Origin of the sequence: Thauera aromatica (genome assembly GCF_023093595.1) — a bacterium.
Lineage (GTDB): Bacteria > Pseudomonadota > Gammaproteobacteria > Burkholderiales > Rhodocyclaceae > Thauera > Thauera aromatica_A.
Window position 1 is genome coordinate 1 of record NZ_JALLIK010000088.1, and the last position, 54,452, is coordinate 54,452.

At 66.1% G+C, this 54,452-nt stretch carries 61 protein-coding genes and 1 pseudogene; 7 read left to right on the forward strand and 55 right to left on the reverse strand.

The genetic code is table 11. The annotated features are described in order from the left end of the window. The 3 genes from MXC99_RS04850 to MXC99_RS04860 form a co-directional block, all read right to left on the reverse strand. Positions 1-1,608, reverse strand: a 1,608-nt coding sequence (locus MXC99_RS04850) for an IS1634 family transposase (protein ID WP_247724414.1), incomplete at its 3' end; no start/stop codon positions are given. Positions 1,609-1,697: 89 nt separating this feature from the next. After that, positions 1,698-3,194 carry a DNA methyltransferase gene (locus tag MXC99_RS04855; protein WP_247724415.1) on the reverse strand — a complete coding sequence of 499 codons (1,497 nt, stop codon included), beginning with the start codon at positions 3,192-3,194 and terminating at the stop codon, positions 1,698-1,700. Between the two features lie 86 nt (positions 3,195-3,280). Beyond that, positions 3,281-3,553 (reverse strand): type II toxin-antitoxin system ParD family antitoxin, encoded by a 273-nt coding sequence (locus MXC99_RS04860; protein ID WP_247724416.1) that lies wholly within the window; start codon positions 3,551-3,553, stop codon positions 3,281-3,283. Between the two features lie 311 nt (positions 3,554-3,864). On the opposite strand from MXC99_RS04860, the gene MXC99_RS04865 reads away from it, so the two are divergent. From MXC99_RS04865 to MXC99_RS04875, 3 genes are read left to right on the forward strand one after another with little or no spacing between them, the layout of a single operon-like run. Further along, complete coding sequence (locus tag MXC99_RS04865) at positions 3,865-5,022, forward strand: pyridoxal phosphate-dependent aminotransferase (protein ID WP_247724417.1); 1,158 nt, start codon at positions 3,865-3,867, stop codon at positions 5,020-5,022. A 57-nt stretch (positions 5,023-5,079) separates the two neighbouring features. Further along, complete coding sequence (gene mtnA, locus MXC99_RS04870) at positions 5,080-6,150, forward strand: S-methyl-5-thioribose-1-phosphate isomerase (protein WP_247724418.1); 1,071 nt, start codon at positions 5,080-5,082, stop codon at positions 6,148-6,150. After that, positions 6,147-6,869 (forward strand): class II aldolase/adducin family protein, encoded by a 723-nt coding sequence (locus tag MXC99_RS04875; protein WP_247724419.1) that lies wholly within the window; start codon positions 6,147-6,149, stop codon positions 6,867-6,869. The genes mtnA and MXC99_RS04875 overlap by 4 nt, the downstream gene beginning before the upstream one ends. 12 nt (positions 6,870-6,881) lie before the next feature. On the opposite strand, the gene MXC99_RS04880 is transcribed toward MXC99_RS04875, so the two are convergent. From MXC99_RS04880 to MXC99_RS04905, 6 genes and pseudogenes are all read right to left on the reverse strand, one after another. Continuing rightward, complete coding sequence (locus MXC99_RS04880; protein ID WP_247724420.1) at positions 6,882-7,109, reverse strand: hypothetical protein; 228 nt, start codon at positions 7,107-7,109, stop codon at positions 6,882-6,884. Positions 7,110-7,112: 3 nt separating this feature from the next. After that, positions 7,113-7,613: a GNAT family N-acetyltransferase gene (locus tag MXC99_RS04885; protein WP_247724421.1), complete on the reverse strand. Its 501-nt coding sequence runs from the start codon at positions 7,611-7,613 to the stop codon at positions 7,113-7,115. 103 nt (positions 7,614-7,716) lie between these two features. Beyond that, positions 7,717-7,902, reverse strand: a pseudogene (locus MXC99_RS04890) (DUF1778 domain-containing protein); the annotation flags it as partial. A gap of 88 nt (positions 7,903-7,990) precedes the next feature. Continuing rightward, positions 7,991-8,191 carry a hypothetical protein gene (locus MXC99_RS04895; RefSeq protein ID WP_247724422.1) on the reverse strand — a complete coding sequence of 67 codons (201 nt, stop codon included), beginning with the start codon at positions 8,189-8,191 and terminating at the stop codon, positions 7,991-7,993. Positions 8,192-8,240: 49 nt separating this feature from the next. Then, a complete protein-coding gene (locus MXC99_RS04900) occupies positions 8,241-9,110 on the reverse strand; it encodes an NAD(P)-dependent oxidoreductase (RefSeq protein WP_247724423.1) in 870 nt (289 codons plus the stop codon). 37 nt (positions 9,111-9,147) lie between these two features. Beyond that, positions 9,148-10,029, reverse strand: a complete 882-nt coding sequence (locus MXC99_RS04905; protein WP_247724424.1) for an NAD(P)-dependent oxidoreductase — start codon at positions 10,027-10,029, stop codon at positions 9,148-9,150. A gap of 77 nt (positions 10,030-10,106) precedes the next feature. Between MXC99_RS04905 and ybiB the strand changes: the two genes are divergently transcribed. Further along, the gene (gene ybiB / locus MXC99_RS04910) at positions 10,107-11,024 is read left to right on the forward strand and encodes a DNA-binding protein YbiB (protein ID WP_247724425.1); all 918 of its coding nucleotides are present in this window, start codon (positions 10,107-10,109) and stop codon (positions 11,022-11,024) included. A 73-nt stretch (positions 11,025-11,097) separates the two neighbouring features. Here the strand turns inward: ybiB and MXC99_RS04915 are convergent, their stop codons facing one another. Further along, complete coding sequence (locus tag MXC99_RS04915) at positions 11,098-11,991, reverse strand: pirin family protein (RefSeq protein ID WP_247724426.1); 894 nt, start codon at positions 11,989-11,991, stop codon at positions 11,098-11,100. A gap of 117 nt (positions 11,992-12,108) precedes the next feature. Next, positions 12,109-12,708 carry an FMN-dependent NADH-azoreductase gene (locus tag MXC99_RS04920; RefSeq protein WP_247724427.1) on the reverse strand — a complete coding sequence of 200 codons (600 nt, stop codon included), beginning with the start codon at positions 12,706-12,708 and terminating at the stop codon, positions 12,109-12,111. A 96-nt stretch (positions 12,709-12,804) separates the two neighbouring features. Here MXC99_RS04920 and MXC99_RS04925 point away from each other — a divergent pair, with 96 nt between their 5' ends. Together MXC99_RS04925 and MXC99_RS04930 are read left to right on the forward strand one after the other, a co-directional pair. Beyond that, positions 12,805-13,701, forward strand: coding sequence for a LysR family transcriptional regulator (locus tag MXC99_RS04925; protein ID WP_247724428.1), 897 nt, complete (start codon positions 12,805-12,807; stop codon positions 13,699-13,701). 150 nt (positions 13,702-13,851) lie between these two features. Further along, positions 13,852-14,355, forward strand: coding sequence for a disulfide bond formation protein B (locus tag MXC99_RS04930; RefSeq protein WP_247724429.1), 504 nt, complete (start codon positions 13,852-13,854; stop codon positions 14,353-14,355). Between the two features lie 74 nt (positions 14,356-14,429). Here the strand turns inward: MXC99_RS04930 and MXC99_RS04935 are convergent, their stop codons facing one another. The 8 genes from MXC99_RS04935 to MXC99_RS04970 form a co-directional block, all read right to left on the reverse strand. Further along, positions 14,430-14,651: a YgaP family membrane protein gene (locus tag MXC99_RS04935; RefSeq protein WP_107221670.1), complete on the reverse strand. Its 222-nt coding sequence runs from the start codon at positions 14,649-14,651 to the stop codon at positions 14,430-14,432. Next, positions 14,648-17,923: an efflux RND transporter permease subunit gene (locus MXC99_RS04940; protein ID WP_247724430.1), complete on the reverse strand. Its 3,276-nt coding sequence runs from the start codon at positions 17,921-17,923 to the stop codon at positions 14,648-14,650. Before MXC99_RS04940 ends, MXC99_RS04935 begins: the two co-directional genes overlap by 4 nt. A gap of 14 nt (positions 17,924-17,937) precedes the next feature. Further along, the gene (locus tag MXC99_RS04945) at positions 17,938-18,999 is read right to left on the reverse strand and encodes an efflux RND transporter periplasmic adaptor subunit (RefSeq protein ID WP_247724431.1); all 1,062 of its coding nucleotides are present in this window, start codon (positions 18,997-18,999) and stop codon (positions 17,938-17,940) included. 80 nt (positions 19,000-19,079) lie between these two features. Beyond that, a complete protein-coding gene (locus tag MXC99_RS04950) occupies positions 19,080-19,466 on the reverse strand; it encodes a sirohydrochlorin chelatase (protein WP_247724432.1) in 387 nt (128 codons plus the stop codon). 79 nt (positions 19,467-19,545) lie between these two features. Then, a complete protein-coding gene (locus tag MXC99_RS04955; RefSeq protein WP_247724433.1) occupies positions 19,546-20,346 on the reverse strand; it encodes a tRNA threonylcarbamoyladenosine dehydratase in 801 nt (266 codons plus the stop codon). 7 nt (positions 20,347-20,353) lie between these two features. Continuing rightward, positions 20,354-21,316: an MBL fold metallo-hydrolase gene (locus MXC99_RS04960; protein WP_247724434.1), complete on the reverse strand. Its 963-nt coding sequence runs from the start codon at positions 21,314-21,316 to the stop codon at positions 20,354-20,356. Positions 21,317-21,422: 106 nt separating this feature from the next. Continuing rightward, positions 21,423-21,929 carry a single-stranded DNA-binding protein gene (ssb, locus tag MXC99_RS04965; protein ID WP_247724435.1) on the reverse strand — a complete coding sequence of 169 codons (507 nt, stop codon included), beginning with the start codon at positions 21,927-21,929 and terminating at the stop codon, positions 21,423-21,425. Positions 21,930-21,986: 57 nt separating this feature from the next. Further along, a complete protein-coding gene (locus tag MXC99_RS04970; protein WP_247724436.1) occupies positions 21,987-23,195 on the reverse strand; it encodes an MFS transporter in 1,209 nt (402 codons plus the stop codon). 169 nt (positions 23,196-23,364) lie between these two features. Between MXC99_RS04970 and uvrA the strand changes: the two genes are divergently transcribed. Continuing rightward, entirely contained in the window at positions 23,365-26,250 is a 2,886-nt protein-coding gene (gene uvrA, locus MXC99_RS04975) for an excinuclease ABC subunit UvrA (protein WP_247724437.1), read from the forward strand. Here uvrA and galE read toward each other — a convergent pair. The 36 genes from galE to rpoB form a co-directional block, all read right to left on the reverse strand. Further along, on the reverse strand, positions 26,211-27,257 hold the full coding sequence (galE, locus tag MXC99_RS04980) for a UDP-glucose 4-epimerase GalE (RefSeq protein WP_247724438.1): 1,047 nt from the start codon (positions 27,255-27,257) through the stop codon (positions 26,211-26,213). The genes uvrA and galE overlap by 40 nt on opposite strands. A 100-nt stretch (positions 27,258-27,357) precedes the next feature. Continuing rightward, positions 27,358-27,756: a 50S ribosomal protein L17 gene (gene rplQ / locus MXC99_RS04985; protein WP_247724439.1), complete on the reverse strand. Its 399-nt coding sequence runs from the start codon at positions 27,754-27,756 to the stop codon at positions 27,358-27,360. Between the two features lie 25 nt (positions 27,757-27,781). After that, positions 27,782-28,762: a DNA-directed RNA polymerase subunit alpha gene (locus MXC99_RS04990; protein ID WP_432654233.1), complete on the reverse strand. Its 981-nt coding sequence runs from the start codon at positions 28,760-28,762 to the stop codon at positions 27,782-27,784. Positions 28,763-28,801: 39 nt separating this feature from the next. After that, positions 28,802-29,431, reverse strand: coding sequence for a 30S ribosomal protein S4 (gene rpsD, locus MXC99_RS04995; protein ID WP_107221680.1), 630 nt, complete (start codon positions 29,429-29,431; stop codon positions 28,802-28,804). 14 nt (positions 29,432-29,445) lie between these two features. After that, positions 29,446-29,835, reverse strand: coding sequence for a 30S ribosomal protein S11 (gene rpsK, locus MXC99_RS05000; protein ID WP_002931621.1), 390 nt, complete (start codon positions 29,833-29,835; stop codon positions 29,446-29,448). Between the two features lie 12 nt (positions 29,836-29,847). Continuing rightward, the gene (gene rpsM, locus MXC99_RS05005; protein WP_075148084.1) at positions 29,848-30,210 is read right to left on the reverse strand and encodes a 30S ribosomal protein S13; all 363 of its coding nucleotides are present in this window, start codon (positions 30,208-30,210) and stop codon (positions 29,848-29,850) included. A gap of 53 nt (positions 30,211-30,263) precedes the next feature. Then, positions 30,264-30,377: a 50S ribosomal protein L36 gene (gene rpmJ / locus MXC99_RS05010; protein ID WP_075148083.1), complete on the reverse strand. Its 114-nt coding sequence runs from the start codon at positions 30,375-30,377 to the stop codon at positions 30,264-30,266. Positions 30,378-30,402: 25 nt separating this feature from the next. Further along, a complete protein-coding gene (infA, locus tag MXC99_RS05015; protein WP_075148082.1) occupies positions 30,403-30,621 on the reverse strand; it encodes a translation initiation factor IF-1 in 219 nt (72 codons plus the stop codon). A 4-nt stretch (positions 30,622-30,625) separates the two neighbouring features. Continuing rightward, the gene (gene secY, locus MXC99_RS05020) at positions 30,626-31,951 is read right to left on the reverse strand and encodes a preprotein translocase subunit SecY (RefSeq protein WP_247724441.1); all 1,326 of its coding nucleotides are present in this window, start codon (positions 31,949-31,951) and stop codon (positions 30,626-30,628) included. A gap of 15 nt (positions 31,952-31,966) precedes the next feature. Beyond that, positions 31,967-32,404: a 50S ribosomal protein L15 gene (rplO, locus tag MXC99_RS05025; RefSeq protein WP_075148080.1), complete on the reverse strand. Its 438-nt coding sequence runs from the start codon at positions 32,402-32,404 to the stop codon at positions 31,967-31,969. Position 32,405: 1 nt separating this feature from the next. After that, positions 32,406-32,588 (reverse strand): 50S ribosomal protein L30, encoded by a 183-nt coding sequence (gene rpmD / locus MXC99_RS05030; protein ID WP_075148079.1) that lies wholly within the window; start codon positions 32,586-32,588, stop codon positions 32,406-32,408. A 3-nt stretch (positions 32,589-32,591) separates the two neighbouring features. Continuing rightward, positions 32,592-33,116, reverse strand: coding sequence for a 30S ribosomal protein S5 (rpsE, locus tag MXC99_RS05035; protein WP_107221682.1), 525 nt, complete (start codon positions 33,114-33,116; stop codon positions 32,592-32,594). 12 nt (positions 33,117-33,128) lie between these two features. Beyond that, entirely contained in the window at positions 33,129-33,482 is a 354-nt protein-coding gene (gene rplR, locus MXC99_RS05040; RefSeq protein ID WP_075148077.1) for a 50S ribosomal protein L18, read from the reverse strand. A gap of 11 nt (positions 33,483-33,493) precedes the next feature. Next, positions 33,494-34,027, reverse strand: a complete 534-nt coding sequence (gene rplF / locus MXC99_RS05045; protein WP_247724442.1) for a 50S ribosomal protein L6 — start codon at positions 34,025-34,027, stop codon at positions 33,494-33,496. A gap of 10 nt (positions 34,028-34,037) precedes the next feature. Further along, positions 34,038-34,433, reverse strand: a complete 396-nt coding sequence (gene rpsH, locus MXC99_RS05050; protein ID WP_107221684.1) for a 30S ribosomal protein S8 — start codon at positions 34,431-34,433, stop codon at positions 34,038-34,040. A gap of 13 nt (positions 34,434-34,446) precedes the next feature. Next, positions 34,447-34,752: a 30S ribosomal protein S14 gene (gene rpsN, locus MXC99_RS05055; protein WP_107221685.1), complete on the reverse strand. Its 306-nt coding sequence runs from the start codon at positions 34,750-34,752 to the stop codon at positions 34,447-34,449. Between the two features lie 7 nt (positions 34,753-34,759). Then, positions 34,760-35,299, reverse strand: coding sequence for a 50S ribosomal protein L5 (gene rplE / locus MXC99_RS05060; protein ID WP_247724443.1), 540 nt, complete (start codon positions 35,297-35,299; stop codon positions 34,760-34,762). 9 nt (positions 35,300-35,308) lie between these two features. Then, the gene (rplX, locus tag MXC99_RS05065) at positions 35,309-35,626 is read right to left on the reverse strand and encodes a 50S ribosomal protein L24 (RefSeq protein WP_107221687.1); all 318 of its coding nucleotides are present in this window, start codon (positions 35,624-35,626) and stop codon (positions 35,309-35,311) included. 11 nt (positions 35,627-35,637) lie between these two features. Beyond that, entirely contained in the window at positions 35,638-36,006 is a 369-nt protein-coding gene (gene rplN / locus MXC99_RS05070; RefSeq protein WP_075148071.1) for a 50S ribosomal protein L14, read from the reverse strand. A 153-nt stretch (positions 36,007-36,159) separates the two neighbouring features. Beyond that, a complete protein-coding gene (rpsQ, locus tag MXC99_RS05075; RefSeq protein WP_075148070.1) occupies positions 36,160-36,429 on the reverse strand; it encodes a 30S ribosomal protein S17 in 270 nt (89 codons plus the stop codon). After that, positions 36,426-36,620 (reverse strand): 50S ribosomal protein L29, encoded by a 195-nt coding sequence (gene rpmC / locus MXC99_RS05080; RefSeq protein WP_075148069.1) that lies wholly within the window; start codon positions 36,618-36,620, stop codon positions 36,426-36,428. The genes rpsQ and rpmC overlap by 4 nt, the downstream gene beginning before the upstream one ends. A gap of 2 nt (positions 36,621-36,622) precedes the next feature. Then, positions 36,623-37,039 (reverse strand): 50S ribosomal protein L16, encoded by a 417-nt coding sequence (rplP, locus tag MXC99_RS05085; RefSeq protein ID WP_002931592.1) that lies wholly within the window; start codon positions 37,037-37,039, stop codon positions 36,623-36,625. Next, positions 37,039-37,809: a 30S ribosomal protein S3 gene (gene rpsC / locus MXC99_RS05090; protein WP_247724444.1), complete on the reverse strand. Its 771-nt coding sequence runs from the start codon at positions 37,807-37,809 to the stop codon at positions 37,039-37,041. Before rpsC ends, rplP begins: the two co-directional genes overlap by 1 nt. A gap of 9 nt (positions 37,810-37,818) precedes the next feature. Beyond that, the gene (gene rplV, locus MXC99_RS05095; protein ID WP_107221689.1) at positions 37,819-38,148 is read right to left on the reverse strand and encodes a 50S ribosomal protein L22; all 330 of its coding nucleotides are present in this window, start codon (positions 38,146-38,148) and stop codon (positions 37,819-37,821) included. 14 nt (positions 38,149-38,162) lie between these two features. Next, positions 38,163-38,438 (reverse strand): 30S ribosomal protein S19, encoded by a 276-nt coding sequence (gene rpsS, locus MXC99_RS05100; RefSeq protein ID WP_004332378.1) that lies wholly within the window; start codon positions 38,436-38,438, stop codon positions 38,163-38,165. A 10-nt stretch (positions 38,439-38,448) separates the two neighbouring features. Beyond that, a complete protein-coding gene (gene rplB / locus MXC99_RS05105; RefSeq protein WP_247724445.1) occupies positions 38,449-39,276 on the reverse strand; it encodes a 50S ribosomal protein L2 in 828 nt (275 codons plus the stop codon). 6 nt (positions 39,277-39,282) lie between these two features. Next, a complete protein-coding gene (gene rplW, locus MXC99_RS05110) occupies positions 39,283-39,588 on the reverse strand; it encodes a 50S ribosomal protein L23 (protein WP_075148065.1) in 306 nt (101 codons plus the stop codon). Continuing rightward, positions 39,585-40,205 (reverse strand): 50S ribosomal protein L4, encoded by a 621-nt coding sequence (gene rplD / locus MXC99_RS05115; RefSeq protein WP_107221691.1) that lies wholly within the window; start codon positions 40,203-40,205, stop codon positions 39,585-39,587. Before rplD ends, rplW begins: the two co-directional genes overlap by 4 nt. A 10-nt stretch (positions 40,206-40,215) precedes the next feature. Continuing rightward, positions 40,216-40,854, reverse strand: coding sequence for a 50S ribosomal protein L3 (gene rplC / locus MXC99_RS05120; protein WP_247724446.1), 639 nt, complete (start codon positions 40,852-40,854; stop codon positions 40,216-40,218). 112 nt (positions 40,855-40,966) lie between these two features. After that, positions 40,967-41,278 carry a 30S ribosomal protein S10 gene (gene rpsJ, locus MXC99_RS05125; protein WP_004258173.1) on the reverse strand — a complete coding sequence of 104 codons (312 nt, stop codon included), beginning with the start codon at positions 41,276-41,278 and terminating at the stop codon, positions 40,967-40,969. 86 nt (positions 41,279-41,364) lie between these two features. Beyond that, entirely contained in the window at positions 41,365-42,555 is a 1,191-nt protein-coding gene (gene tuf, locus MXC99_RS05130; protein WP_107221693.1) for an elongation factor Tu, read from the reverse strand. Between the two features lie 51 nt (positions 42,556-42,606). Beyond that, a complete protein-coding gene (gene fusA / locus MXC99_RS05135) occupies positions 42,607-44,706 on the reverse strand; it encodes an elongation factor G (RefSeq protein ID WP_247724447.1) in 2,100 nt (699 codons plus the stop codon). Between the two features lie 112 nt (positions 44,707-44,818). Further along, on the reverse strand, positions 44,819-45,286 hold the full coding sequence (gene rpsG, locus MXC99_RS05140; RefSeq protein ID WP_247724448.1) for a 30S ribosomal protein S7: 468 nt from the start codon (positions 45,284-45,286) through the stop codon (positions 44,819-44,821). 33 nt (positions 45,287-45,319) lie between these two features. After that, positions 45,320-45,697 (reverse strand): 30S ribosomal protein S12, encoded by a 378-nt coding sequence (gene rpsL / locus MXC99_RS05145; protein ID WP_075148060.1) that lies wholly within the window; start codon positions 45,695-45,697, stop codon positions 45,320-45,322. A gap of 134 nt (positions 45,698-45,831) precedes the next feature. Next, positions 45,832-50,046: a DNA-directed RNA polymerase subunit beta' gene (rpoC, locus tag MXC99_RS05150; RefSeq protein ID WP_247724449.1), complete on the reverse strand. Its 4,215-nt coding sequence runs from the start codon at positions 50,044-50,046 to the stop codon at positions 45,832-45,834. A gap of 75 nt (positions 50,047-50,121) precedes the next feature. Next, positions 50,122-54,255: a DNA-directed RNA polymerase subunit beta gene (rpoB, locus tag MXC99_RS05155; RefSeq protein WP_247724450.1), complete on the reverse strand. Its 4,134-nt coding sequence runs from the start codon at positions 54,253-54,255 to the stop codon at positions 50,122-50,124. Positions 54,256-54,452 lie beyond the last annotated feature (197 nt).

Below are 54,452 nucleotides of genomic sequence, written 5' to 3' on the forward strand. Positions count from 1 at the left end.
CGCCACCGGCTCGCCGCCGTTCAGGCGCACGCGGTGATGCTGGATGCGCTGCAGTTGCTCGAGCGCGCGCTCGGGCGTGTAGCCCGCGTCGGCGGCCTTGAGTCGGCTACGCATCACCCGATGCAGGATCAGCGCCATGAAGCAGATCGACGCGTGCGCGCGAATCCGCTCGGGCAGGCGGTGATACACCGGGCCGATCTCGATCTCGGACTTGAGCACCTTGAAACCGCGCTCGATGTCGGCGAGCGACTTGTAGCGCGCAATCACGTTCTGCGCGGCGAGGCCCTCGGCGTTGGTCACCAGCAGCAGCTTGCCGTCCATCATTTCGGCAAGACGCTTCGCCTTGTCGTCGATGTGGTAGCTGAAGAGCTCCTCGCCCAGATCCACCTTGATGATGCGCGACAGGTGCGCCTCGCTGACCGCATGGTAGAAGCGCGCCTTGGCGCCACTATCCGAGAGCTTGCGACCCCGGTGCTTCACGCCTTCGTCCTGCTCGGTGAGCTTGCCGGTCCATTGGTCTGCCTGGCGGGTCAGCGCGTCGATGCGCTCGTTGCGCTGCTGGGTCTTCGTGGCGGCCGTCACCGGGTCGTGCGCGACCACCAGCCGAAGGTCGTTCCAGGTGTGCTCCGAGATGACCTCCTGCGTGGCGCCAGCGCACTGCGCTTCGTGGAAGGGTTCGAGCAGCTCGATGAACTCGTTGTAGCGCCGACCGGGCACGGCGACGATGAATTCGAGCGGCTTGCCGCTGGCCAAGCGCACGGCCTTCAGCGCTTCGAGATTGTCCAGGCTGAGCAGTCCCCGGTCGGCCACCAGCACCAGGCGCTGCACCGACGGGAAGCGCTCGAGCACCTTGGTGAGCGTGGGCAGCAAGGTTCGGGTCTCGGCCGTATTGCCGTCGAACACCTCGTGGTAGATCGGCAGCCCCTCGGCGGTCTGCACCACGCCGAGCATGAACTGGCGGGCGATCAGCCCTTCCTTGGCCATGCCGTACTGGCGCACGTCGCCGGCCTGCTGGCTGAGCCCTTCGCTGCGGATCGTGGTGAGGTCGTAGAACACCACCGACAGATCCTGATCGATCAGTGGGCGCAGCAGCCCGGCGACCACCGCATCGACCTCGTCCTGATGATCCATCAGCGCATCGAGGCTGCGCAGCAACTGCTGGTGCGTGACCGCCTTCGGCCCGAAGTCGGGCAGCGCCACCGTCTGCACCCAGCGCAGCACGCCGAGTTTGGATTCAGGGTCGCACAGGCGGTTGAGCACCATCAGCCGGACCAGCGCTTCCACGTCCGTGGTGCGGCGCGTGCGGCGAAACACCCGGCGCAGCCCCGAGAAGCCGAGCGACTTCCACAGCTCGGTCAGCGCCCACACGTTACCGAGCGCCCGCGCGGACTCGAACGACACCGTCGGCGCCGGCGGCTTGGCACCCATCGGTTCGCGACCGGTGATCTTCAGCAGGCCGTTGATGACCGCGTCGAGCGACCCATCGACCTGTTCGGCGCGGCCGAGCGTGGCGACGGTGCGCTTCTTCACTCGTCCCGCCTCGTCGCGATAGGACTCGACGAGTTGGACGTAGCGGCGGCCTCCGGAGGTGGTGAGCTTGACGTGCATGCCGCCACTTTAGCGACCTACAAAGTGCCGTCAAGTTTGGCGGTGGCTGTTACAAACGTGCCACCACAGCACTTTTGCGATCATGGCCTTCAAACCCGCGCCGGAACTGGAGTCACTTTCCGAAAAGGCGCGAAAATCGGGGTTAAGTGTCGAACCCCGGCGATCTCGGCTTGATCGAGCGGTGAACCGAACAAGTCATCGGCCCGCATCTTCACAGTCGTCCCGCTGGGAGGGAACGCGGACAACCAATCGAGCCGCAGCGCGTTGCCGCAGGTGATCCAGTTCTCGTTGCGCAAGGGCAGGAACTCGGCCAGGGCCAGCTTCTGGCCTCGATACAGCACGTCGCACTGGTACTCGGCGATGACCAACGCAAGACGGGCGATCTCCGCCGGGAAGTCGCGCAGTTCGATCCCGCGAAAGTTGGTGAGCGGGATTTCCGATGCGCGATCCGGCTCGCCGCGACGCCGATTGATCTCGGCCTCGATGGCGCGCATTTCCTTGTAGGCGATGACCAGGAAATTGCCCGAACCGCAGGCCGGGTCGAAGACCCTGATCCTGGCGATGCGCTTGCGCAGGTTGAGCAAGGTGCGCAGGTTATCGCCCGCCTCCCCCAGTTTTTCCCGCAGGTCGTCGAGGAACAGCGGATTCAGCACCTTCAGGATGTTGGGGACACTGGTGTAGTGCATCCCCAACTCGCCACGCTCCTCGTCCTCGGCGACGGCCTGGATCATCGAGCCGAAGATGTCCGGGTTGATCTTGGTCCAGTCCAAGCCGCCGACGTGTAACAGGTAGGAGCGGGCGATCTTGCTGAATCGCGGGACTTCGGTGTTGCCGGAGAACAGCGCCCCGTTGACGTAGTGGAAGTCTTCGGCCCAGCGGGGAACCTTGGCGGCGCCCCGGTCCTCGCGCTTGGTGTTCATGGCGCGGAACAGCGTGGCGATGACCTCGTGCGTGTTGGACGAGTCCTTGGCGCTCATCTGCGCGACGGTGTCGGTGAAGCGACCCTTGCCGACGAAGATGTCGGTGTCCTCGGCGAAGAAGCAGAAGATCAACCGCGCCATGAACTGGTTCATGTCGTGGCGACGCTCCGCCGTGCCCCATTCGGGGTTGTCTTTCAACAGTTCGACGTACAGGCGGTTCAGGCGGCTGGTGGCCCGGATGTCGAAGGCGTTTTCGCTGATCTGGCGAACGGTGCTGATGCCCGCCAGCGGCAGGAAGAAGCCGAAGTGGTCCGGGAAGTCCTTGAAGGCACAGGCGACGGTCTCGCCGCTGGTGAGGTCCTCGGCCTCGAAGTCTGTGCCGTCGGTGGCGAGGATGAACTTCGCCTTGGCCCTGGCCGTCGCCGGACTGGCCTTAAGGGCGGCCAACGTCTGCGTCACCCGCCCGGCGTCGCAGGTCAGGATGTGGATGTTGCTGGTCTGGAGAACACCGCCGAGGTCGGACTTGTTCGACGCTCCCGCGCGCAGACGCTTGAGGGTCGTCGCCTTGTTGCCGAAGGCTTCAAGGAAGGCGAAGGGGAACGCTGCGGGGTCGAAGGGCTGCTCCGCAAGGTCGGTGATGGCTTGTTCGATTTCTACTGCATTCATGGGTTTACAGCCCCCGTCGGGGCGAGGCCGCCTGGTTGCTATGGTTTTCCGCCCTGGCGGAATGCCGAACCTTGCTCACGCTGTCGCTACGCCGGTCGCCGTGCGGACCGCGTTGCCCGGCCGCGTTGCTTGATTTCGTTCATGTCGAGCTCGCGCACCCGGCCCGCCTCGATGTCTGCGACGCCTTGGGCGATGTCGGCTTTCAGGCTGGCCAGGTTCACCGCCTGCACGCCCTGGTAGGCCTCGAACAGTCGCAATGCTTCGCGGATGACTTCACTCGCAGAGCTGTAAAGACCAGACTCCACGTGCTGACGCACCCGATTTTCCAACTCTGGGGGTAAGGAGACGTTGAGGGACATGGCGCGCTCCAGAGGATGTCAAATAATGTCATAGTCTGCCACTAAACCGACGGCCTGCGCGCTTGAAGGTACGTTCCCGCCGCCTCGACGAGCCCGCTTCGTTCGACTCGCCGGTTCAGCGACCACCCCACTCGCTTGGCATCATAAGTGGGATTCGGGGGAGGGCCGCAGGAATGAGAGGCCGCGCGCCGCATCCACGCTTCCGGCTTTCTTGCTCAAGTCTGTCGATTGCGAAAGAATGGACGGCTTCGGTGAGTGCCCGGAAGTTCGGCTTCGGGGCGCTTCCAACCTTCCCGTTTCTGGATGAAAGCATGGAAAAACAGTGGCTTGTACCCCGCCCCGAGCTTGCTAAAACCGGTACGACCATCTTCACCGTGATGTCGCGCCTCGCCCAGGAATGCGGCGCGATCAACCTGTCCCAGGGCTTTCCCGACTTCAACGCCGAGGACGTCCTGTTCGAGCGCGTCGCCCACTGGATGCGCAGCGGCCACAACCAGTACGCGCCGATGGCCGGCTGCCTGGCGCTGCGCGCGGCGATCGCGGCCAAGGTCGAGGCCTTGTACGGCACCCGCTACGACGTCGAGGACGAGATCACGGTCACCGCCGGCGCCACCCAGGCGCTGTTCACCGCAGTCACCGCCTGCGTCCGTCCGGGCGACGAAGTGATCGTGTTCGAACCGGTGTACGACTCTTACGCGCCGGCGATCGAGCTGGCCGGCGGCACCGTCGTGCGCCTGCAGCTCGCCGCCCCCGACTACCGCCCGGACTGGGCCGCGGTGGCCGCGGCGATCACCCCGCGCACGCGGATGATCATGATCAACACCCCGCACAACCCCACCGCCACGGTGTGGACGGCGGACGATCTCGACCGCCTCGCCGCGCTCGTGCGCGACACCGCGATCGTCGTCGTCGCCGACGAGGTCTACGAGCACATCGTCTTCGACGGCGCCACCCACGCCAGCTGCGCCCGCCACCCGGAACTGGCCGCGCGCAGCTTCGTGGTGTCGAGCTTCGGCAAGACCTACCACATCACCGGCTGGAAGGTCGGCTACATCCTGGCGCCGCGCGCGCTGATGGCCGAATTCCGCAAGGTGCACCAGTTCAACGTGTTCACCGTGAACACCCCGGTTCAGCTCGCCCTGGCCGACTACATGAGCGCGCCTGCGCGCCACCTCGGGCTGGCCGCCTTCTACCAGGCCAAGCGCGATTTCTTCCGCGACGCGCTGGCCGGCGCGCGCTTCGAGCTGCTGCCTTCGCGCGGCACCTATTTCCAGCTCGCCCGCTTCGGTGCGATCTCGACGCTGCCCGACACCGTCTTCTGCGAATACCTGACCCGCGACATCGGCGTTGCCGCGATCCTGCTGTCGGCGTTCTTCGCCGACGGCCGCGACGAGCGCGTGGTGCGCTTCTGCTTCGCCAAGACCGAAGCCACGCTCGCCGCCGCCGGCGAACGCCTGCGCCGGGTCTGAACGCCGCCGCAGCCCGCGCCGCCCACCGGACCACCCACCCCGACAACCGCCCGCCCCATGTTCGTACAACCGATTCCCACCCTGCGCCGCGAGGCCGATACGCTCGTCATCCTCGACCAGACCCTGCTGCCGTTCCGCAGCGCAACCGTCGCCCTCGCCTCCCTCGAAGCCGCCGCCGACGCGATCCGCCACATGCAGGTGCGCGGCGCGCCGCTGATCGGCGCCACCGCGGCCTTCGGCGTCGCCCTCGCTCTCGCCCGCGGCGGCGCCGACGACGCCGTGCTCGAACACGCCCTCGCCGTGCTCGGCGCCACCCGCCCGACCGCGGTCAATCTGCACTGGGCACTGGCGCGCCTGGCCGACGTGCTGCGCCCGCTGCCGGCGCCCGCCCGCTGCGCCGCGGCCTGGGCCGAAGCCGAGGCGATCCGCGCCGACGACGCCGCGACCTGCGACGCCATCGGCCGCCACGGCCTGGCGCTGATCGCGGCGATCGCCGCCCGCCGTCCCGGCCCGGTGCGCCTGATGACCCACTGCAACGCCGGCTGGCTCGCCACCTGCGGCGCCGGCACTGCGCTCGCCCCGGTCTACGCCGCCCAGGCTGCCGGCATCGCGGTCGAGGTGGTGGTCAGCGAAACCCGCCCGCGCAACCAGGGCCTGCTCACCGCCTGGGAGCTGCGCGCGGCCGGCGTGCCGCACACGCTGATCGCCGACAACGCCGCCGGCCTGCTGCTGATGCGCGGCGAAGTCGACCTCGTGATCACCGGCGCCGACCGCGTCGCCGCCAACGGCGACACCGCGAACAAGGTCGGCACCTATCTCAAGGCGCTCGCCGCGCACGCCGCCGGTGTGCCTTTCTACATCGCCGCGCCGCATTCGACGCTCGATTTCGGCTGCCCGGACGGCCGTGCGATCCCGATCGAGGACCGCGGCGCCGACGAAGTCTGCCGCATCCGCGGCCTCGCCGCCGACGCCACGATCGCCGAGCTCAGCCTCGCCCCCCCCGCTACCCGCGCCGCCAACCCGGCCTTCGACGTGACTCCGGCGGCGCTGATCGCCGGCATCGTCACCGAGCGCGGAATCGCCGCCCCCGGGCACCTCGCCGCGCTCTACCCGGAGCAGGCACGATGAAGGCGACAGCAATGAAAGCGGCCGATCTCCCGGCGCTGCGCGACGCCCTCCTCGGCGCGATGCGGGCGATGGGCGAAGCCCGCCTCAACGTCGGCACCGCCGGCAACGCCAGCGTGCGCCTGGACGAGCCCCGCCCCGATGCGGACGGCCACGGCCGCGCGCCGCACATGCTGATCACTCCCAGCGGACTGCCGGTGCCGCGCTGCACCGCCGACGACATGGTGATCGTCGACGCCGACGGCCGCCCCCTCGGAGCGCTCGCCCCGTCCTCCGAGTGGCTGCTGCACCGCGACCTCTACGCCGCCTTTCCCGCCGCCGGCGCGATCCTCCACGCCCACGCCCCGTTCGCCACCGCGCTCGCCTGCCAGCGCCTCGACATCCCGCCCTTCCACTACATGATCGCGCGCTTCGGCGGGCCGACCATCCGCTGCGCGCCCTACGCCACTTTCGGCACCCAGGCCTTGTCGGACGCCGCGGTAGCCGCGCTGCACGAGCGCAACGCCTGCCTGCTGGCCAACCACGGCATGGTCGTGTTCGGCCGCGACCTCAGCCATGCGCTCGCGCTCGCGATTGAATTCGAAACCCTGTGCGAGCAGTACTGGCGCACCCTCCAGCTCGGCACCCCGGTGCTGCTGTCGGAAACGGAAATGGCCGAGGTGATCGAGCGCTTCCGCTGGTACGGCAAGCCGCGCGGGGCAGGTACGGATTCGGATCATTGATGCTTGGCCGGGCTACGTGCCCTCAACCACCCGCGCCACATCACCGTGGCATTGAGCACACTTGCCCACCAGCAGCAGGTTGCCATTCCTGATGGTGCCGCTGAAATCGGTGATCGTTGTTTCGTGGCTGCAGCACCCGCACCAGACGTTGGACAGTAAGCGCTGGCGGATGTCGGTCGGAATGGATTCCCACCGTTGGCGGGCGGGCCTGGTAAAAATGGGCAGTGATTCGATGGTCATGGTTCAGCGTACCCAGCGACGGGCATCTTTGAGGAGCAGCAGCAGTTGCTGCTCACGCAGCGGCGATGCAATGAATCCGAACCGGGTATAGAACCGCGCCCCATCTTCATCGATGGGGTGCGTCGGCAGGGCCCGGATGCCGGCCTGCTCGGCAATCAGCATCGTGCGACGGATTGCATCCTGCAGCAGGCCGAAGCCGATGCCTCGCCCCTGATCCTGCGTCGCCACCGCCAGCCGCGCCAGGATCACCACCGGTAACGGGTACTGCCCCATCCCCTTGCGGATGCGCTCCGGTGCGTCCAGCGTATCGACCTGGCCCACGGTCAGGCTGAAGTAGCCCGCCACACGGCCATCGTCCCCGGCAACGACGAAAATCTTGGCCGAGCCACTGCCCTGTGCTTGGCGAGCGTGGCGCAAGAGCCAGTCGTCGAGCGCGGGCTTGCCGCAGTGAAAGCCTTCCAGCCGGTGCTGTGCAGCCAGCGGCTCCGGTGCGCGCAGCGTCACTTCGCGTCCCAGGGGGCCTTGCGGGCAAACAGGTCGGCCACACCGTCGTTGGACTGTTCGGGCGCTCGAGCAGGTCCATCAGGGCCTGATACTGGTTGCCCGAGACCATGAACAATCGCTGATCGAGCAGGGTATGTTCGGCGGCCAGGCACGCGCTGTCGAGGATGAAGTCGGTCAGCGACTTGTGCGCCACCTCTGCGGCACGACGCAGCACCGCCTCCTGTTCGGGGGTGGCGCGCAGCCCGAGGCGGGCAGACCGGGCGGAAGGCGACGATGCAACGGCAGTCATGGCAGCACCTCTTTTGTTAGATCAATTGCCGCAATGTTAGTACAATAGACGCACATCATCTAGCCCCCGAGTAATGTCACTCTGACGCTTACTCCTCATCCTCATCCTCGCCGACCGCCGCATCGACCCCGGCTGCGGCCACATCCACGGTGGTCTCGACCACCGTCGCCCCGACCTTGACCGCGGTCACCCCGACGGTGACCACGGCGTCGGCCACCGCCACCACCGCGCAGCCCTGCAGCAGCACGGCCAATGCCACGCCGACCAGCACCAGGCGAGACCGCGGCACGGCCCCGCGCCCGGGACGGGCGCTCGCCGCGACGGCGCTGCCGCGCCCCTCAGCCACGCCCGCCTTCGAGCACGCGCAGCAGGCTGGAAGTGTCCTCCCGCCCCCAGCCCGCGCCCATCAGCGCGTTGAGCTGCTGCCAGACCTGCGCCGCCACCGGCAGCGGCGCCCCGAGCCGGGCGGCCTCGTCCATCAGGAGGGCGAAATCCTTGTGGTGCAGGCGGGCCTCGATGCCGGCGCCGAAGTCGCGCTCGACCATGCGCTGCCCCATCACTTCGAGCACCCGCGATCCTGCCGAACCGCCCATCAGCGCACTGCGCACCGCGGCGACATCGACGCCGTGGGCGGCGGCAAGGCGGACGGCCTCGGCGCAGGCCTGGATCGTGCTGACCATGATCATCTGGTTGCACGCCTTGGCCACCTGCCCGGCGCCGGGCGGACCGATATGGACGATGCGCCGCCCCAGCACCGCGAGCAGCGGACGCACCCGTTCCAGCGTCGCCGCCTCGGCGCCGGCCATGATCGCCAGGCTCGCCTCGTGCGCGCCCTGCGCCCCGCCCGATACCGGCGCATCGACCCAGCCCACGCCGCGCTCGGCATAGCGGGCGGCGAGCATGCGCGCGCTCGCCGGCGCGATCGTGCTCATGTCGACATGGACCGCGCCGAGGCCGAAGCCCGCGGCCAGCCCGTGCGCCCCGAGCGCCAGCGTCTCGACATCGGCGCTGGCGGTGACCATGGTGATGACGGCTTCGCTGCGCGCCGCCAGTTCGGCCGGGGTCGCGCACAGCGGCACCCCTTCGCCGGCCAGCGCCGCGGCCGCTTCCGGCCGCCGCGCCCAGAGCGCGAGCTCATGCCCGGCAGCGCGCAGATGGCGCGCCATCGGCGCGCCCATCACGCCCAGCCCGATAAAACCCACTTTCATGTGATTGCCCCCATTTTCGATCGCCACTGTTCGACCGTCACTCGCCCACACCGCCGCTCATGCGCTCGAGCAGCTTGAGCATGGCCACCGAATCCTCCTCGCCCAGGCCGCTGCCGAGCATCGCCGCATACATCTGCGCCGCCGCCGCGGTCGACGGCAGCGCCAGGCCGAGGCGCTGGGCCTCGTCGAGGACGATGCGCATGTCCTTGTGGTGCATCCAGGCCTTGAACCCGGGGTGGAAGTTGCGCTCGAGCATGCGCTGGCCGTGGTTCTCCAGGATGCGCGAGGCGGCGAAACCGCCGAGCAGGGCCTCGCGCACCTTGCTGCCGTCGACGCCGCTCTTGCGCGCGAAGTTGAGCGCCTCGGCGACCGCGGCGACACCGACCCCGGTGAGGATCTGGTTGCACGCTTTGGCGACCTGGCCGGCGCCGGCCTCGCCGACGCGGGTGATCGACTGCCCCATGGCTTCGAACAGCGGACGGGCGCGGGCGCAGGCCGCCGCCTCGCCGCCGACCATGATCGTCAGCGTGCCGCCGATCGCCCCGCCCTCCCCCCCGGAGACCGGCGCATCGAGCGCGGTGATGCCGCGCTGTGCCAGGCGAGCGGCGATCGACTGCGCCGCTGCGGGAGCGATGGTGCTCATGTCGATGTGCAGGTGGCCTGCGCCCGCCCCGTCCGCCACCCCGGACGGGCCGAGCACGACCTCTTCAACGTCGGGTGCGTCGGCGACCATGCTGATCGTCACCGGCGCCCGGCGGGCGAGTTCCGCGGCGCTGGCGCAATCGCCCGCCCCGGCGTCGAGGAGGGGCTGCATCGATTCGCGCCGCCGGCTCCACACCTGCACCGTGTGTCCGGCCTTGAGGAGGTTGAGCGCCATGGGTCGCCCCATGAGGCCCAGCCCGATGAATCCGACATCCATTTTCCGCTTTCTCCCTTGGTTCGCTCCGGCCCGCGTCAGGCTGGCCCCGCGGCAGGATCACGGCCATAATCGCCGCCATGAAATACGGCGCAATCATCAAGGAAATCGGGCGGGGAGCCAAGGGCGCGCGCGCCCTCGATGCGGCCACCGCGGCCGCGCTGTTCGGTGACATCCTCGACGGCACGGTTCCGGAACTGGAGCTGGGCGCAATCCTGATCAGCTTCCGGCTGAAGGGCGAGTCGCTCGACGAACTGGTCGGCTTCAAGCAGGCAATGGACGCGCGCACCGCGCAGCTCGCCGTCCCCCCCGGGCCACGCTGCGTGGTGCTGCCAACCTACAATGGCGCGCGCCGCCAGCCCAACCTGATGCCGCTGGTGGCCTTGCTCCTGGCGCGCAGCGGGGTGCCGGTGCTGATCCAGGGCCGGCACGACTTCGACTCCCGGGTGAGTCCGTTCGAGCTGCTCGCCGCGCTCGCCCTCCACCCGGAGGCCGACCCGGCCGCTGCTTCGGCGCAGCTGGCGGCCCGGCGCATCGCCTGCCTCGGTGTCGACCAGCTGCTGCCGGGGCTGGACGCACTGCTCGCACTGCGTCCCCGCCTGGGCGTGCGCGCCAGCGGCCACACCGTCGCCAAGCTGCTCGACCCCTGCCGCGGACGCAGCGTGCGGGTGATCGCGGTAACCCATCCCGAATACCTCGAGCGGATGGACGCCTTCCTGCGCGCCGACCGCGCACGCGCGATGCTGCTGCGCGGCACCGAGGGCGAGATCTACGCCAACCCGCGGCGCTGCCCGGAGATGAAGGCCTATGTGGACGGCGAAGCCGCCGCCGGCGTCGCTGCCGAAACCGGCGGTGCGCCTCCGCTCGAAACCCTCCCCGGCACGCCTTCGGTGGCCGACAACGCGGCGCTGATCCGTGCCATGCTCGCCGGCGACATCCCGATACCGGCGCCGATCACCGCCCAGGTCGCAGCGCTGAAGGCGCTGGCGGACAGCTGAAGCCGGCGCGCGCCGGGCGAACACCCCCGACGCAGCGCGGCTGGACGGGGCGGGAACGCGGATGCCGCGGCGCTCAGCCCCCCAGGCGCCCGGCGCGGTAGTCGGCGACAGCCTGGTAGATTTCCTGCTCGGTATTCATCACGAAGGGGCCGTACTGGGCGATCGGCTCGTTCAGCGGCTGCCCGGCAATCAGCAGGGCGCGGGTTTCTGCGGTCCCTTGCGCGGCCTCGATGACCACGCCGTCGCTGTCGGCTTCGTTGCCGAGGATCGCCATGGTGCGCACCGGCACGGCCGTGCCGCCCACCGTCAGTTCCCCCCGGTAGACATACAGGAAGGCGTTGTACCCGGGCGGGAGCGCCTGGCTGAACGCAGCCCCGGCCGGCAGCCGGAGGTCGAGATAGAGCGGCGCAGTGACCTCGCGGCTGACTGCGCCCTGCACGCCCTGGCTTTCGCCGGCGATCACAACCACGTCCACGCCGGCCGCAGTGGTGAAGCGCGGCAACTCGGCGGCGGCAAAATCGCGGTACCAGGGTGCGCTCATCTTGTCCTTCGCCGGCAGATTCAGCCACAGCTGGAAGCCTTCCATCCGCCCTTCTTGCTGCTGCGGGATCTCGGAGTGGATCACGCCTCGCCCGGCGCTCATCCACTGCACACCGCCGCTCTCGAGCAAGCCTTCGTGGCCGGCGCTGTCGCGGTGCAGCATGCGCCCGGCGATCATGTAGGTGACGGTCTCGAAGCCGCGGTGCGGATGATCGGGAAAACCGGCGATGTAGTCCTCGGCGCGATCGCTGCCGAAGGCATCGAGCATGAGGAAGGGATCGAGACGCTTCTGCAGCCCCTGGGTCAGCACCCGGGTGAGCTTGACCCCGGCACCGTCGGACGTGGGCCGGCCGGTGACGAGGCGCTCGACCGTGCGCGGACGGCGAAGCGCCGCTGGCGGGGTCGGAAACGGATTCACGGCATTCATCAGCGTTCTCTCCTTGAGGTGGAGGCGGGCGATCCCGCCCCATCCTTCATCGACCGGGACGGGGGCGGCATCCAGCCGCTCCCCGCACCCGGCCGCACAAGCCGCCGGGCGCCTCACTCAGCTCAGCGCGGCGACGATATCGGCCTCGGCTTCGGCGAAGCCCTGCTTCACCGCCTCTTCGCCCATGTTCAGGCCTTCGGCGTAGATGAAGCGCACGTCGGTGATGCCGAGGAAACCGAACAGGGTCTGCAGGTAGGGCGTCTGGGTATCGGCCGGGGTGCCGCGGTAACGGCCGCCGCGGGCGAAAGCGACGAACACTTTCTTGCCCCCGAGCAGACCTTCCGGGCCGTTCTCGGTATAGCGGAAAGTGACGCCGACGCGGGCGATGGCGTCGATCCAGTTCTTGAGCTGGGTCGAGATGCCGAAGTTGTACATCGGCACGCCGAGCACGATCACATCGGCGGCCTGGACTTCGGCGATCAGCGCGTCGCTCGCAGCCACGCGGGCAGCCTGCTCGGGGGTACGCTGTTCGGCGGGCGTAAACAGCGCCCCGAGCGCCGTCTCGTCGATCACCGGCGCCGGGGCGCGGGCGAGGTCGCGCTCGACGACGTCGGCCTGCGGGTTCTCCGCCTGCAGGCGGGCAACGATGTCACGGGCGATACGGGTGGAGTTGCCGGCTTCGGAACGGGCGCTGCCGTTGATCTGCAGAATCTTCATGTCAAGTCCTCACAAGGGTTGGGATCAGGTGAGGCTCAGTCTATTAGCGGAAGCTGATTGCATTAAGCGCGTCGAACGAACATCATTGTTCCTTCCATGGAACAGATAGACCCCAACGATCTGCTGATCTTTGCCCGCGTCGTCGACGACGGCAGCTTCACTGCCGCCGCCGAGCGCCTCGGCCTGCCCAAATCGACCGTTTCACGCCGGCTCTCCCAGTTCGAGGAACGTCTGGGAGAACGCCTGCTGCTGCGCACCACGCGCCGGCTCAACCTCACCGAATTCGGCCGCGCGCTGCTCGAGCACGCACGCCAGGTCGGGGCCGAGGTGGAGGCGGTGGCCGCATTGGCCGAAAGCCGCCAGGTGCAGCCGAGCGGGCGGCTGCGGGTATCGATGCCGAGCGACTTCGCCAACCTGCTCCTGACCGACATGCTGGCCGCCTTCTCCGCGCTGCACCCGGCAGTGACGCTGGAGCTGGATCTGTCGCCGCGACGGGTCGATCTGCTCGGGGAGAATTTCGACATCGCCATCCGCCTCGGCGACTTGCCCGACGACACCCTGCTCGCCGCACGGCGGCTGGCGGAATTCTCCTGGGGACTGTATGCGGCGCGGAGCTATCTGGCCGAAAACGGCACCCCCGAACGCCCGGAAGACCTCCACCGGCACCGTGCGTTACACCTCCAGGCACGCACCGGCGAACCCGCCGGGTGGACCCTGCTGCATGCCGACGAACGCTGGGAGGGCGTGCCGCCGGGCTCGATCACAGCCAACTCGCCCGAGCTGCTGATCCGCTTCGCCCGCGCCGGCGCGGGGATCGCCGCCGTGCCCGATTACTTCGCCGAGCCTTACGTGCGGCGGGGCGAACTGCAGCGGGTGATGCCGGCGTGGTGCCTGCCGTCGATCACCGCCTGGGCGGTCTTTCCCGGGCGCAAGCTGATGCCGACCAAGACGCGCGCCTTCCTCGACATGCTGCTGGCCGCATTGGCGCGCTGAACCGCGCTCCGGCCGGGGCGCGCGCTGCGGAAGCGGCCCCGGCCACGGCGCCGCCGGCGAGCATCGCAAGGGTCGCCGCACCTCGCGCGGCGCACCGGGAACCGGAGCGAACGCCTACAATGTCGCTCTCCCGAGCGAAGACGAGTGCCCATGGCCCTGCTGCAACGAATCCAGTCCCTGCCCGCGCGCGTGCTCTATCTCGCGCTATTCCTGATCGCCGCCGGCCTGCTCGGTTTCGGCCTCTACCTTCAGCACGTCGTCGGCCTCGAGCCCTGCCCGATGTGCATCATGCAGCGCTACGCCTTCGCCCTCGCCGCCGTGCTCGCCCTGCTCGCCGCCGCGCATGGTCCCGGCCGCAGCGGCGTACGGGCCTACGCCGCCCTGATCGGCCTCGCCGCCCTCGGCGGCGGCGCCATCGCCGCCTGGCAGAGTTGGCTGCAGATCGACCCGCCGGCGATTCCAGAATGCGGCCCCGGGCTGGAATTCATGCTCGAAAGCTTCCCGCTCGCCGAAGCCCTGCCGATGATCTTCCGCGGTGCGGGCGACTGCGCGGTGATCGACTGGACCTTCCTCGGGCTGTCGATCGCCAACTGGTCGCTGCTGAGCTTCGGCGCGACGCTGGCGTTCGCCGTGTGGATGCTGCGCCGCGGCTAGGCAGGCCACCCGGCCGGCGCCCCCCGGAATGCCGGCGGGATGCTTCCCGCCGTGCCCGGAGCGGCGGGCCGGCTTCAGCTGCAGCGCGCCGGGCCGTCCTTGACGCCGAGCTTGTGCAGGATGTTCACCAGCGGACACACGCCGGTGAACGCGCTCTGGAACAGGTTCGCGCCGACGAAGGCGGTCACCCACAGGAAGTGCTTGCTGACGAAGAGCGGCGAAGCCTCGACACCGAGCGCGAGCGAGATCAGGACGAAGGCGCCGGCGAAGGCGCGCACGTAGTCGTTGGTGGTCATGCGGGATTCTCCTCGGGGTTTTTGAGGCTTGCGATGCGGCCGCGCATGGCGGCGTAGTAGAGCACCGGGATCACCACCAGGGTGAGCACGGTGGACACGAAGATGCCGAAGATCAGGCTGATGGCGAGGCCGTTGAAGATCGGGTCGTCGAGGATGAACACCGCGCCGATCATCGCCGCCAGCGCGGTGAGCCCGATCGGCTTGGCGCGCACCGCGGCGGCGCGGATCAAGGCCTCGCCGAACTCCATGCCTTCCCCGACCTGCTGATTGACGAAATCCACCAGCAGGATGGAGTTGCGCACGATGATGCCGGCGAGCGCGATCATGCCGATCATCGAGGTGGCGGTGAATTGCGCGCCGAGCAGGGCGTGGCCCGGCATCACGCCGACAAGGGTGAGCGGGATCGGCGCCATGATGATCAGCGGCACAAGGTAGCTCCTGAACTGCGCCACCACCAGCAGGTAGATCAGCACCAGGCCCACCGCGTAGGCCGCGCCCATGTCGCGGAAGGTCTCGTAGGTGATCTGCCACTCGCCGTCCCACTTGAGCTGGTAGCCGGCATAGGGGTCGTCGGGCTGGCGGATGAACCATTCGCCGAGCGTGCCGGCGAGCCCCGGCGCGCCCTCGAGCGCCATGCCATTCACCCGCGAGCGGATATCGAACATGCCGTACAAGGGCGAGTCCAGCTTGCCACCCATGTCGCCGGTCACGTACACCACCGGCAGCAGGTCCTTGCGATAGAGGATCTGCTCGCGCCGCGTCTCGGCGACCTGCACCAGCTCGGAGATCGTCACCCGCTGGCCGGCGTTGTCGCCGATGCGTGCGCGCACCTGCATCGCCAGCAGGTCGGCAAGGTCGGACTGGCGCGCCGCCGGCAGCTGGATGCGCACCGGAATCTCGTACTTGTTGTCGCCACCATGCACCGGAGTAACGTTCTCGCCCGAGAGGCCCAAGCGCACAACCTCGACGATGTCGGCCTGGGCCACGCCCATGCGCGCGGCCTTGGCCTGGTCGACGCGCAGCACCAGCTTGGGCGCATCCTCGTCCACCGTGTCGTCGACGCCGACGATGTCGGGGGTGTCCTCGAAGGCGGCCCGCACGCGCTTCGCCACTTCGAGCTGGCCGTCGTAGTCCGGGCCGTAGAGTTCGGCGACAATCGGCGACAGCACCGGCGGGCCGGGCGGCACTTCCACCACCTTGGCGTTGCCGCCGCTACGGCGTGCGATCGCGGTGACCGCGTCGCGCACCGACACCGCGATCTCGTGGCTCTGGCGCGCGCGTGCAGTCTTGTCGACCAGGTTGACCTGGATGTCGCCCTGCTCGGGCGCGCTCCTCAGGTAGTACTGGCGCACCAGGCCGTTGAAGTTGATCGGCGCCGCGGTGCCGGCGTAGGACTGCCAGTCGGTGACCTCGGGCACGGTCGCCAGATGGGCGCCGATCTCGTTGAGCACGCGTGCGGTGTCCTCGACCGGGGTGCCGACCGGCATGTCGAGCACGACCTGGAACTCGCTCTTGTTGTCGAAGGGCAGCATCTTCATGACCACGAGCTGCACCACCGGCAGCGCCACCGAGACGCCGATGAGGGCGAACACGGCCAGCCACAGCATCCGCCGGTTGCGCGCGCCGCGGCGGGCATCGAACATCGGCGTCATCACGCGGCGGAAGAGGCCGTCGAGCCGCTTCGTCATCCTGTCCTCGCCGCCGTGCGGGTGGGCATCGACGTTCTTCAGCATCTTCTGCGCCAACCAGGGCGTGACCACAAAAGCCACCACCAGCGAGATGAACATGCCCATCGAGGCGTTGATCGGGATCGGGCTCATGTAGGGCCCCATCAGCCCGGTGACGAAGGCCATCGGCAGGAGCGCCGCGATCACCGTGAAGGTGGCGAGGATGGTGGGGCCGCCAACCTCGTCGACCGCCTTCGGGATCCGCTTCCACAGCAGCGTGTCGGGCTCGAGTGTATGCCAGCGGTGGATGTTCTCGACGACCACGATGGCATCGTCGACCAGGATGCCGATCGAGAAGATCAGCGCGAACAGCGACACCCGGTTGAGGGTGAAACCCCAGGCCCAGGAGGCGAACAGCGTCGCCGCGAGCGTCAGCGACACCGCGATGCCGACGATGATCGCCTCGCGCCGGCCGAGGGCGAAGAACACCAGCGCCACCACCGCGGCGGTGGCGAAGGCGAGCTTGCCGATGAGCTGGCTGGCCTTGTCGTTGGCGGTCTTGCCGTAGTCGCGGGTCACGGTGAGCTCCACGCCTTCCGGAATGAGGCTGCCGCGCAGGTTCTCCAGGCGCTGCATCGCCGCCCGGGTGACGTCGGCGGCGTTGGCGCCGGGCTTCTTCGACAGCGCCAGGGTGACCGCGGGGAAGAGGCCCTGCTGGCCGATACCGCGCTGTTGGGCGGCGGCGCCGGTACCGAACCAGACGTATTGCGAAGGCTGGTCGGGGCCGTCGACGACCTCGGCGACGTCACGCAGGAACACCGGCCGGCGCTCGGACACGCCCACCACCAGGCTGCGGACGTCTTCGGCGGATTCGAGATAGGTGCCGGTCTGCACCAGCACCTCGCGGTTGCCCGCGACCAGGCTGCCCGCCGGCTGCGAAGCGTTGGCGAGCTGCAGCGCGCCGCGCAGCTCCTGCGCGGTGACGCCGTGCGCGTTCATGCGCTCGATGTCCATGTTCACCCGGATCACGTGGCCGGGGCCGCCGACGGTGACGACATCGCGCGTGCCGGGGATGCGCTTCAACTCGGTCTCGGTCGCGCGCGCGATCTGCTGCAACGAGAACGCGGCCCGTTCGGAGTCGGCAGTCCAGAATGTGAAGCTGGCGATCGGCACGTCGTCGATGCCCTTGGGCTTGATCAGCGGCGTTCCCACGCCGAGCTGCGGCGACAGCCAGTCGGCGTGCGACTGCACCGTGTCGTACAGGCGCACCAGCGCGGTCTGGTTGGGCACGCCGACCTCGAACTGGACGGTGATCACCGCCATCCCCGGGCGCGACACGGTATAGACGTGCTCGACGCCGGCGATGCGCGACAGCACCTGCTCGGCCGGGCGCGCCACCAGGGCCTCGACGTCGTGCGCCGAGGCCCCCGGGAAAGGCACCAGCGCGTTAGCCATGGTGACGTCGATCTGCGGCTCTTCTTCCTTCGGCGTGACCAGGGTGGCGAAAATGCCGGCGAGCAGCAGCACCAGCGCCAGCAGCGGCGTGATCGCGTTGCGCTGGAAACCGGCGGCGATACGGCCGGAGATGCCGAGATCGGATGCCATCGTCGCCTCCCGGCTCAGCGTGTGGCGGCCGCGCCGCGGGTCTCGATGCCGGCCTGCACCGGGTCGAGGGCGAGGGTTTCATCGCCCCTCAGCCCGGAGAGCACTTCGACTGCCCTGCCATCCTCCTCGAGCCGCCCCAGGCGGACCTGGCGCAGGCTGAAGCGGCCCTCCCCATCGGCGACATACACCGCGCTCAGCTCGCCCCGGCGCAGCACCGCGGCGGCGGGAATGAGCACCGTGGCGGGGGCTCCCGCCGTACGGAAATGGACGCGTGCGAAGCTGCCGGGGAGCACGCCTTCGGTGCCGGCAGGCAGATCGATGCGCACACGCACGGTGTGGGTACGCGCATCGGCGGCGGGCAGCACGGTGACGGCCGCGGCATCGACGATCCGCCCGCCACCGCCGAGTTCGACGCGCGCCTCCAGGGGGGGCGCACCGAGCAGCGACAGGCGCTCCGGCGCCAGGTCGGCGACCGCGCGCATCCGCGCTGGATCATAGAGGGTGAGCAGCGCGCGCCCGGGTTGGGCCATCTCGCCGTGCTCGATGTGGCGCTCGGCCACCACGCCGTCGAGTGGCGACGTGACGGTGGTGTGCGCGCTCGCCGCCTGCGCCTGCGCCCGCGCCGCCCGCGCTGCATCGAGCTGCGCTTCGGCGGCCTCGTGGCGGGCGCGGGCGCTGTCGAGCGCGGACTCGCTGAGGAAACGACGCGCGAGCAAGCTGCGGGCGCGCTCATAGTCGGCCTTGGCATTGATCCGCGCGGTTTCGGCCTGCACCACGCCGGCCTCGGCCGCGGCGAGCGCGGCAGCGGCTTCGGCGGGATCAATCCGCACCAGCACCTGGCCCTTGCGCACGCGCTCGCCGGCATCCACCGCCAGCGCCACGATTCGCCCCGGGACCTGGGCGGCAAGGGTGGATTGGTGCACCGCTTCGACCGTCGCTTCAGCCTGCACCGCAGCACCGAGGGCGCGCACTTCGGCACGCACGGTCGCCACTTCGGCGTGCCCGGCAGCCGGGGCCAGCAGTGCGACGAGGGCGGGGATCGCGCGCGCAGCGGCGAGGAAGCGAGGAATCTTCATATCTATAAGTATATTCTTATATACACGAAGGGCAAGTGTGATCCATTCCCTGCGCCTCATGCGCAGGCCCCCGCGCCGGCTCAATCCAGGCAGTTGCGGGCGTAGCCGGCAATCGCGTCGACGACCTCGTCGGCTTCACCGGCCGCCATCGACAGCGTGATCCGGCACGCTGGATGGGCCCGCCGGCTCGATTCGATCAGGGCCGGCAGGTCGCGCTTGAGGTGGCCGCCCTGGGCGAGAAAGACCGGCACCACCGCGACCCGCCGCACGCCTGCGGCCGCCAGCTCGGCGATCGCTTCGGGCAGGGTCGGGCGGATGAACTCGAGAAAGGCGAGTTCGACCCGCGGCGCTTCGGGTGCGGCGAGCATCCGCGCCCGGATGCGCTGCATCGGCCCGGCCCATTCGGGATCGCGCGCGCCGTGGCCGAAGAGCACGACAGCGGACGCATGCGGCGGCACTGCATTCATCGGGAGGCCTCCTCGGGTAGGGTTCGGATCGGTGTCGTCTCGCCGGACATCGGCGCGGCGGCTTCGCAGCGCCGCCCGACTAGGTGGCAGCGTGCGTTGGCGGCCGCAGCAACAGCTCGAGCGCACGGGCAGAGCATAGCAGGCCGACGGTGGCGGTGACTGCCATGCTCGAGCCATAGCCGGCACAGGCCAGCCCCTGCAGGCCGGCGCGCGCACCGGAGGCGGCGTCGGCATCGCAGGCCCGCGCTTCGGGGTAGCGCAGCGGCTCGGTGGAAAACGCCGCGGCGATGCCGAACTTCTTTTTCGGGTCGCGGGGAAAACCGTGCTCCTTGCGCAACCGGGCCCGTACCTTGGAGAGCAAGGGGTCTTGCAGGGTGCGCGCCAGGTCGTCGATACCGACCCGCGCCGGGTCGGTCTTCCCGCCGGCCCCGCCGGCCATGACCAGCGGGATGCGCCGGCGTCGGCAGACGGCGGCGATCGCGACCTTGGCGCGGACGTTGTCGATCGCATCGATCACCACATCGAAGCCCCGAAGCAGGGCCTCGGCATTTTCCGCGGTGAGGAAATCCTCGATCCGGGTCACCGAGCACGCGGGGTTGAAGGCGGCGATGCGCTCGGCCATCGCCACCACCTTGGCCTGGCCGAGCGTGGCGTCGAGGGCATGGACCTGACGGTTGATGTTGGATTCGGCGACGTGGTCGAGGTCGATCAGGGTCAGGCGGCCGACACCGCTGCGCGCGAGCGCTTCGGCCGCCCACGAGCCGACGCCGCCGATGCCGACGACGCAGGCATGGCGGCGCTGCAGCAGGTCCACGGTGCCGCTGCCGTAGAGGCGGTCGAGACCGCCGAAGCGGCGCGCGGGATCGAGTTCGACGTCCATCGACCGCTCAGGCGCGTTCCGCCGCCGCACCCGGGCGGTCGAGCCAGACCCCGAGCCCCTGGGCGTTGAGTTCGAGGTCCATCCGCAGCAGCTCCAGCGCCTGCTCTTCGTCGAGCGCCCAGTTCTGCCGTGCCGTCTCTTCGCGCATCACCTGCTCGAGACCGGCAAGGATTTCGACGTGGCGGGCAACGCCCTCGCCGCGCGCCGCCCGTGCCACCGCGACCATGGTGTCGATCAGCCGGTGCAGGTCGGCGCCGAGGCGCTCGACGTCGACGACCCGGCCGTAGTGAGTGAGGTACATCGCCTGCGGCCGCATCGACAGCAGGCGATCGATCGAGGCGTGCATCGCCTCGGGGTCGAACTGGGTCGGGGTCGTCGTCGGCACCACGAAAGCGCGGCCGTCGACGTCGAGTTCGCGGTAGGACAGGCCGAAGGCGTCACCGGTGAAGAACGCCTGCGCGCCGGCATCCCAGATGCAGATGTGATGAAGCGCGTGCCCCGGGGTATCGAATACCCGGAAACGGCGCGCACCGAGGTCGAACTCGAGCCCGTCGCTGGCCGGTACGATGCGCTCCGCCGGCACCGGAACGAGATGACCGTAGAATTCGAAAGCGCGCTCGGCACCATACACCGCGGCCGTGCCTTCCCACAGCCTGGCCGGGTCGATCATGTGGCGCACGCCGCGCGGATGGACCAGCAGCTTCGCCTCGGGCAGGGCACACATCAGGCTGCCGGCGCCGCCGGCATGATCGAGGTGGATGTGGGTAAGCATGACCCACTCCACCGCTTCGGGGGCCACGCCGAGCGCCGCAAGCGCACCGAGCACGCGCGGAACGGCGGCATTGCTGCCGGTATCGACCACTGCGGCACGACCGTCGTGCACGACCAGGTGGACGGCGGCGAGCTGCGGCCGGCCATAGCCCGACTCCACCGTGTGCACGCCATCGGTATGGCTGATCAGATATTGCATGAACGTCCCTCCTCATCCTGCAAGCTTGGGGCCGTTCGCCCAGGTTCAATGGCCCGACGCCCGCGGCGCTGCCGAGCCGGGCGCCGCGCAGGCGTCGAAGAACGTCTCAGAACGGAATATCGTCGTCGAAATCGCCGAAGCCGCCCGGCGGCGGCGCGGAGGGCGCCGCCGGGCGCTGCGGCGCCGAAGCGGGCGCGCGCGCCGCCGCCGACGGAGGCGGAGGCGGCGCATCCCAGCCGCCCTCGCCCGCCCCGCCGCGCGTCGGCGCATCGCCGCCTTCGCGGCGGCCGAGCATCTTCATCTCGTCGCCGCGGATTTCGGTCGTGTAGCGCTCCTGGCCGCTCTGATCCTGCCACTTGCGTGTGCGCAGGCTGCCTTCGATATAGACCTGGCTGCCCTTTTTCAAGTATTGCCCGGCGATCTCGGCGAGCTTGCCGAAGAAGACGACGCGGTGCCACTCGGTGGCCTCGCGGCGCTCGCCGGTGTTCTTGTCGCGCCAGGTTTCGGTGGTGGCGATGCGCAGGTTGCAGATCGCGTCGCCTGAGGGGGCGAAGCGGTTTTCCGGATCGGCGCCGAGGTTGCCGATCAGGATGACTTTGTTCACGGATGCCATCCGGTTCTCCTTTGAATGCGTGTGCGGACGGACGGCAGCGGCCGCCCGTAACAGGGTTCAGCCATGTGCCGGAAGCGGGGCCGCCGGACGCACCGGAGGCGGAGCCATCGAGGCCGCCAGCGCGAGCCACACCAGCGCCAGGGCGGCACAGAACAGGCTCACCGCGGCGGAGCCGAAGCTCTGCCCCAGCCAGCCGCCGAGCAGCCCTCCGAGAAACAGCCCGACCGACTGCAAGGTGTTATAGACGCCGAGCGCGGTTCCTTTCGAGCCAGGCGGCGCGATGCGTGAAATCCACGACGGCTGGGTGGCCTCAAGCACGTTGAAGGCGACGAAGAACAGCGTCAGCATCAATGCCAGCGGTATCAAAGCGTCGCCCGCCAGCCAGAGCCCGAACTGCACCAGCACGAGCAGCGCGATCGCGGCGTTGAACACGGCCTTCATCCGGTCGTGGCGCTCGGCGAGGATCACCGCCGGCACCATGACGAGGAAGGACAGCAGCACCGCCGGCAGATAGACTTTCCAGTGCTCGGTCATCGGCAGGCCGCCGCCGGTGACCAGCGCCGAAGGCACCATGACCCACATCGTGGTCTGGATCAGATGCAGCGCGAACACGCCGAAGTTGAGCCGCATCAGCTGGCCGTCGCGCAGCACGTCGATGAAACGGCCGGTGGCGCGCGGCACCGGCGGTGCTTCCGGCACCGCCCACAACAGCACGCCGATCGCGGCGAACGCGAGCACCGCGGTCAGCCAGAAGATCCCGTCCATGCCGATCGCGGCGTACAGCAGCGGCGCCGCCACCATCGACAGCGCGAACACCAGGCCAATCGAGGAGCCGATCATGGCCATGACCTTGGTGCGGTGCTGGTCACGGGTGAGATCGGCGGCGAGCGCGGTGACCGCCGCCGAGATCGCCCCCGCGCCCTGCAGCACGCGGCCGACGATGATCATGTGGATGCCGTCGGCGAGCGCCGCGATCACGCTGCCGAGGACGAACAGCACGAGGCCGAAGACGATCACCGGCTTGCGCCCAAAGCGGTCCGACGCCGCCCCGTAAGCGATCTGCAGGCAGGCCTGGGTCAGACCGTAGGCGCCGATCGCCAACCCAACCAGGGTCAGGTCGTCACCGCCCGGAATGCCCGCAGCGTGCACCGCGAACACCGGCAGGATCAGGAACAGCCCAAGCATGCGCAGGGCGAAGATCGCGGCCAGGCCCAGGCCGGCGCGGCGCTCTTCGCGGCTCATCGGATCGCGTGCGGAAACGGGCATCGGAAACGGCTTCGTCAAAACGCGGATTCTATCATCGCCGACCTGGCTGGAGTCCTTGACCCGAATTAACCGGCGCACCTCGCCGTGCCCTCCTCCGCATTCGCTCACGGTTGGCTGCACGCTGCCTTCTCTCGTATAGTCGGGCGTCCACTTCCAGCCAGGCGCCTTCATGGACGAAATCCGCATCCGCGGTGCCCGCACCCACAATCTCAAGAACATCAGCATCGATCTGCCGCGCAACCGGCTGACCGTGATCACCGGCCTGTCGGGTTCGGGCAAGTCCTCGCTGGCCTTCGATACCCTGTACGCCGAAGGCCAGCGCCGCTACGTCGAGTCGCTGTCGGCCTACGCGCGCCAGTTCCTGCAGCTGATGGAAAAACCGGACGTGGACCTGATCGAAGGGCTGTCGCCGGCAATCTCGATCGAACAGAAGGCGACCAGCCACAATCCACGCTCGACGGTGGGCACCGTCACCGAAATCCACGACTACCTGCGCCTGCTCTACGCCCGCACCGGGACCCCGCACTGCCCCGAACACCCCGAGCACGCGCTGGAGGCGCAGAGCGTGGCGCAGATGGTCGACCACGTGCTGGCCCTGCCGGAGGAGACCCGGCTGATGATCCTCGCCCCGGTCGTCAGCGAGCGCAAGGGCGAGCAGCACGAACTGTTCGCCGAGCTGCGCGCGCAAGGCTTCGTGCGCGTGCGGGTCGATGGCCAGGTGCACGAGCTCGATGCACTGCCGGCGCTGGAGAAAAGCCGCCGCCACACTATCGAGGTGGTGATCGATCGCCTCAAAGTGCGCCCCGAACTGCGCAGCCGCCTCGCCGAATCCTTCGAGACCGCGCTCACTCATGCCGATGGCCGGGCGCTCGCGGTCGAGATGGACAGCGCCCGCGAACACCTGTTTTCCGCCCGCTTCGCCTGCCCGGTGTGCGGCTTCGCGTTGGCCGAGCTCGAACCCCGCCTGTTCTCGTTCAACAATCCGGCCGGCGCCTGCCCGCAGTGCGACGGCCTCGGCCAGGTCGAATACTTCGACCCGATACGCGTGGTGGCGCATCCCGAGCTGTCGCTGGCCGCGGGCGCGATCCGCGGCTGGGACCGGCGCAACCAGTTCTACTTCCAGATGCTCGCGAGCCTCGCCGCGCACTACCGCTTCGACATCGAGACGGCATTCGAGGCGCTGCCGGAGAAGATCCGCGAAGTGGTGCTGTTCGGCTCCGGGCGCGACAAGATCGCGTTCCGCTACATGGCGGACAATGGCCGCATGGTGCTCAAGGAACATGCTTTCGAGGGCATCATCCCCAACCTCGAACGCCGCCTGCGCGAAACCGACTCGACGGCGGTGCGCGAGGAACTGGGCAAGTACCGTGCGACCCGCGCCTGCCCGGGCTGCAGCGGCAGCCGCCTGCGCGCCGAAGCCCGCCACGTGCAGATCGGCGGGCGCGCCCTGCATGAGATCGGCCGTTTGCCGTTGGGCCAGTGCCAGCGCTTCTTCGCCGGGCTGCAGCTCGCCGGCGCGCGCGCCCGGGTCGCGGACAAGATCGTCAAGGAAGTCTCCGACCGCCTCGGCTTCCTGATCAATGTCGGTCTCGACTACCTGTCGCTCGAGCGCTCCGCCGACACCCTGTCCGGCGGCGAGGCGCAGCGCATCCGCCTGGCGAGCCAGATCGGCTCCGGCCTCACCGGCGTCATGTACGTCCTCGACGAGCCGTCGATCGGCCTGCATCAGCGCGACAACGACCGCCTGCTGGCCACCCTCGGGCAGTTGCGCGACCTCGGCAACACCGTGATCGTGGTCGAGCATGACGAGGACGCGATCCGCAGCGCCGACTACCTCGTCGACATGGGGCCGGGTGCGGGCGCCCACGGGGGTCACATCGTCGCCCACGGCACTCCCGCCGAAGTGATCGCCAACCCGGCCTCGGTGACCGGCGACTACCTTGCCGGGCGGCGCGCGATCGCCCTTCCGGCGCGGCGCACGGCGCCCGATCCGGGACGTCGGCTGCGCATCGTCGGCGCGCGCGGCAACAACTTGAAGGACGTCACGGTGGATCTTCCCGGCGGCCTGTTCACCTGCGTCACCGGGGTGTCCGGCTCGGGCAAATCGACGCTCGTCAACGACACCCTCGCCGCGGCCGCAGCACGTCGCCTGTACGGTTCCGCCGTCGAGGCGGCAGTGCACGACGACATCGCCGGCCTCGACGCCTTCGACAAGGTGATCAGCGTCGATCAGTCACCGATCGGGCGCACGCCGCGCTCCAACCCGGCGACCTACACCGGCCTGCTGACGCCGATCCGCGAGCTGTTCGCCGGCGTTTCCGAAGCGCGCGCACGCGGCTACGGGCCGGGGCGTTTTTCCTTCAACGTGCGCGGCGGACGCTGCGAGGCCTGCCAGGGCGACGGCCTGATCAAGGTCGAGATGCACTTCCTGCCCGACATGTACGTACCCTGCGACATCTGCCACGGCAAGCGCTACAACCGCGAGACCCTGGAAATCCGCTACAAGGGCCGCAGCATCCACGACGTGCTGGAAATGACCGTCGAGCAGGCGCAGGATTTCTTCCGCCCGGTGCCGGCGGTGGCGCGTAAACTCGACACCCTGGTGGACGTGGGCCTGGGCTACATCCGCCTCGGCCAGAGCGCGACCACGCTGTCGGGAGGCGAGGCCCAGCGGGTGAAGCTCGCGCTCGAACTCTCCAAGCGCGACACCGGGCGCACCCTCTACATCCTGGACGAACCGACCACCGGCCTCCACTTCCAGGACATCGAACTGCTGCTGAAGGTGCTCCACCGCCTGCGCGACCATGGAAACACCATCGTCGTCATCGAGCACAACCTCGACGTCATCAAGACCGCGGACTGGATCATCGACATGGGGCCGGAGGGCGGCGACGGCGGTGGGCGGGTGGTGTGCCAGGGCACTCCGGACGAGGTCGCCGCCGCTCACGACAGCCACACCGGGCGCTATCTGCGCCGTCTGCTCGAGGCGCGTGGGCGCGCCGCAGGCGATCCCGCCTACACTCCGTCTTCCGGGGAAAGCGCGGCGCCCCGGTAGCCCTGCGGGTTCCGCCGCTGCCAGCGCCAGGCATCCTCGCACATTGCCGCGAGGTCGCGTACCGCGCGCCAGCCCAGCACCGCCTCGGCACGTGCAGGATCGGCCCAGCAGGCGGCGACGTCGCCCGCACGCCGGGCGACGACGTCATACGGCACTGCCTGCCCCGACGCCCGCTCGAAGGCACGGACCATTTCCAGCACGCTGTAGCCGCGCCCTGTTCCCAGATTCAGCGTTGTGGCTCCGGGTAGGTGGTCGATTTTCTCCAGCGCACGCAGATGGCCCTGCGCCAGATCCACCACGTGGATGTAGTCACGCACACCGGTACCGTCGGGAGTGGGATAGTCGTCGCCGAACACCTGCAGGCGGGGACGGCGGCCCACCGCGACCTGGCTGACGAAGGGCATCAGGTTGTTCGGCAACCCTTCGGGGTCCTCGCCGATGTGCCCGCTCGGATGGGCGCCGACCGGATTGAAATAGCGCAGCAGGACAATGTTCCAGCGCGGGTCCGAAGCGGCCAGATCGCGCAGGATCTGCTCGCCCATCAGCTTGGTCCAGCCGTAGGGGTTGGTCGCGGAAGTGGGCGCATCCTCGGTAACGGGCATCGGCGCCGAAGCGCCATACACCGTCGCCGACGAACTGAACACCATCCGCCGGCAACCAGCTTCGTCCATCGCCTGAAGGACACCGAGCAGGCCCTGGAGGTTGTTGTCGTAATACGCCAACGGCTGCGCGACCGATTCGCCCACCGCCTTCCTGGCGGCGAAATGGATCACCGCCTCGATGTCGAAGGCCGCAAACACTCCGGTCAAGGCCGCCCGATCGCGCACGTCCGCCTGGACGAAACCCGCCAACGGGGCGCCGCCGATCTCCTCGACCCGGCGCACCGCCTCCCGCGAGGCGTTCGAGAGGTCATCGACGACGACGACTTCACGCCCTGCCTCGAGCAGTTCGACGCAGGTATGGGAGCCGATGTAGCCCGCTCCCCCCGTAACCAGGATCGCCCCCATGGCGGACCTCCTCCGACTCGCCCCCTGCGGGGGCCGGATTTACAGGCAAGCGAAAAAAAACCGGGCCGGGCCCGGTTCTTCGTTTGCGAGCGCCCCGAAATCAGGCCGCTTCCGCTTCTTCCACTTCGACCGCCTCGACGTCCGGACGGTCGAGCAACTCGATGTAGGCCATCGGCGCGTTGTCGCCATCGCGGAAACCGCACTTCAGGATGCGCAGGTAGCCGCCATTGCGCGTGGCGTAGCGCGGCCCCAGCTCGTCGAACAGTTTGACCACCATGTCGCGATCGCGCAGGCGGTTGAACGCGAGGCGACGATTGGACAGGCTGGGCTTCTTGCCCAGGGTGATCATCGGTTCGACCACCCGGCGCAGTTCCTTCGCCTTCGGCAGGGTCGTTTTGATGACTTCGTGGCGCAGCAGCGAGTTGGCCATGTTGCGGAACATCGCCTGGCGGTGGCTGCTGGTACGATTCAGCTTGCGAAGACCGTTACGGTGACGCATTTCAATTCCTCACTTGCCCGGCGACTCAACCGAGCTTCTCAAGCCCGGCCGGCGGCCAGTTTTCCAGTTTCATGCCAAGCGTCAGCCCGCGGGAGGCCAACACTTCCTTGATCTCGTTGAGCGACTTGCGCCCCAGGTTCGGGGTCTTCAGCAGCTCGGTCTCGGTGCGCTGGATCAGATCACCGATGTAGTAGATGTTTTCGGCTTTCAAGCAGTTCGCCGAACGCACCGTCAGCTCCAAGTCATCTACCGGACGCAGCAGCACCGGATCGATCTTCGGCTCGACCGCCGCCTGAGGCGTGGTCGGCGTGCCTTCGAGGTCGGCGAACACCGACAACTGATCCATCAGCACACGGGCGGCGAAGCGGATGGCTTCTTCCGGGTCGACCGCGCCGTTGGTCTCGATGTCGATGATCAGACGATCGAGGTCGGTGCGCTGCTCGACGCGCGCGCTTTCGACGAGGTAGCTGACGCGTCGCACCGGACCGAACGAGGCGTCGAGCACGATGTGCCCGATCGACTTGCTCTCGGCATTGGTCGGGCGAGCGTTGCCGGGAACATAGCCGCGCCCGGCCTCGACCTTGATCTGCATGTCGAGCTTGCCGCCAGGTGCCAGATGGGCGATGACGTGATCGGGATTGATGATCTCGACATCGTGACCGATCTCGATATCCCCCGCCGTCACCACCCCTTCGCCGGACTTGGCCAGACGCAGGGTGGTCTCGCTGCGGTTGTGCAGCTTGAACACCACGCCCTTCAGGTTGAGCAGCAGGTCGACGATGTCCTCGCGCACCCCGTCGAGCGTCGAATACTCGTGAAGCACGCCTTCGATCGTCACTTCCGTGGCCGCATGCCCGGGCAGGGACGACAGCAGGATGCGCCGCAGCGCATTCCCCAGCGTATGGCCGAAGCCGCGCTCGAACGGCTCCATCGTCACCCGCGCCTGGACCGGCGAGGTGCTCTGGACGTCGATGATGCGCGGTTTCAGCAGTGCATTGCTTTGCATCGGCATTCCCTCGGAACTAGAAGAGGATCCGTCTCCCGATCAGCGGGAGTACAGTTCCACGACCAGGCCTTCATTGATCGTAGCAGGCAGTTCGCTGCGTACCGGATAGGCCTTGAACACGCCCTTGCCGGCCTTGGTGTCGACTTCGAGCCACTCCGGGAAGCCACGCGAACCGGCGGCTTCGAGCGCAGCCTTGACCCGCAGGTGGTTGCGGGCACGCTCGGTCAGCTCGAGCACGTCACCCGGGCGCACCACGTACGACGGAATATTGACACGCTTGCCATTGACCAGCACGCCGTTGTGGCGCACGACCTGGCGCGCTTCGGCACGCGAAGCGCCGAAGCCCATGCGGTAGGCGACGGAGTCCAGGCGGCCTTCGAGCAGCTGGAGCAGGTTCTCGCCAGTCTGGCCGCGGCGACGGTCGGCTTCGGCATAGACCTTGCGGAACTGACGCTCGAGCACGCCGTAGAGACGGCGGATCTTCTGCTTTTCACGCAGCTGGACGCCATACCCCGACAAACGCTGACCGGAGCGCTGGCCATGCTGGCCCGGCGCATAGGCGCGACGCTCGATGGCGCACTTGTCGGTGAAACACTTTTCGCCCTTCAGAAACAGCTTTTCGCCTTCGCGACGGCACTGACGGCACTTGGGATCGAGATTACGAGCCACTTATCAACTCCTTGTCAGATACGACGCTTTTTCGGCGGACGGCAGCCGTTATGCGGGATGGGGGTGATGTCCGTGATGCTGGAAATCTTGATCCCCAGCGCATTGAGAGCGCGAACCGAAGACTCGCGCCCCGGGCCGGGGCCCTTGATACGGACTTCGAGGTTCTTGATGCCGCACTCCTGAGCGACCTTGCCCGCCGCTTCGGCCGCCACCTGGGCCGCAAACGGCGTGCTCTTGCGCGAACCCTTGAAGCCCGCGCCACCCGAAGTCGCCCACGACAGCGCGTTGCCCTGACGGTCGGTGATGGTGATGATCGTATTGTTGAAGCTCGCGTGAACGTGTGCGATGCCTTCCGCGACGTTCTTCTTGACCTTCTTACGAACCTTCGTTCCAGTCTTAGCCATTATCGGTTCCTATTACTTCTTGCCGGCGATCGCCTTGCGCGGGCCCTTGCGGGTGCGGGCGTTGGTGCGGGTACGCTGACCACGCATCGGCAGGCCACGACGATGACGAACGCCGCGATAGCAGCCCAAGTCCATCAGTCGCTTGATGTTCATGGTGACTTCACGACGCAGGTCGCCTTCGACAACGAAGCGACCGACTTCGTCACGCAGCTTCTCCATGTCCGACTCGGTCAGATCCTTGACCTTCACCGAACGCTGAATACCGGCAGCGTCGCAAATCTTTTGAGCACGCGAACGGCCGATCCCATAGATGGCGGTCAGCGCGATCTCGGCATGCTTGTGATTGGGAATGTTTACCCCAGCAATACGGGCCATCCGTCTACCCCAAAATGCGAAACATTAAATTCTAATGCCTGGCGTTGACTTGATCAACCCTGGCGCTGCTTGTGCCGCGGATCGCTGCAAATTACGCGAACCACTCCCTTGCGGCGAACGATCTTGCAATTGCGGCAGAGCCGCTTTACCGATGCCTGGACTCTCATGGTCTTGCTCCTGTTTCTCTGTTCTTCACTTGGTCCGGAAAACGATCCGGCCCTTGGTCAGGTCGTAGGGGGTGAGCTGTACGGTCACCTTGTCGCCGGGCAGGATGCGGATGTAGTGCATCCGCATTTTCCCGGAAATGTGGCCAAGGACGTAATGTCCGTTCTCGAGCCTGACGCGGAATGTCGCATTCGGGAGGTTTTCGGTCACCTCGCCCTGCATTTCAATCACATCTTCCTTCGACATGGACTTACCTGCCCGGGAAACCCGCCCCCTTGAAATTCGCCTTCTTCAGCAGACTCTCATACTGATGCGACATCACGAACGCCTGGACCTGGGCCATGAAGTCCATCGTGACCACGACGATGATCAGCAGCGAGGTGCCGCCGAAATAGAACGGGACGTTCCACTTCAGGATCAGGAACTCGGGCAGCAGGCAGACCAGGGTGATATACACCGCCCCGGCCAGCGTCAGCCGCATGAGAATCTTGTCGATGTAACGAGCGGTCTGGTCGCCGGGACGGATCCCGGGAACAAACGCACCGCTTTTCTTCAGGTTGTCCGCCGTCTCCCGGGCATTGAACACCAGTGCCGTATAGAAGAAGCAGAAGAACACGATCGCCAGCGCGTACAGCATCACGTAGATCGGCTGGCCCGGCGACAGCGTGGATGCGATGTCGCGCAACCAGTACATGCCTTCGGAAGAACCGAACCACTGCCCCAGCGTCGCCGGGAACAGGATGATGCTGGAGGCGAAGATCGGCGGAATCACGCCCGACATGTTCAGCTTCAGCGGAAGGTGCGAGCTTTGTCCGCCGTACACCTTGTTGCCGACCTGACGCTTGGCGTAATTGACCAAGATCTTGCGCTGCCCGCGCTCGACGAACACCACGAAAGCGGTCACCAGCGCCACCAGCACGCAGATGAACAGCGCAGTGAAAGGATGCATCGCACCGGTACGGACCAGTTCGAACAACCCCCCGATCGCACTCGGCAGCCCGGCGACGATCCCCGCGAAGATGATGATCGAGATGCCGTTGCCGATACCGCGCTCGGTGATCTGCTCGCCCAGCCACATCAGGAACATCGTCCCGGTCACCAGCGTCGCCAGGGTGACGAAGCGGAACATCAGCCCCGGATCGAGCACCAGGCCCGGCTGCCCTTCGAGGGCAATCGCGATCCCCAGCGATTGAGCAAAGGCAAGCAGCAGCGTCCCATAACGGGTGTACTGCGTGATCTTGCGCCTTCCGGCCTCGCCTTCCTTCTTCAGCGCCTCCAGCTGCGGCACCGCAACCGTCATCAACTGCATGATGATCGAGGCCGAGATGTAGGGCATGATGCCCAGCGCGAAGATGGTGAAGCGGGACAGCGCGCCACCCGAGAACAGGTTGAACACCCCGAGGATGCCACCCGCCTGGGACTGGAACAGTTCGGCCAGTCGCTCGGGGTCGATCCCGGGAACCGGGATATGGGCGCCGATACGGTAGACGATCAGCGCGCCCACGAGGAACAGCAGGCGACGCTTGAGGTCGCCGAACCGCCCCGTGCTTCCCAGCGTGGCAGGAGGTTTCGCCACAACCGTTTCCCTTGTTTACTCGGCCGCCACGGAACCGCCGGCGGCTTCGATCGCCGCCTTGGCACCCTGGGTAGCACCGACACCGCGCAACACAACCTTGCGGTTGATCGCCCCCGACAGCACGACCTTGGCGGACAGCGCATCCGCCGCGATCACGCCGGCCTGCTTGAGCGTCAGCAGATCGACTTCATCGACCGGGAGCTTGTCCAGTTCGGACAGGCGCACCTCGACGTTGCGCGCACGCGTCAGCGACACGAAACCGCGCTTCGGCAGGCGGCGCTGCAACGGCATCTGGCCGCCTTCGAAACCGACCTTGTGGAAACCGCCGGCGCGAGACTTCTGCCCCTTGTGGCCGCGGCCGCAGGTCTTGCCCAAGCCGCTGCCCATGCCACGACCGACGCGACGGGCGGTCTTCTTCGAACCGTCACCGGGTTTGATGGTATTCAGGCGCATTTCAACCCTCGCACTTGAGCAGGTAAGACACCTTGTTGACCATGCCCCGGACCTCGGGCGTGTCCGCCAGCTCGACCGTGTGGTTGAGCCGGCGCAGGCCGAGGCCGCGCACCGTGGCGCGGTGGGACTGCTTGGTGCCGATCACGCTCTTGACGAGCGTCACCTTGATTTTCTTGTCCGACATCGCTTACCCCAGGATTTCTTCGACGGACTTGCCGCGCTTGGCCGCAATTTCCGCCGGGGTGTTGATCGCCATCAGGCCGTTGATCGTGGCACGGACGACGTTGTACGGATTGGCAGAGCCGATGCACTTGCAGATGACGTCGGTCACGCCCATCACCTCGAAGACGGCACGCATCGGACCGCCGGCGATGATGCCGGTACCGGCCGGAGCGGGCTGCATCAACACCGAGGCGGCGCCGTGCTTGCCGACCACGGTGTGCTGCAGCGTGCCGCTTTTGAGGGACACCTTGCGCATCTTGCGACGAGCTTCATCCATCGCCTTCTGCACCGCCACCGGAACTTCGCGGGACTTGCCCTTCCCCATGCCGATGCCACCGTCGCCGTCGCCGACCACGGTCAGCGCGGCAAAGCCGAGGATACGGCCGCCCTTGACGACCTTGGTCACGCGATTGATCGCGACCATTTTCTCCTTCAGGCCGTCATCGCGCTCGTCGGAGGCTTGCGCACGTTTGGTTTGCTGCTTGGCCATACGATTCCTCGCTTAGAACTTGAGGCCGCCTTCACGGGCAGCCTCGGCCAGCGCCTTCACGCGGCCGTGATACAGGAAGCCCGAGCGGTCGAACGAGACCTGCTCGACACCGGCAGCCTTGGCGCGCTCGGCAATCAACTTGCCGACGAGCTCGGCCGCAGCCTTGTTGCCGCCGTTCGGGGCCTGGGCGCGGACATCGGCCTCGACCGTCGAAGCGGCCGCGAGCACGCGGGAACCGCACCCCGAAATGACCTGGGCGTAGATGTGGCAGTTGGACCGGAACACCGTCAGGCGAACCGCCTTGAGCTCCGCAATCTTGGCGCGAGTTTTGCGCGCACGGCGAAGACGAGTTTCTTTCTTGTTCATGACGAACCGCCTTACTTCTTCTTGGTTTCCTTGAGGACCACCACTTCGTCCGAATAACGGACGCCCTTGCCCTTGTAGGGCTCGGGAGCGCGGTAGGCACGCACCTCGGCCGCGACCTGGCCGACCTGCTGCTTGTCGATGCCTTTGATCACGACTTCGGTCTGGGTCGGAGTTTCAACCTTCACGCCGGCCGGCATCTGGTGCACGACCGGATGCGAAAAGCCCAGCGACAGGTTCAACTTGTCACCCTGAGCCTGGGCACGATAGCCCACACCGACGAGGGTCAGCTTGCGCTCGAAACCCTTCGAGACCCCGATAACCATGTTGTTCAGCAGAGCGCGCACGGTGCCCGACATCGCGCGCGCGTTGGGCACGCCGTCACGGGCCTTGCACACCAGGGCATCGCCTTCACGCTCGACGCTGACTGCGGGGCTGAGCGGCTGGATGAGTGAGCCCAACGGGCCCTTGACCGCGACCTGGGAAGCGGAAATGCTGATTTCCACCCCTTGCGGGATCACGACCGGATTCTTCGCTACACGAGACATCGTTCCCCCCTTATGCGACGAGGCAGATGACTTCGCCGCCAACGCGATTGGCGCGCGCCGAACGGTCGGTCATCACACCGCGTGGCGTGGACACGATGGCGACACCGAGGCCGTTCATCACCCGCGGCAGATCGTCGCTGCCCTTGTAGATACGCAACCCCGGACGGCTCACGCGCTCGATGCGCTCGATAACCGGACGGCCGGCGTAGTATTTCAGCGTCACGTCGAGCGAGGCCTTGCCAGCCTCATCGCGCACGGCGTAAGCGTCGATGTAACCTTCATCCTGCAACACTTTGGCGATCGCAACCTTCAGCTTCGACGAAGGCATCGAAACCGTTGCCTTCTGGGCCTGCTGGCCGTTGCGGATGCGCGTCAGCATGTCGGCGATCGGATCGGACATACTCATCTTCGAATTCTCCTTACCAGCTCGCCTTGGTCATTCCGGGCACTTCGCCACGGAACGCGATTTCGCGCAGCTTGTTGCGGCACAGACCGAACTTGCGAAAAACACCGCGCGGACGCCCGGTGAGCGCGCAACGGTTGCGCTGGCGCGTCGGATTGGCGTTGCGGGGCAGTTGCTGCAGAGCCAGGCGAGCGGCCATGCGTTCTTCCTCGGACAGGTTGCTGTCCTTGACCTGCGCGACGAGCGCTGCACGCTTGGCGGCGAACTTTTCCACCAATTTGGCACGCTTCACTTCGCGATTGATCAGAGCGAGTTTCGCCATATCACCCTCAATTCTTGAACGGGAACTTGAACGCACCGAGGAGGGCACGCGCTTCCTCGTCCGTTTTCGCCGTGGTCGTGATGCTGATGTTCATGCCGCGCAGCGCATCGATCTTGTCGTACTCGATCTCGGGGAAAATGATCTGCTCCTTGACCCCGAGGTTGTAGTTGCCACGACCATCGAAACCCTTCGCGGCGATTCCGCGGAAGTCACGCACGCGCGGCAGCGCGATCGTGATCAGGCGATCGAGGAACTCGAACATGCGCGGACCGCGCAGCGTGACCATGCACCCGATCGGATAGCCGTCACGGATCTTGAAGCCGGCGATCGACTTGCGCGCCTTGGTGGTGACCGGCTTCTGGCCAGCGATCTTGGTCATGTCGCCAACGGCATTTTCCAGGATCTTCTTGTCACCGACCGCCTCGCCAACACCCATGTTCAGAGTGATCTTGGTGATGCGCGGAACTTCCATCACGGACTTGTAGCCGAACTGCTGCTGCAGCGCCGGCGCGACTTCGTCCTTGTAAACTTGTTGCAAGCGAGCCATCGTCACTCCTTAGGCGTTCACCAGCTCGCCGTTCGACTTGAAGAAACGGACCTTGCGGCCATCTTCAAGCGTCTTGATCCCGACACGCTCACCCTTTTGGGTCGCGGGATTGAACAGCGCGACATTCGACACGTGGATCGGCATTTCCTTCTCGACGATGCCACCCACCTCACCCTTGAGCGGATTCGGACGAACATGCTTCTTCACCCGATTCACACCCTCGACCACGACGCGCTCGTCATCGACGCGGCGCAGCACGGTGCCGCGACGGCCACGATCCTTGCCCGTCAGCACCACCACTTCGTCACCCTTGCGGATCTTGTTCATCTACGGACTCCTCAGAGCACTTCGGGCGCCAGCGAGACGATCTTCATGAACCGCTCGGTGCGCAGCTCGCGCGTGACCGGCCCGAAGATACGGGTGCCGATCGGCTCGAGCTTGTTGTTCAGAAGCACGGCCGCATTGTTGTCGAACTTGATCAGCGAACCGTCAGGACGGCGAACACCCTTGGCAGTGCGCACCACGACCGCGTTATAGACGTCGCCCTTCTTGGCACGTCCGCGCGGCGCCGCATCCTTCACCGTAACCTTGATGATGTCGCCGACGCCGGCATAGCGGCGCTTCGACCCACCCAGGACCTTGATGCACATCACCGAGCGCGCACCGGAGTTGTCGGCCACGTCCAGCTTGGACTGCATTTGAATCATGAAAGTATCTCCAACTTATCCCGCATGCGCGGACAGTCTTGGAACCCGTCAGGGTAGAATGCCCCGAGCGAGCCCCGGAGCAAAGAGGCAAAAGTATAACAGCTTGGCACTACTGCGCCAAGCTGTTTTTCTGCGACTTGCTTGTAACTCTGGTCAGATGATGCGCGCCTTTTCAAGCACCTTGGCAACCCGCCAGGTCTTGGTGCGCGAAATCGGACGGCATTCCTCGATTTCCACCAGATCGCCGGCGGCGGCCACGCCATCTTCAACGTGAGCGTGGTACTTCGCCGAACGGGTAATGACCTTGCCGTACAGCGGGTGCTTGACCCGGCGTTCGACGAGGACGGTCACCGTCTTCTGCATCTTGTCGCTCACCACACGCCCAACCAGCGCGCGACGAACCTTTTCAACTTGTTCGCTCATTGCTGACCCGCCTTTTCGCGCAGGATGGTACGAACGCGTGCGATATCGCGGCGGACCTTCCCGATCTGACTCGTATTGCCCAGTTGCTGAGTGGCGTGCTGCATGCGCAGCGAAAACTGCGCCTTCAGCAGTTCGAGCAATTCATTGTTCAATTCATCGGCGCTCTTGGCGCGAAGTTCAGTGGCTTTCATGTTCAACCCCCAATCTGACGGGTAACGAACACGGTCTCGATCGGCAGCTTGGCGGCGGCGAGCCGGAAAGCTTCGCGAGCGAGTTCTTCGGCCACGCCGTCCATTTCGTAGAGCACCTTGCCCGGCTGGATCTCAGCGACCCAGTATTCGGGGTTACCCTTACCGTTACCCATTCGGACTTCCGCCGGCTTTTTCGAAATCGGCTTGTCCGGGAAAATGCGGATCCAGATCCGCCCGCCGCGCTTGATGTGGCGGGTCATCGCCCGGCGCGCGGACTCGATCTGGCGCGCGGTCAGCCGGCCGCGGCCGACCGCCTTCAGGCCGTACTCGCCGAAGGACACCTTGGCGCCGCGGGTGGCAACGCCGGTATTGCGGCCCTTCTGCTCCTTCCGATACTTCCTTCTAGTCGGTTGCAGCATCATTCACTCCTGCTTTCTTCTTGCCGACCTTCGCCACGGCGGGCGGGACGGCGACCCGGACGGCCCTCGCCGTCACGCGGCGCGCCACGGCGACCACGGCGGTTGTCGGCTTCGGGCTCGGCCGCCACCGGCTGCTCGTTGCGACCCAGCATCTCGCCCTTGAACACCCATACCTTGATCCCGATGATGCCGTAGGTGGTCTTCGCCTCCGACACGCCGTAATCGATGTTGGCGCGCAGGGTGTGCAGCGGCACACGGCCTTCGCGATACCACTCGGTGCGGGCGATCTCGGCACCGTTGAGGCGGCCCGAGCTCATGATCTTGATGCCCTGGGCGCCGAGGCGCATGGCGTTCTGCATCGCGCGCTTCATCGCGCGACGGAACATGATCCGCTTCTCGAGCTGCTGGGCGATCGAATCGGCGATCAGCTTGGCATCGACTTCGGGCTTGCGCACTTCTTCGATGTTCACGTGGACCGGCACGCCCATGATCTTTTGCAGATCACGCTTGAGCGCCTCGATGTCTTCGCCTTTCTTGCCGATCACCACGCCCGGACGGGCGCTGTACAGCGTGATGCGCGCGTTCTTGGCCGGGCGCTCGATGATCACGCGACCGACCGAGGCGTGCGCCAGGCGCTTCTTCAGATAGTCACGGACCTTCAGGTCCTCGTGCAGCATGCCGGAATAATCACGGCTGGAAGCGAACCAGCGCGAACCCCAGTCACGCGTGACGGCGAGGCGGAAGCCGGTAGGATGGATTTTCTGACCCATATTTACTCCTTACTCGCCGACAGTCACGTAGACGTGGCAGGTGGGCTTGAGGATGCGGTTGCCGCGACCCTTCGCACGCGCGGTGAAGCGCTTCAGCGTCATGCCCTCTTCCACGTGAATGGTCTTGACCTTCAGCGTGTCGATATCGGCGCCATCGTTGTGCTCGGCATTGGCAATCGCCGATTCGAGCACTTTGCGGATGATCTTCGCGCCCTTCTTGGGCGAGAACGCCAGGGTGTTCAGTGCCTGATCAACGCGCTTGCCACGAATCAGGTCAGCGACCAGGCGGCCCTTCTGGGCCGACAGGCGCACGCCACGGAGCATTGCTTTGGTTTCCATGTCGTCATGTCCCCTTAACGCTTGGCTTTCTTGCTGGCGGCATGACCCTTGAAGGTCCGCGTCAGCGCGAATTCGCCCAGCTTGTGCCCGACCATGTTCTCGGTCACGAACACCGGAATGTGCTGTTTGCCGTTATGGACAGCGATCGTCAGGCCGATGAAATCGGGCAGGATCGTGGAACGGCGCGACCAGGTCTTGATCGGGCGCTTGTCGTTGCTCGTCCGCACCGCGTCGACCTTCTTCAGGAGGTGCGCGTCGATGAACGGGCCTTTTTTGATAGAACGTGCCATCTTTTACCCCTTAACGCTTGTGACGACGCTGCACGATCATGTTGTCGGTGCGCTTGTTCGAACGCGTCCGATAACCCTTGCTCGGCGTACCCCACGGGCTCACCGGCTCGCGCGCTTCACCCGTGCGACCTTCACCGCCGCCATGCGGGTGATCGACCGGGTTCATCGCCACGCCGCGCACGGTCGGGCGGATCCCGCGCCAGCGGTTGGCGCCGGCCTTGCCGATCTTGCGCAGGCCGTGCTCTTCGTTGCCGACTTCGCCGATAGTGGCGCGGCACTCGACATGGACGCGACGGATTTCGCCGGAGCGCAGCCGAAGCTGGGCATAGGAGCCTTCGCGGGCCAGCAGTTGCACCGAGGTGCCGGCCGCACGCGCGATCTGCGCGCCCTTGCCCGGCGTCATTTCGATGCAGTGGATCGTCGAACCGACCGGAATGTTGCGGATCGGCAGAGCGTTACCCGGCTTGATCGGTGCTTCGGAGCCGCTGAGCAGCTGCTGACCGACCTCGACTCCGCGCGGCGCGATGATGTAGCGGCGCTCGCCGTCGGCGTAACACAGCAGGGCGATGTGGGCGGAGCGGTTGGGGTCGTACTCGATGCGCTCGACCTTCGCCGGAATGCCGTCCTTGTTGCGACGGAAGTCGACCAGGCGGTAGTGCTGCTTGTGACCACCACCTTGGTGGCGGACAGTGATGCGGCCGTTGTTATTGCGGCCGGCGTTCTTGCTCTGCTTTTCGACCAGGCTCGCGACGGGGCGCCCCTTGTACAGATCGGGGTTGACCACCTTCACCTGGGCGCGACGGCCCGCAGAAGTGGGCTTCAGTTTTACCAGTGCCATGACTTATCACTCCCCAGCCGCAAAGTTGATTTCCTGGCCGGGCTTGAGGCAGACGAAGGCCTTCTTCCAGTCCTTGCGCCGGCCCATCGTCTTGCCGAAGCGCTTGACCTTGCCCTTGACGTTCGCGATCTGCACCGACTCGACCTCGACCTTGAACAGCGACTCGACCGCCGCCTTCACTTCGGGCTTGGTCGCGTCGGAAGCGACCTTGAACACCACCTGCTCGTTCTTGTCGGCGATGTAAGTCGCCTTCTCGGAGATCTGCGGGGCGAGCAGCACCTGCAGCAGACGTTCCTGACTGATCGCGCTCATTGCCACGCTTCCTCCATCTTCGCCAGCGCACCCTTGGTGACCAGCACCTTCGGGAAGCGCACGAGCGACACCGGATCCGCCTCATGCACCTCGAGCACCAGAACCTGATGCAGATTGCGCGAAGACAGGAACAGGTTCTCGTCGATTTCGTCGGTAATCACCAGGACCGAGTCCAGGCCCATACCCTTGAGCTTCTGCGACAGCAGGCGGGTCTTCGGCGCTTCCACGCTGAAGCTATCGACCACCGCGAGACGATCTTCGCGAGCGAGCTGCGACAGGATCGCAGCAACGCCGGCGCGGTACATCTTGCGGTTGACCTTCTGGCTGAAGTTTTCATCCGGGCTGCTCGGGAAGATCTTGCCGCCCCCGCGCCACAGCGGACTCGACGCCATACCGGCGCGGGCATTGCCCGTACCTTTCTGGCGGAACGGCTTGCGGGTCGACTTCGCGATCTCCGCACGGCCTTTCTGCTTGCGGTTGCCCGAGCGCGCATTCGCCATGTAGGCGGTCACGACCTGGTGCACCAGAGCTTCGTTGTAATCACGGCCGAACAGCACATCGGACGCTTGGAGCGTCGATGCCGCCTGACCCTGGTCATTCAAGAGTTTCAATTCCATTGCGCGCTCCTCAGGCCTTGACCGCCGGACGGACGACGACGTCGCCACCCTTGGCACCGGGCACCGCACCCTTCACGAGAAGGAGCTGGCGCTCCACATCGACGCGAACGATCTCGAGCCCCTGGGTGGTACGCTGCACGTTGCCGTACTGACCAGCCATGCGCTTACCCGGGAACACGCGACCCGGATCCTGGGCCATACCGATCGAGCCCGGCGAGTTGTGCGAAATCGAGTTGCCGTGGGAGGCGCGGTTCGACGAGAAGTTGTGGCGCTTGATCGGGCCCGAAAAACCCTTACCGATGGTCACACCGGACACATCGACTTTCTGGCCGACCTGAAAGAGATCCGCACCGACGAGATCACCGGCATTGAAGCCGGCGAGTTGCTCGGATTCGACACGGAATTCCTTGATGCCGCGGCAGGGCTCGACACCCGCCTTCGCGAGATGCCCCGCGACCGGCTTGGTGATGCGGCTAGCACGACGCTTGCCGTAAGCGATCTGCACCGCGGAATAACCGTCGGTGTCGCTCGTCTTGATCTGGGACACACGATTGTCCGACACGTCAAGCACCGTCACCGGGATGGTCCTACCATCCTCGGCGAAGATGCGAGTCATGCCGACCTTGCGTCCAACAAGGCCTAGACTCATTTTTTTCTCCTGAATCCCGGTTGCGATTGACCGGGGGTCACAATTAATGCGCCAAAAGGCACAAAGGCCGGATTATACCGGCCCATTGCAAACTTCCGCAAGCAGCGAATGCTTACTGGAGCTTGATCTCGACATCCACGCCCGCAGGGAGGTCCAGCTTCATCAGCGCATCGACGGTCTTGTCGGTCGGGTCGATGATGTCCATCAGGCGCTGATGGGTGCGGATTTCCATCTGGTCGCGCGAGGATTTGTTGACGTGCGGGGAACGCAGCAGATCGAAGCGCTCGATACGCGTCGGCAGCGGCACGGGACCGCGCACCACGGCGCCGGTACGCTTCGCGGTCTCGACGATTTCGAGTGCCGACTGATCGATCAGGCGGTAATCGAACGCCTTCAGACGGATGCGGATTTTCTGGTTTTGCATGAGCTTGTTCCTAAAGAGCGGATCGGGCAAAAAGAGCGAAAAGAACAGGCAGACGGTGCCACCGGCACCGTCCGCGCACGAGCGAATTACTCGATGATCTTGGCGACGACGCCGGCGCCGACGGTGCGACCGCCTTCGCGGATCGCGAAGCGCAGACCCTCTTCCATCGCGATCGGGCAGATCAGCTTGACGGTAATCGACACGTTGTCGCCCGGCATGACCATCTCGGTGCCTTCGGGCAGCGAGATCGAGCCGGTCACGTCCGTGGTACGGAAGTAGAACTGCGGACGATAGTTGTTGAAGAACGGCGTGTGACGACCACCCTCTTCCTTGCTCAGAACATAGATCTCGCCGGTGAAGTGGGTGTGCGGGGTGATCGAACCCGGCTTGCACAGCACCTGGCCGCGCTCGACGTCTTCACGCTTGGTGCCGCGCAGCAGCACGCCGACGTTGTCGCCCGCCTGGCCCTGGTCGAGCAGCTTGCGGAACATTTCGACGCCGGTGCAGGTGGTCTTGACCGTGGGCTTGATGCCGACGATCTCGATTTCCTCGCCGACCTTGACCACGCCGCGCTCGACGCGACCGGTCACCACCGTGCCGCGACCCGAGATCGAGAACACGTCTTCGATCGGCAGCAGGAAGGGCTTGTCGATCGCACGCTCCGGGGTCGGGATGTAGGAATCCAGCGCCGCCGCCAGCTCCAGGATCGCCGGCTCGCCGATCGGCGACTGGTCGCCTTCGAGCGCCTTCAGCGCCGAGCCCTTGACGATCGGGATGTCGTCGCCCGGGAAATCGTACTTCGACAGCAGCTCGCGCACTTCCATCTCCACCAGCTCGAGCAGCTCTTCGTCGTCGACCATGTCGCACTTGTTCAGGAAGACGATGATGTAGGGCACGCCCACCTGGCGCGCCAGCAGGATGTGCTCGCGCGTCTGCGGCATCGGACCATCCGCGGCCGAGCACACCAGGATCGCGCCGTCCATCTGCGCCGCACCGGTGATCATGTTCTTCACGTAGTCGGCGTGGCCCGGGCAGTCGACGTGGGCGTAGTGACGAGTCTCGGTCTCGTACTCGACGTGCGCGGTGTTGATCGTGATGCCACGCGCCTTTTCTTCCGGCGCCGCGTCGATCTGGTCGTAGGCCTTCGCTTCGCCGCCGAACTTCTTCGACAGGATCGTCGTGATCGCCGCGGTCAGCGTGGTCTTGCCGTGGTCAACGTGGCCGATCGTGCCGACGTTCACGTGCGGCTTCGTCCGTTCGAACTTACCCTTAGCCATGTTCGTGGGTCCTTATTTGTGTAGGTTGCTGAATGATGTGAGTGACTGGAATTACTTGCGGCTGCTGATCACCGCCTCGGCGACGCTCTTCGGCGCTTCGGCATAATGCTTGAATTCCATCGAGTAGGTCGCCCGACCCTGGGTCAGCGAGCGCAGCTGAGTGGCGTAGCCGAACATTTCGGCCAGCGGCACCTCGGCCTTGATTTCCTTCATGCCGCCAGGGATGTCGTCCATCCCCTGGACGATGCCACGGCGCCCGGAAAGGTCACCCATGACGTTACCCATGTAGTCCTCCGGCGTCTCGACCACGACCGCCATCATCGGCTCGAGCAGTACCGGACTGGCCTTGCGCATCGCATCCTTGAACGCCATCGAACCGGCCATCTTGAACGCGTTTTCGTTCGAGTCCACGTCATGGTAGGAACCGAAGTGCAGCGTGACCTTGACGTCGACCACCGGGAAGCCGGCGAGCACGCCGTTGTTGAGCGTATCCTGGATACCCTTGTCGACCGCCGGGATGTATTCGCGCGGAACCACACCGCCCTTGACCGCATCGACGAACTCGTAGCCCTTGCCCTGCTCGGCCGGCTCGAGGTTGATGACGACGTGACCGTACTGACCGCGGCCGCCCGACTGCTTGACGAACTTGCCTTCGACGTCGTTGGCGGCCTTGCGGATCGTTTCGCGATAGGCAACCTGCGGCGCACCGACGTTCGCTTCGACGTTGAACTCGCGCTTCATGCGGTCGACGATGATTTCGAGATGCAGCTCACCCATCCCCGAAATGATGGTCTGACCCGACTCTTCATCGGTGCGCACGCGGAACGACGGATCTTCCGCCGCCAAGCGACCGAGCGCCAGACCCATCTTCTCCTGGTCGCTCTTGGTCTTCGGCTCGACGGCGACGTGGATCACCGGATCCGGGAACACCATGCGCTCGAGGATCACCGGCGCCGACACGTCGCACAGGGTTTCGCCCGTGGTGACATCCTTCAGGCCGACAACGGCAGCGATGTCGCCGGCGAGCACTTCCTTGACCTCTTCGCGATCATTGGCGTGCATCTGCAGGATGCGGCCGATGCGCTCCTTCTTGCCCTTGACCGAGTTCAGCACGGTCGAACCGGATTCAAGCACGCCCGAATACACGCGAATGAAGGTCAGCTGGCCGACGAAGGGGTCGGTCATGAGCTTGAACGCCAGCGCCGAGAACTTCTCGTCATCCTTGGCGTAGCGCACCACTTCCTTCTCGTCGTCATCGACGCCGGCGACCGGGGGAATGTCGACCGGCGAAGGCAGATACTGAATCACCGCATCGAGCATGCGCTGCACGCCCTTGTTCTTGAACGCGGTGCCGCACAGCATCGGCTGGATCTCGCACGCCAGAGTGCGGGCACGCAGGCCGGCGATGACCTCCTCCTCGGACAGCTCGCCTTCCTCAAGGTACTTGTTCATCAGGTCTTCGTTGGCTTCAGCGGCCGCCTCGACCATGTTCGCACGCCACTCTTCGGCCACGCCGACGAGCTCGGCCGGAATCTCGTGGTATTCGAACTTCATGCCCTGGGAAGCTTCGTCCCAGATCACCGCTTTCATCTTGAGAAGATCGATGACACCGGTAAACGAGTCTTCCGCGCCGATCGGCACGACGACCGGAACCGGATTTGCCTTCAGGCGCGTCTTCATCTGATCGACGACCTTGAAGAAATTCGCGCCGGAGCGGTCCATCTTGTTCACAAAGGCAAGGCGCGGCACCTTGTACTTGGTCGCCTGGCGCCACACCGTCTCGGACTGCGGCTGAACGCCACCGACCGCGCAGTACACCATGCACGCACCGTCGAGCACGCGCATCGAGCGCTCGACTTCGATGGTGAAGTCGACGTGCCCTGGAGTGTCGATGATGTTGAAGCGATGCTCAGGGAAGGAGTTGTCCATCCCCTTCCAGAAGCAGGTCACGGCCGCCGACGTGATGGTGATGCCGCGCTCCTGCTCCTGCACCATCCAGTCGGTGGTCGCAGCACCGTCATGCACCTCACCGAGCTTATGACTCACGCCGGTATAGAAGAGGATGCGCTCGGTCGTAGTCGTCTTGCCGGCGTCGATGTGAGCGGAGATACCGATATTGCGGTAACGCTCGATAGGAGTCTTGCGAGCCACGTTTTACCTGCCTTCTGTTCTGTTATGCGCGCTTGTGACGCAATGAACCATTTCATGCGTTAGAAAACATTCGAGCCCTCTACAGGGCCCGAATCACCGCCACCGAAGAAAATCAGAAGCGGTAGTGAGAGAACGCCTTGTTCGCTTCGGCCATGCGGTGGACTTCTTCACGCTTCTTCATCGCCGCCCCGCGCCCTTCCGCGGCCTCCATCAGCTCACCGGCGAGGCGCTGAGCCATCGACTTCTCGGCACGCTTGCGCGCCGCTTCGCGCAGCCAGCGCATCGACAGCGCCATGCGGCGGGACGGACGCACTTCGACCGGAACCTGGTAGTTCGCACCGCCGACACGACGGCTCTTCACTTCCACCACGGGCTTCACGTTACCAACCGCAGCGGCGAATACTTCGAGCGGATCCTTCGCCTTGGTGCTGATGTGCTGGAACGCACCATAGACGATGCGCTCCGCAACGGACTTCTTGCCCGACTGCATGATCACGTTGATGAACTTCGAGACATCCTGGTTTCCGAACTTCGGATCCGGCAGGACCTCGCGCTTGGGTACTTCACGACGACGCGGCATGGCAACCTCTCGCTAAATTTCTTCGACCAACAATCAGGCTTTCTTCGGGCGCTTGGCGCCGTACTTCGAACGCGACTGCTTACGATCCTTGACGCCCTGAAGGTCGAGCGAACCACGGACGATGTGGTAGCGCACACCCGGCAAGTCCTTCACACGACCACCACGGATCAGCACCACCGAGTGCTCCTGCAGGTTGTGACCTTCGCCGCCGATGTACGAGATGACTTCGAAGCCGTTCGTCAGGCGAACCTTGGCGACCTTACGCAGCGCCGAGTTCGGCTTCTTCGGCGTCGTGGTATAGACACGGGTGCACACACCACGCTTCTGCGGGCAAGCATCCAGCGCTGGGACCTTGCTCTTCGCAACTTCCATCTGGCGCGGCTTGCGGACAAGCTGATTGATTGTTGGCATAGCTTAAGAATTTCCCATAAGACCGAGGCAGCCCACCACAGGCCGCCTCGGACGGATTATTCCGGCTGCGACCGACTACGATTGGTCAGTCCACAAAAAAGAGGCCGGAGTTTAGTCCGAGGCTGTTCAAAAAGTCAACTGGCCTCGATGTCCTGCTGCGTTTCGACAACGTTTTCGGCCGGCGCCCAGGCATGCTCGGGACCGAGGTCCACTCCTTCCTCCTGCGCCTTGCGGCTGCGGTGGTAGGCCAGACCGGTACCGGCCGGAATCAGGCGGCCGACGATGACGTTTTCCTTGAGGCCGCGCAGTTCGTCGCGCTTGCCCATGATCGCCGCCTCGGTCAGCACCCGGGTGGTTTCCTGGAACGATGCCGCCGAGATGAAAGAATCGGTCGACAACGAAGCCTTGGTGATGCCCAGCAGCACGTTTTCGTACTGGGCGGACAGCTTGCCCTCGGCCTCGATGCGATCGTTCTCGTCGAGCACTTCGGAGCGCTCGACCTGCTCCTCGCGGATGAAGCGGGTGTCGCCGGCATCGGTGATCACCACCCGGCGCAGCATCTGACGGACGATCACCTCGATGTGCTTGTCGTTGATCTTGACGCCCTGCAAACGGTAGACGTCCTGCACCTCGTCGATGATGTAGCGCGCCAGCTCGCTGATCCCCTGCAGGCGCAGGATGTCGTGCGGGTCGGCGGGGCCGTCCACGATGAGTTCGCCCTTGTTCACCACCTGGCCGTCGTGGACCATCAGGTGCTTGTCCTTCGGGATCAGGAACTCGTGCGAAGTGCCGTCCGGTTCGGTGATCACCAGGCGCTGCTTGCCCTTCGTTTCCTTGCCGAACGAAACCGTGCCGGTGTATTCGGCAAGCATCCCGGCGTCCTTCGGCGCGCGCGCTTCGAACAGTTCCGCCACGCGCGGCAGACCCCCGGTGATGTCGCGCGTCTTGGCCGACTCTTGGGGGATGCGGGCGAGGATGTCGCCGACCTCGATACGCTGGCCGTCCTTCACCGTGATCAGCGAACCGACCTGGAAGGTCAGCGCCACCGAGTGCTCGGTACCGGCGATCTTCACTTCCTCGCCGTTCTCGTCGAGCAGCTTCACCTGCGGGCGCACGCCCTTGGTGCTGCCGCTCGTCGAGCGCCGCTTGGCGTCGATCACGACCAGGGTGGACAGGCCGGTCACCTCGTCGATCTGCTTGGCGACGGTGACCCCCTCCTCGACGTTCTCGAACTTCACCGTGCCGCCGTATTCGGTCACGATCGGACGGGTGTGCGGATCCCACGAAGCCAGCTGGGTGCCCGCCTTCACCGCGGCACCGTCATCGACGAGCAGGGTCGCGCCGTACGGCAGCTTGTGACGCTCGCGTTCGCGCCCGAGGTCGTCGGCCACGACGAGCTCGGCCGAGCGCGCGATGACGACCTTTTCGCCCTTGGCGTTGGCCACGTAGCGCATGTTGCCGGCAAAGCGGATGGTGCCGCCCGACTTCGCCTCGACACCGCTCGCCGCCGCCGCCCGCGACGCCGCGCCACCGACGTGGAAGGTCCGCATCGTCAGCTGGGTGCCCGGCTCGCCGATCGACTGCGCGGCGATGACGCCCACCGCTTCGCCGACGTTGACCATCGAACCGCGGCCCAGGTCACGCCCGTAGCACTTGGCGCACAGGCCGTAGCGGGTCTCGCAGGTCAGCGGCGTGCGCACCTTGACCTCGTCCACGCCGAGGTTCTCGATCAGTTCGACCGCATCCTCGTCGAGCAGGCTACCGGCCTCGATCACCGTTTCCTGGGACTCGGGATCGACCACGTCATCGGCGCAGACACGGCCGAGGATACGCTCGCGCAGCGGTTCGACCACTTCGCCGCCTTCGATCAGCGCCTTCATCGCGAAGCCGTCGCGCGTGCCGCAATCGTCCTCGATCACCACCAGATCCTGGGTGACGTCGACCAGGCGGCGGGTCAGGTAGCCCGAGTTCGCGGTCTTCAGCGCGGTGTCGGCGAGGCCCTTACGCGCGCCGTGGGTCGAGATGAAGTACTGCAGAACGTTGAGGCCTTCGCGGAAGTTGGTCGTGATCGGGGTCTCGATGATCGAACCGTCCGGCTTCGCCATCAGGCCGCGCATGCCGGCAAGCTGGCGGATCTGGGCCGCCGAACCGCGTGCGCCCGAGTCGGCCATCATGTAGATGGCGTTGAACGACTCCTGGCGCACGGTCTTGCCTTCGCGGTCGACGACCTCTTCCGAGCCGAGCTGATCCATCATCGCCTTGGCGACCTGGTCGCCGCAGCGGCCCCAGATATCGACCACCTTGTTGTAGCGCTCGCCGTCGGTCACCAGGCCGGAGGTGTACTGCTGGGCGATTTCCTTGACCTCGCTCTCGGCGGCGCGGATCAGCTCTTCCTTGGCCTTCGGCACGAGCATGTCCTTGACCGCGATCGACAGACCGGCGCGCGTCGCCAGGGCGTAGCCGTACTGCATCAGCTTGTCGGCGAAGATCACCGACGCACGCAGCCCGCAACGCCGGAACGAGACGTTGATCAGCTTGGAGATTTCCTTCTTCTTCAGCGGCTTGTCGATGACGCTGAACGGCAACCCGGCGGGCAGGATCTCGGACAGGATGGCGCGTCCGGCGGTCGTGTTGTGGCGCACGATGCGCTCGATGCGCTCGCCGTCCGGGCCGAGGTCGGCTTCCTTCAGGCGCACCGTGATGCGCGCATGCAGGGCGATCTGGCCCGACTCGTAGGCGCGCTTCACTTCCGACACGTCGGTGAAGATCATTCCTTCACCCGGCACGTTCACGCCCTCGCGGGTGGCGTAGTACAGGCCGAGCACGATGTCCTGGGAAGGGACGATGATCGGTTCGCCGTTGGCGGGCGAGAGCACGTTGTTGGAGGCCAGCATCAGGGTTCGGGCTTCCATCTGCGCCTCGAGCGAGAGCGGCACGTGGACCGCCATCTGGTCGCCGTCGAAGTCGGCGTTGAACGCCACGCAGACGAGCGGATGGAGCTGGATCGCCTTGCCCTCGATCAGCACCGGCTCGAACGCCTGGATGCCGAGGCGGTGCAACGTCGGTGCGCGGTTGAGCATCACCGGATGTTCGCGGATGACTTCCTCGAGGATGTCCCACACCACCGGTTCCTGCGTCTCGACCATCTTCTTCGCCTGCTTGATGGTCGTCGCCAGCCCCATCAGCTCGAGCTTGTTGAAGATGAAAGGCTTGAACAGCTCGAGCGCCATCAGCTTGGGCAGGCCGCACTGGTGCAGCTTCAGCGTCGGGCCGACGACGATCACCGAACGGCCCGAGTAATCGACGCGCTTGCCGAGCAGGTTCTGGCGGAAGCGGCCGCCCTTGCCCTTGATCATGTCGGCGAGCGACTTCAGCGGGCGCTTGTTGGCGCCGGTCATGGCCTTGCCGCGGCGGCCGTTGTCGAGCAGCGAGTCGACCGCTTCCTGGAGCATGCGCTTCTCGTTGCGCACGATGATGTCGGGCGCCTTGAGTTCGAGCAGGCGCTTCAGGCGGTTGTTGCGGTTGATGACGCGACGGTAGAGGTCGTTGAGGTCGGACGTGGCGAAGCGGCCGCCGTCGAGCGGCACCAGCGGGCGCAGATCGGGCGGCAGCACCGGCAGCACCTCAAGCACCATCCACTCGGGCTTGATCCCGGACTGCTGGAAGGCCTCGAGCACCTTCAGGCGCTTGGAGAACTTCTTGATCTTGGCTTCGGAGTTGGTCGTCTCGAGGTCGCCGCGCAGCTTCTCGACTTCGAGATTGACGTCGAGCGTGCGCAGCAGCGAGCCGATGCCTTCGGCCCCCATCACCGCGTCGAATTCGTCGCCGTACTCCTCGACCTTGGAGAGGTAGTCGTCTTCGGTCAGCAGCTGGCCGCGGTTGAGCGGAGTCATGCCGGGCTCGACGACGACGAAGGCTTCGAAGTAGAGCACGCGTTCGATGTCGCGCAGGGTCATGTCGAGCACCATGCCGAGGCGGCTCGGCAGGCTCTTCAGGAACCAGATGTGGGCGACCGGGCTGGCCAGCTCGATGTGGCCCATGCGCTCGCGGCGCACCTTCGACAGGGTCACTTCGACGCCGCACTTCTCGCAGATCACGCCGCGGTGCTTGAGGCGCTTGTACTTGCCGCACAGGCACTCGTAGTCCTTCACCGGGCCGAAGATCTTGGCGCAGAACAGACCGTCGCGCTCGGGCTTGAAGGTACGGTAGTTGATGGTTTCCGGCTTCTTGACTTCGCCGTAGGACCACGAGCGGATCTTGTCCGGCGACGCGAGGCCGATGGTGATCGCGTCGAATTCTTCCTCGCTGGGGAGGGTTTGCTTGAACAGGTCAGCAAGCAGGCTCTTCATGGTTCACTCCATCCGGGGCAGGGCGCGCAGGCCCTGCCCCCGGGGTTCAATCTCAGGCGGGTTGGCGGGTCCGGCTCAGTTGCGGTCGAGATCGATGTCGATCGCAAGCGAGCGGATTTCCTTCACCAGCACGTTGAAGGACTCCGGCATGCCGGAATCGATCTTGTGCTCGCCCTTGACGATGTTTTCGTACACCTTGGTCCGGCCGGTCACGTCGTCCGACTTGACCGTGAGCATCTCCTGCAGCGTGTACGCCGCACCATACGCTTCCAGCGCCCACACTTCCATTTCACCGAAACGCTGGCCGCCGAACTGCGCCTTGCCGCCCAGCGGCTGCTGGGTCACGAGCGAGTACGGGCCGGTGGAGCGCGCGTGCATCTTGTCGTCGACCAGGTGGTGCAGCTTGAGCACGTGCTTGTAGCCGACCGTGACCTGGCGCTCGAACGCTTCGCCGGTGCGGCCGTCGTACAGCGTGACCTGGCCGCCCACCGGCAGGCCGGCGAGTTCGAGCATCTGACGGATTTCCTCTTCCTTCGCGCCGTCGAACACCGGGGTCGCGAACGGCACGCCTTTCTTGAGGTTGAAGGCCAGATCGGCCACGTCCCCGTCGGAGAAGCCGGCGAGATCCTCGGCCTTGCCGCTGCTGTTGTAGATCTGATCGAGGAAGCCACGCAGCTCGTCGGCCGAAGCCTTGGCCTGCAGCATCTTGTCGATCTTCTGCCCCAGGCCCTTCGCCGCCCAGCCGAGGTGGGTCTCGAGGATCTGGCCGATGTTCATCCGCGACGGCACGCCGAGCGGGTTCAGCACGATGTCGAGCGGAGTGCCGTCTTCCATGTACGGCATATCCTCGACCGGAACGATCTTCGACACCACGCCCTTGTTGCCGTGACGGCCGGCCATCTTGTCGCCCGGCTGCAGGCGGCGCTTCACCGCCAGATAGACCTTGACCATCTTCTGCACACCCGGGGGCAGCTCGTCGCCCTGGGTGAGCTTCTTCTTCTTGATCTCGAAGGCCTGTTCGAAGTCCTTGCGGGTGTTTTCCAGGCCTTCGCGCACGGCTTCGAGCTGCACCGCCAGAGTCTCGTCGGCGAGGCGGATGTCGAACCAGTGATAGAGCTCGAGGCCGTCCAGATAGGCGTCCGAGATCTCGCTGCCCTTGGCCAGCTTCTTCGGTCCGCCGTTGGCCTTCTGGCCGACGATCATGCGCCGGATCCGGGCGAAGGCGTCGCGCTCGACGATCCGCATCTGGTCGGCGAGGTCGGTCTTGAAGCTGCGCAGCTGGTCGTCGATGATCGACTGCGCGCGCTTGTCGCGCTCGATGCCTTCGCGGGTGAACACCTGCACGTCGATGACGGTGCCGACCATGCCCGAGGGCACGCGCAGCGAGGTGTCCTTCACGTCGGAGGCCTTCTCGCCGAAGATCGCGCGCAGCAGCTTCTCTTCCGGCGTGAGCTGGGTTTCGCCCTTCGGCGTGACCTTGCCCACCAGCACGTCGCCGGCCTCGACTTCGGCACCGATATAGACGATGCCCGACTCGTCCAGGCGCGACAGCTGCGCTTCGCCCAGGGAGGCGATGTCGCGGGTGATCTCCTCGGGTCCGAGCTTGGTGTCGCGGGCGACGACGGTGAGTTCTTCGACGTGGATCGAGGTGAAGCGGTCGTCGGCGACCACGCGCTCGGAGATCAGGATCGAGTCTTCGAAGTTGTAGCCGTTCCACGGCATGAAGCCGACCAGCATGTTCTGGCCCAGCGCCAGTTCGCCGAGGTCGGTGGATGCACCGTCAGCCACCACGTCGCCGCGGGCGATGCGATCGCCCACCTTCACCACCGGACGCTGGTTGATGTTGGTGTTCTGGTTGGAGCGGGTGTACTTGATCATGTTGTAGATGTCGACGCCGACTTCGCCCGCCAGGGTCTCGTCGTCGTTCACCCGGATCACGATCCGGTTCGCATCCACGTAGTCCACGATCCCGCCGCGGGTGGCCTGCACCGCAGTGCCCGAGTCGACCGCCACGCGGCGCTCGATGCCGGTGCCGACGAGCGGCTTCTCCGGGCGCAGGCAGGGCACGGCCTGACGCTGCATGTTGGCGCCCATCAGTGCGCGGTTGGCATCGTCGTGCTCGAGGAACGGAATCAGCGACGCCGCCACCGACACGATCTGGCCCGGCGCCACGTCCATGTACTGGACCTGATCCGCGGTGGCGAGGAGGAATTCGCCCTTGTGGCGGCAGGACACGAGGTCGCCGGCGAGCATGCCCGCGTCGTCGATTTCGGCGTTCGCCTGGGCGATCACGTACTGGCCTTCCTCGATCGCGGAGAGGAAGTCGATCTGGTCGGTGACCTTGCCGTCATTGACCTTGCGGTACGGGGTCTCGAGAAAGCCGTGGCGGTTGGTGCGCGCATAGACGGCGAGCGAGTTGATCAGGCCGATGTTCGGACCTTCCGGGGTCTCGATCGGGCACACCCGGCCGTAGTGCGTCGGGTGCACGTCGCGCACTTCGAAACCGGCGCGCTCACGCGTCAGACCGCCCGGACCGAGCGCCGAGACGCGGCGCTTGTGGGTGATCTCGGACAGCGGGTTGGTCTGGTCCATGAACTGCGACAGCTGGCTCGAGCCGAAGAACTCCTTGATCGCGGCGCTGATCGGCTTGGCGTTGATCAGGTCGTGCGGCATCAGGTTGTCGGACTCGGCCTGCGACAGGCGCTCCTTCACTGCGCGCTCGACCCGCACCAGGCCGGCGCGGAACTGGTTCTCGGCCAGTTCACCGACCGAACGCACGCGGCGGTTGCCGAGGTGGTCGATGTCGTCGATCTCGCCCCGGCCGTTGCGCAGCTCGACGAGCACGCCGATCACCGCGAGGATGTCCTCGTTCACCAGCACGCCCGGGCCGTCCTCGCCCTGCGCCCCGACGCGTTCGTAGAAGCGCTTGAGCCAGCCCGGCGCCTTGTCGTCGATCTTTTCCGGGTAGGCGCGGCGGTTGAACTTCATGCGCCCGACGGACGACAGGTCGTAGCGTTCCTCGGCGTAGAACAGACCGTTGAACAGGCCCTCGACGGCATCTTCGGTGGGCGGCTCGCCCGGACGCATCATGCGGTAGATGGCGACCTTGGCCGCCCACTGGTCGGCAGTCTCGTCGATGCGCAGGGTCTGCGAGATGTAAGCACCATGGTCGAGATCGTTGATGTACAGCGTGCTCAGCTCGGTGATCCCGGCCAGGCGCAGCTTGTCGAGCAGATCCTCGGTGATCTCGTCGTTGGCCCGCGCCAGCACTTCGCCGGTCGCCGGATCGGCGACGTTGTTGGCGATCACGCGGCCAAGGAGAAAATCGTCCGGCACCGCCATGGTCTTCACGCCGGCCTGGTCGATCTCGCGGATGTGCTTGGAAGTGATGCGCTTTTCACGCGCGACGATGATCCGGCCATCGGCGGTGGTGATGTCGAAACGGGCCACTTCACCGCGCAGACGCTCGGGCACGAGCTCGAACTGGGCGCCATCGGACTGCAGATGAAAGGTATCGGTGTCGTGGAAAGTCGCCAGGATCTCTTCGGGCGTCAGGCCGATCGCGCGCAGCAGGATCGTCACCGGCATCTTGCGGCGACGGTCGACGCGGAAGTACAGGTAGTCCTTCGGATCGAATTCGAAATCCAGCCAGGAGCCGCGGTAGGGAATGATCCGCGCCGAGAACAGCAGCTTGCCCGAGGAGTGCGTCTTGCCGCGGTCGTGCTCGAAGAACACCCCCGGCGAACGGTGCAGTTGCGACACGATGACGCGCTCGGTACCGTTGATGACGAAGGAGCCGGTGGTGGTCATGAGCGGGATTTCGCCCATGTACACTTCCTGCTCCTTGACTTCCTTGATGGTTTCCTTCGGCGCTTCGCGATCCATGATCACCAGACGCACGCGCGCGCGCAGCGGCGAAGCGAAGGTCAGCCCGCGTTGCTGGCACTCCTTCACATCGAAGGCCGGCTCGCCCAGCATGTACTGGACGAATTCGAGGCGCGCATTGCCGCTATGGCTCGAGATCGGGAAAATCGAGGTGAACGCGGCCTGCAGACCCTGGTTGTGCCGCACTTCCGGCAGGGTTTCGGCCTGCAGGAACTCGGCAAACGACTCGATCTGGGTGGCGAGCAGGAAAGGCGCATCGAGCACGGCCGCGCGCTTGGCGAAGCTCTTGCGGATACGTTTCTTTTCGGTGTAGGAATACGCCATGGATGCTCCGGCTAGAGGGCTAACATCGGAAAGACAGGACACAACGTTCGCTGCGTGGGCGCCGTCATCGGGCGCGCCTGGGGCGGCGCAAACGCTCTGATCTGCCTTCGATCATCGCTGCGGTCGCCGCAATCTCGTTCAGAAAGCACGAAAGGGCCGGCACTCCCGAGAGTGCCAGCCCCGCGGGGAAGGCGAGG

Excerpts from the sequence above, each read along its gene's own strand:
- MXC99_RS04855 (WP_247724415.1), bottom strand. The coding sequence starts at position 3,194 with ATGAATGCAGTAGAAATCGAACAAGCCATCACCGACCTTGCGGAGCAG.
- MXC99_RS04860 (WP_247724416.1), bottom strand. The coding sequence starts at position 3,553 with ATGTCCCTCAACGTCTCCTTACCCCCAGAGTTGGAAAATCGGGTGCGT.
- MXC99_RS04865 (WP_247724417.1), top strand. The coding sequence starts at position 3,865 with ATGGAAAAACAGTGGCTTGTACCCCGCCCCGAGCTTGCTAAAACCGGT.
- mtnA (WP_247724418.1), top strand. The coding sequence starts at position 5,080 with ATGTTCGTACAACCGATTCCCACCCTGCGCCGCGAGGCCGATACGCTC.
- MXC99_RS04875 (WP_247724419.1), top strand. The coding sequence starts at position 6,147 with ATGAAGGCGACAGCAATGAAAGCGGCCGATCTCCCGGCGCTGCGCGAC.
- MXC99_RS04880 (WP_247724420.1), bottom strand. The coding sequence starts at position 7,109 with ATGACCATCGAATCACTGCCCATTTTTACCAGGCCCGCCCGCCAACGG.
- MXC99_RS04900 (WP_247724423.1), bottom strand. The coding sequence starts at position 9,110 with ATGAAAGTGGGTTTTATCGGGCTGGGCGTGATGGGCGCGCCGATGGCG.
- MXC99_RS04905 (WP_247724424.1), bottom strand. The coding sequence starts at position 10,029 with ATGGATGTCGGATTCATCGGGCTGGGCCTCATGGGGCGACCCATGGCG.
- ybiB (WP_247724425.1), top strand. The coding sequence starts at position 10,107 with ATGAAATACGGCGCAATCATCAAGGAAATCGGGCGGGGAGCCAAGGGC.
- MXC99_RS04915 (WP_247724426.1), bottom strand. The coding sequence starts at position 11,991 with ATGAATGCCGTGAATCCGTTTCCGACCCCGCCAGCGGCGCTTCGCCGT.
- MXC99_RS04920 (WP_247724427.1), bottom strand. The coding sequence starts at position 12,708 with ATGAAGATTCTGCAGATCAACGGCAGCGCCCGTTCCGAAGCCGGCAAC.
- MXC99_RS04925 (WP_247724428.1), top strand. The coding sequence starts at position 12,805 with ATGGAACAGATAGACCCCAACGATCTGCTGATCTTTGCCCGCGTCGTC.
- MXC99_RS04930 (WP_247724429.1), top strand. The coding sequence starts at position 13,852 with ATGGCCCTGCTGCAACGAATCCAGTCCCTGCCCGCGCGCGTGCTCTAT.
- MXC99_RS04935 (WP_107221670.1), bottom strand. The coding sequence starts at position 14,651 with ATGACCACCAACGACTACGTGCGCGCCTTCGCCGGCGCCTTCGTCCTG.
- MXC99_RS04940 (WP_247724430.1), bottom strand. The coding sequence starts at position 17,923 with ATGGCATCCGATCTCGGCATCTCCGGCCGTATCGCCGCCGGTTTCCAG.
- MXC99_RS04945 (WP_247724431.1), bottom strand. The coding sequence starts at position 18,999 with ATGAAGATTCCTCGCTTCCTCGCCGCTGCGCGCGCGATCCCCGCCCTC.
- MXC99_RS04950 (WP_247724432.1), bottom strand. The coding sequence starts at position 19,466 with ATGAATGCAGTGCCGCCGCATGCGTCCGCTGTCGTGCTCTTCGGCCAC.
- MXC99_RS04955 (WP_247724433.1), bottom strand. The coding sequence starts at position 20,346 with ATGGACGTCGAACTCGATCCCGCGCGCCGCTTCGGCGGTCTCGACCGC.
- MXC99_RS04960 (WP_247724434.1), bottom strand. The coding sequence starts at position 21,316 with ATGCAATATCTGATCAGCCATACCGATGGCGTGCACACGGTGGAGTCG.
- ssb (WP_247724435.1), bottom strand. The coding sequence starts at position 21,929 with ATGGCATCCGTGAACAAAGTCATCCTGATCGGCAACCTCGGCGCCGAT.
- MXC99_RS04970 (WP_247724436.1), bottom strand. The coding sequence starts at position 23,195 with ATGCCCGTTTCCGCACGCGATCCGATGAGCCGCGAAGAGCGCCGCGCC.
- uvrA (WP_247724437.1), top strand. The coding sequence starts at position 23,365 with ATGGACGAAATCCGCATCCGCGGTGCCCGCACCCACAATCTCAAGAAC.
- galE (WP_247724438.1), bottom strand. The coding sequence starts at position 27,257 with ATGGGGGCGATCCTGGTTACGGGGGGAGCGGGCTACATCGGCTCCCAT.
- rplQ (WP_247724439.1), bottom strand. The coding sequence starts at position 27,756 with ATGCGTCACCGTAACGGTCTTCGCAAGCTGAATCGTACCAGCAGCCAC.
- MXC99_RS04990 (WP_432654233.1), bottom strand. The coding sequence starts at position 28,762 with ATGCAAAGCAATGCACTGCTGAAACCGCGCATCATCGACGTCCAGAGC.
- rpsK (WP_002931621.1), bottom strand. The coding sequence starts at position 29,835 with ATGGCTAAGACTGGAACGAAGGTTCGTAAGAAGGTCAAGAAGAACGTC.
- rpsM (WP_075148084.1), bottom strand. The coding sequence starts at position 30,210 with ATGGCCCGTATTGCTGGGGTAAACATTCCCAATCACAAGCATGCCGAG.
- rpmJ (WP_075148083.1), bottom strand. The coding sequence starts at position 30,377 with ATGAGAGTCCAGGCATCGGTAAAGCGGCTCTGCCGCAATTGCAAGATC.
- infA (WP_075148082.1), bottom strand. The coding sequence starts at position 30,621 with ATGTCGAAGGAAGATGTGATTGAAATGCAGGGCGAGGTGACCGAAAAC.
- rplO (WP_075148080.1), bottom strand. The coding sequence starts at position 32,404 with ATGCGCCTGAATACCATCAAACCCGGTGACGGTTCGAAGAAGACCGCC.
- rpmD (WP_075148079.1), bottom strand. The coding sequence starts at position 32,588 with ATGTCGGACAAGAAAATCAAGGTGACGCTCGTCAAGAGCGTGATCGGC.
- rpsE (WP_107221682.1), bottom strand. The coding sequence starts at position 33,116 with ATGGCCAAGCAGCAAACCAAACGTGCGCAAGCCTCCGACGAGCGCGAT.
- rplR (WP_075148077.1), bottom strand. The coding sequence starts at position 33,482 with ATGAACAAGAAAGAAACTCGTCTTCGCCGTGCGCGCAAAACTCGCGCC.
- rplF (WP_247724442.1), bottom strand. The coding sequence starts at position 34,027 with ATGTCTCGTGTAGCGAAGAATCCGGTCGTGATCCCGCAAGGGGTGGAA.
- rpsH (WP_107221684.1), bottom strand. The coding sequence starts at position 34,433 with ATGAGTATGTCCGATCCGATCGCCGACATGCTGACGCGCATCCGCAAC.
- rpsN (WP_107221685.1), bottom strand. The coding sequence starts at position 34,752 with ATGGCGAAACTCGCTCTGATCAATCGCGAAGTGAAGCGTGCCAAATTG.
- rplE (WP_247724443.1), bottom strand. The coding sequence starts at position 35,299 with ATGGCTCGCTTGCAACAAGTTTACAAGGACGAAGTCGCGCCGGCGCTG.
- rplX (WP_107221687.1), bottom strand. The coding sequence starts at position 35,626 with ATGAACAAGATCCGCAAGGGTGACGAAGTGGTGGTGCTGACGGGCAAG.
- rplN (WP_075148071.1), bottom strand. The coding sequence starts at position 36,006 with ATGATTCAAATGCAGTCCAAGCTGGACGTGGCCGACAACTCCGGTGCG.
- rpsQ (WP_075148070.1), bottom strand. The coding sequence starts at position 36,429 with ATGAGCGAACAAGTTGAAAAGGTTCGTCGCGCGCTGGTTGGGCGTGTG.
- rpmC (WP_075148069.1), bottom strand. The coding sequence starts at position 36,620 with ATGAAAGCCACTGAACTTCGCGCCAAGAGCGCCGATGAATTGAACAAT.
- rplP (WP_002931592.1), bottom strand. The coding sequence starts at position 37,039 with ATGCTGCAACCGACTAGAAGGAAGTATCGGAAGGAGCAGAAGGGCCGC.
- rpsC (WP_247724444.1), bottom strand. The coding sequence starts at position 37,809 with ATGGGTCAGAAAATCCATCCTACCGGCTTCCGCCTCGCCGTCACGCGT.
- rplV (WP_107221689.1), bottom strand. The coding sequence starts at position 38,148 with ATGGAAACCAAAGCAATGCTCCGTGGCGTGCGCCTGTCGGCCCAGAAG.
- rpsS (WP_004332378.1), bottom strand. The coding sequence starts at position 38,438 with ATGGCACGTTCTATCAAAAAAGGCCCGTTCATCGACGCGCACCTCCTG.
- rplB (WP_247724445.1), bottom strand. The coding sequence starts at position 39,276 with ATGGCACTGGTAAAACTGAAGCCCACTTCTGCGGGCCGTCGCGCCCAG.
- rplW (WP_075148065.1), bottom strand. The coding sequence starts at position 39,588 with ATGAGCGCGATCAGTCAGGAACGTCTGCTGCAGGTGCTGCTCGCCCCG.
- rplD (WP_107221691.1), bottom strand. The coding sequence starts at position 40,205 with ATGGAATTGAAACTCTTGAATGACCAGGGTCAGGCGGCATCGACGCTC.
- rplC (WP_247724446.1), bottom strand. The coding sequence starts at position 40,854 with ATGAGTCTAGGCCTTGTTGGACGCAAGGTCGGCATGACTCGCATCTTC.
- rpsJ (WP_004258173.1), bottom strand. The coding sequence starts at position 41,278 with ATGCAAAACCAGAAAATCCGCATCCGTCTGAAGGCGTTCGATTACCGC.
- tuf (WP_107221693.1), bottom strand. The coding sequence starts at position 42,555 with ATGGCTAAGGGTAAGTTCGAACGGACGAAGCCGCACGTGAACGTCGGC.
- rpsG (WP_247724448.1), bottom strand. The coding sequence starts at position 45,286 with ATGCCGCGTCGTCGTGAAGTACCCAAGCGCGAGGTCCTGCCGGATCCG.
- rpsL (WP_075148060.1), bottom strand. The coding sequence starts at position 45,697 with ATGCCAACAATCAATCAGCTTGTCCGCAAGCCGCGCCAGATGGAAGTT.
- rpoC (WP_247724449.1), bottom strand. The coding sequence starts at position 50,046 with ATGAAGAGCCTGCTTGCTGACCTGTTCAAGCAAACCCTCCCCAGCGAG.
- rpoB (WP_247724450.1), bottom strand. The coding sequence starts at position 54,255 with ATGGCGTATTCCTACACCGAAAAGAAACGTATCCGCAAGAGCTTCGCC.